This window comes from Cytophaga aurantiaca DSM 3654 (assembly GCF_000379725.1).
In the GTDB taxonomy this organism is placed as follows: domain Bacteria; phylum Bacteroidota; class Bacteroidia; order Cytophagales; family Cytophagaceae; genus Cytophaga; species Cytophaga aurantiaca.
Map to the genome: position 1 here is coordinate 1 of NZ_KB903636.1, position 57,671 is coordinate 57,671.

Genomic DNA, 57,671 nt, shown 5'->3' on the forward strand with positions numbered 1-57,671 from the left:
TACTGTCTGAATGAAACAGCAACAGCATTAACAGCAACAGGTACAGGATTGAAATGGTATGCAGATAACACGACAACAACAGCGCTGGCATCTGCACCGATTCCTTCAACATCTGCAACGGGNACAACAAGCTATTATGTATCTCAAACAAACGGTTGTGAAAGTGCAAGAGCACAAATTACTGTAACGGTAAATGCTTTACCAACAGCAGCAATCACAGCAGGTGGTGCAACAACTTTCTGTTCAGGTGGAAGTGTAATATTAACTGCAAGTTCTGGTTCTTCATATATCTGGAAAAATGGAAGCACACAGGTTGGAACAGCAGCAAGCTATACGGCAACAACCGCCGGTTCATACACCGTAGAAGTTACAAATGCGAGTAACTGTAAAGCTACTTCGTCTGCAACAGTTGTGACAATAAATGCTACTGGTGCAGCACCAACAGTTAGTCCTGTTAACTACTGCCTCAATGAAACAGCAACAGCATTAACAGCAACGGGTATAGGATTGAAATGGTATGCAGATAATACCACAACAACGGCGCTGGCATCTGCACCTGTTCCTTCAACAGCTGCAACTGGAACAACAACATATTATGTATCTCAGACAAACGGCTGTGAAAGTTCAAGAGCAGCGATCACAGTAACGGTAAATGCTTTACCAACTGCAACGATCACCGCTTCAGGTTCTACAAGCATTCCATCAGGCGGAAGTGTAACGTTGAATGCAAATACGGGATCTGGATTAACATACAAATGGTTTAAGGGTTCTACGCAGGTTGGTACTGCCTCATCGTACACGGCAACAGCAGCAGGTACTTATACCGTTGAAGTAACAAATGGAAATAATTGTAAAGCTACTTCCCTTGCAACGGATGTAAACTCAGCAGCGAATCAGCCTTCAGTGATTACGATTACTTCACCGGTAGCCAACGCAACAATCTCAGGAACAATTACGATTTCAGCAGACATTTCAGATCCGGATGGTACCATCATAGCGGTTGAATATCTGGATGGTAATACGGTGATCGGATCAAGTACAACGGCTCCATACAGTTTCGACTGGACGACACCTGGTGCAGGTACACATGTAATCACGGTGCGTGTAACCGACAGTCATGGCGGCATTACAACTTCTGCTCCGGTAACAGTTACTAGCACTACCAGTACGGGAGTATCAAATTCAAATTCAATAACAGCAACGATCTATCCGAATCCATGCAATGCAGATGTATACATTGAAACGGATACAGATCTTTCAAATGCTGAGATCAGAGTGATCAATGTATTGGGTGAAGAAGTTCAACTTTTATCGTATGTAAATGCAAGTGGAGCACGCCTTGATGTAAGCAATCTGACAGATGGAACATATGTTCTTATTATTACAGATGGCTCATCTATATTCAGAAAAAAGATCACGGTGATAAAATAAAATCTTGAAATACATATAGCTGATTCTAGCTATGACCAAAAATCCTTCGTTTGAAAGAACGAAGGATTTTTGTTTTATAAACGTTATGCGTAATATGTAAAAGAATTGATTCATATAATTTGTTAATACATTCGGCTATGAAAAATAAGATCTCTCTTTCCATTACACACAACAATGCAAAACGCATGGAATATTTTTTAAATCGTGTAAAAGAAGAACTTGTTGAAGTTCACTTTGATTGGCGCAACTGGAAAAACTCCGATCAGATAAACGATGGCTGCAAGTTTATTTCCGTTGAATCAAAAGAACCCGTAACAATTTGTATTCTGTTCTGTGATTCTTATCACGATGCAAATCGAATTGGCAAAGCAAATGAATTGCCTTGTTTGCCAACAGCTAAGTGGAGTGTGAATGGAGACGTGATGTATTTTGTTGAATCAAATGATGCAGATAAAGTAAGTGATATTTTGAGCTTATTTGCAGGGGAAGAGTAATATTCATTGGAACTACTTTATGCATTTCCGGGTTAGAGGTCTATAAAATAATTTCTGATAGATCATGAATTTCCAAGCTTATCTGAACTACTTCGAATCCATACTTGATAATCCAACACCACCTGCTCCCTACGATAATCCGGATTATTTTAATTACCTAAAGCTGAATTGGTCGCGCATGAACCGTTGGCTGAAACATGGGGTCTTATCGCAGGAAATAAAAGAAGTGGTTGCTGGAATAAAGAAGCCTCAAACATGGATTATTATTACTGAGCCTTGGTGTGGGGATGCGGCACATGTTGTTCCATTTTTACATATGATTGCTCAGCAAAATCCGTTAATTGCTGTAGATTATGAACTTCGAGATTCAGCGCCTTTTCGTATCAATGAATATTTAACAAAGGGAGGGAAATCCATTCCTAAATTAATTGTTCGAAATACTTCAGGTGAAGATCTTGCAACCTGGGGACCAAGACCAGCAGGCTGTCAGGTGATATATGACAAACTCAAAGCAGAACATGCAGACTTTGAAACCATGAAAATTGAATTGCAAAAGTGGTATAACAAAAATGAAGGAAAAGAAATATTTGAAGAGTTGGCAGCTCTGTTAAAATAATTCGTCCGACCACTTTTTTGTGGTCAGACGAATTGACTCAGGCTTCTTCATAAATATAGATCAGGTAATTTCCTTCTTTGTATGGAGCCAGATCAATTTGTATGTTTGTTGAAAGAGTAACATTTTTCCTATCGTACAATTTATTTCCTGTCATATCATATACAAGAATCGTAGCAAATGCAATTGGGTAATGGCATGTAAAAGAATCTGTAGTATTTTTGAAGGAACCTTTTACAGATATAATTTTTTAAATTCTAAATTAAGTTGCAATTTGATTTAGAATTTAAAAAATTGCTTTAATGCATAACAATCCGTTGAAGGAGTATTTTAGTAAAAAACAATTTCATATTCAGTTTTTAGCGGTTGTTTTATTTTTGCTGATAACTTGTGTTGTTAGTTTCTTTTTTCAAAAAAAAGAGACCATAGATCTATTGAATTCAAAGGAATTCTTAATTGAAACGTATTCAGATGCTTGGGATGGCGGCCATTCAGAATGCGAATTTATCTCCAGAACAAACGATGAAATTACATATAGATCTTGCTTGAAAAGAGGTATGCTGTATCCTTATGCAGGAATTCATTTTAGAAAAGCGGACAGTACATTTTATAGTTTAAAAAATTATAAACTGGAATTGCAGATCACTGTTAAAGAAAAACAACGTTTGGCAATTCGCATTTATAATTTTAAAGAAGGAATGAGCGATTCAATAATTAGAAATTCATTTCCATTATATCATCATGTTTATCCGGTAGAAAAAGGCAAAAATAATCTGGAAATACCATTCAATAGTTTTACAACGATTCCGGAATGGTGGTATACAGATAATAAAAAATCTGAATCCGATATTAAATCCTGGGATAAAGATTCAGTTGGCTATACATCTATTTTTAGTGATGTGGGTCATACTATCGGCAAAGAAAGGATATTTAAAATTACGAAACTTTCATTAGTAGGTGACTATAGTGGCTTATACCTAATACTAGTGATTTTTTCCGGAACTGTTTTGGTTCTGTTCTTTGGTATACATATTATAGTGTATCAAAAACAGAAGAGGATCCAACTGACGATAAAATATTCCGATGATTTTGAGTTTGAAACAAAGAAAGCAGATTTAAAAAGCCAGATCCATACATATATATCAGAGAATTATTCAAACAGTGAGTTAAAAGCGATCGACTTGGCCAATCACCTGAATGTTCCCGAATATAAGATCGGAGAGATTTTAAAAGAGCAGGTAGGGATGTCATTTAAATCTTTTTTAAATCACACACGAATCGAAGCGGCGAAACTCTATCTAAAAAACTCTTCGTATTCGATCTCTGAAATAGCATATAAAACCGGTTTTAATTCTCCATCCAGCTTTAATCGGGTTTTTAAGGAACTTGTGAATCAGGCACCCGGAGAATTTAAAAATTAATCCATTTTTTAAATTGTAAATGTTTTTTTGATTTTTTCAAACCGGTTTAGGCAAACTGTAAAGTCAAATTTTAAAACTGAAAACTCTTTGGATAAGAATTTGGGTAGCTTGCTTTGCAATCTTAACCGTATTCAACATGAAAATGTATTTAAAATTGAATTCCATAATTGGGATAATAGTATTACTTTTTTCTACCAATGCTTGTAGACCAACCAATATTCATCCTGTTACTAAGCCCGTTGTTTTAAAGTCATCGCTAGTTGATTTAGGAACCCATAAATTGGCTGCATTCTCTGTAATTAAAAATTCAAAATATTTAGTTGTTTTTGAAGCTGGACTCGGCGATGATCATAGTATTTGGAATAACAGCAATATAGCAGTAAAAACGAGTGATAGTATGGATGTTGTTTCTTACGATAGAGCAAGCCATGGGCAATCGGAAAGAGGACCTGATCCAAGAGACATTTCCCGCTTACAAAGCGAATTGGGTTCAGTTATTGATGCGTTTGCAAATGGCCGAAAGGTAGTACTCATTGGACATTCGTTAGGTGGATTTATTATAAGAGATTACGCCATTAAAAATCCAACGCGAGTTGCGGGTTTGGTATTTGTAGATCCTTCACACGAAGACTGCAGTCAATTAACTCAAGCAGATGAAGATGCGTTTTACAATTCGTGGCTTACTGCGTGGGGGCCAACTAATGGCGGTACACTGGAAGCGAAAGAATGGAAAAACGATGTTGACTACATGGGGACAGTAGGGAATTTGCCGGATGTGCCGGTAGTTGTCTTAACGGCAATGAGTGTTGATGCTTCATACTCTGCTACATTTCGACAAGCGTGGTATGCTGCGCATGAAACGTTAAAAAGCGGGGTAACTGATTTTACACATGTAAGCATTCCGAATTCAGGACATATGGTGATGTTGGATCAACCTCAAATATTAATTAATTCCATAAATGTGTTCCTTGCTAAATTGCCGTAAAGTAAATGTTGAGATTTATTGACTGTAAAGCTACGTGGTTTGTGATGCTAATGTAAAAAGTAAAGAAGAAGTGTATCAATCAAAAAATGTTTTTTGTCTTTTAAAGCACTAACAATGTTACGCTCAAAAAATCAACTGTTTCTTTTATTCTTCTTTGTTCTATTTCAAGTAAAGAGTCAAAACTTAGTTCCGAATCCGAGTTTTGAAAATACAAATTTTACGCCTTGTAGTTGGATGATGCCGCCTGCATCAAATTTTAGTGATACAATGCAGGATTGGATATTGCCCACCGGCGGAACAACTGATATATACAGTACTCTGGCGCCAATAACCTGCTTTGCAAACTGTTTTTCAACCTATATTTCTTTGGGTCATCAAGCCCCCAGAACAGGTGAAGTCATGTGTGGTTTTGTTACGGCGATACTGTCTCTGATGGGCTATACTATTTTGCAATAACGTATAAAAATAAAACTATACATAATGGTTGGGTTCAGGTATTGAGATAAAGGCTAATAAAATTTTAAGCAGCAGCATAAGGTTTGATTGAGCACAGAATTAAAACAGAAAGATTCATAATATTTAAATTAGAGTTAAATCTTATTCAATATGAAAATATTTTTAAAAATCAGTTTACTAATTTGCGTAGTTGTAACACTTCTTTAATACAGGTTATAAAAATTTAATTTGTGATCTTATAAATTAATCATAAGAAAAATGATAAAAATTTTGATACATCTTCTTTTGCTTTTCAGTTTTTTATATGCACCTAAAAAAGAATTAGAAAACCCATTATTATTTAATAAGACATTAAACCGTGATAGTATTAAGATAGAATTTGCTACGCTGTACAACTTGATAAATACCATTCATACGGGGCAATATATGTTTTGCACCAAACCGGAATTTGACAACTATTATGACAGTCTAAAAAATACCATTCAATCGGACTTGTCAATTACAGAATATTATAAACTCACAACAGCTTTACTTGCAAAAATTAAAGATGGACATACGGTGGTTGATGGACGTAATATGGGCCTGTTACTAAACGATGAATTACTATTTCCATACAGCATATATAAAATTAAAGGTGCATACTATTTAAATAAATCCGGCACTGATGATAAGAGCCTTACAGGTTATAAAATTTTAAAAATTAATGGAGAAAAAATGGATACAATTGTTGGAGTAATACAAAAGTATCTGGCCCATGAAGGAGAAAATGAAACGGTAATAAATACTCAATTAAAATACTTTCCTGCTTATTACTTTCTTTATTTTGATAAGTCTGAAAGTTTCGAAATAGAATACGAAGAAGAACCGGGCAAAATTAAAACTATAAAGCTGAAAGGTGTCGAATATGGCACATTCAAAAAAAATACGCTTGTTAATCAAGAACCATTATCAGTAGAATTTAAAAATGATTCAACAGTTATTTTGAAAGTACGATCGTTTAGCAATGGATATATTCAAAAAGACAGGAAGGCTGCTGAAGAAAAATTGGATTCCATTTTCAATAAAATGTACGACCTTAAAATAACGAATCTGATACTTGATTTGCGGGGTAACGGTGGTGGTGCACCTGAACTTGCTAACTATTTATTTTCATACTTATCAAGTAAACCGTATTATTATTTCGCTTCCATTGGGATAAAATACAACAGCACTAAAAATTGGAAATATTTAGCAGAATACCCTAGATATATTCCAGAAGTAGATTTTTCAAAAACGACAACCAAACACGGATTAAACCTTTACACCCAAACCAACGAGATATATAACTGGCAATTTGAAAAACAATACCCAAAGCCTAATTCCCTTAAAGGGAAAATATATGTTTTGATTAATGGAGGATCCTTTTCATCAACAGGACATGTATTGTCACTTATGAGAGATAAAGGCATCGGAATATTTTACGGAGAATATTCTCAAGGCAGTAATTATAGTAATGCTGGACTGCAGGCGTTTATTTTACCTTATTCACAAACAAAAGTCTGGATACCTTTTATCCAATTCAAAATGAGAACTCCCAATTTTCAATACGATCCAAAAGGAATAAAACCAGATGTTGAGATAGAACTTCAACCCGATGATCTTAAAACGAATTATGATAGAGTACTAAATTATGCACTGATGGAAATTGAAACAAATAAGTAAAATCTATCAATTCTCCTTCGGATGATCTGCCCACACCGTAGTTTCACTCCAGGTATCAAAATCTTTTTTCAATACATCTATTTTTGCCATTGCACCTTTAAGTGCCGCTGCACCAAGAAGCAGACGAAGCGGAGGTTCTTTTGATTCAACTGCTTTTACAATTGCTTGTGCCGCACGATTTGGATCGCCTGGCTGATTGCCGCTATACCCACGAATGAACGATTTATTTGCTCCTGCCGTATCTGCATAATCTGCAATCACGATTTTACTATTCTCTGCAGAGCGTCCTGCCCAATCGGTACGGAAGCCGCTTGGTGCAACGATCGTAACATGTATGCCTAAGTGCGCTACTTCTTTCGAAAGTGCTTCAGACAAACCATCTACTGCAAACTTGCTTGCATTGTAATAACCCAATGCAGGGAATGCAACCAAACCTCCGATAGAGGCAATATTTATAATATGTCCGCTGCGTTGTTTGCGCATTACAGGCAAAACAGCTTTGGTCATATTGCCTAAACCAAAGAAATTTATTTCAAACATTTTTCGTACGGATTCATCTTCGCTTTCTTCTACCGCACCAAAATATCCGATGCCTGCATTATTTACCAATACATCAATACGACCAAAACGTTCAACAGCTTTGTTTACTGCAGCTGTTATCTGATCTGGTTTTGTAACATCCAATGATAATGTCAGCGCCTTGCTTTCATGACCAACAATGAGATTACTGATATCTGAAATATTTCTGGCTGTTACAACTACATTATGACCAATGCTTAATACATGTTCTGCAAGTGCCCGGCCGAAGCCGGTTGAGCAACCTGTAATGAACCAAACTTTTTCCATTTGAATGTTATGTTTTGAATTTTATTATGAACTCTCCAAGGGCTTTAAATCCTTGAAGAGTTTGTTTAATCATCAAGCTTATTTAACAAAACTTGTCTGTTTCGCAAGAACTTTAATATCCGGCACTTCGAGGATCTGTTTATTGTATCCGAAAATAGTTACGTTGATCATTGCCATGCCAAGATCTTTTAATGTGGATACACTGTTTTTAAATGTCACTTTTAAAAGCGGATACATCCATGTCAAATATTTATAATACTTATTTGTATTTTTTAAACCGGGAGTAGGGTGCATGTAGCCGGGTCTGAAATTGTAAACTTCTTTAAATGGAAGTTTTGCCAGATCATTTTCTGTTTTTCCTTTTACACGTGCCCACATCAACTTGCCTTTCTCCGTGCTGTCTGTAGAAGCACCGGAAACATAACAAAAAGTCATGTCTCTGTTTAATCTACTGAGTGCTTCTGCTACATGCATGGTAAGCATGTACGTCATTTTTGTATAATCGGCTTCATTCATTCCAACAGAAGAAACGCCTAAACAAAAGTAGCAGGCATTATAACCGGAAAGTCTATTTTCAAGGGAAGAGATGTTCAAGAAATCGGAATGAATGATCTCTTTCAATTTCGGATGCGAAAATCCTGAAGGTTTTCGATTGATGAGCAGTACTTCTTCCACATCAGGATGAAGTAAACATTCGTGCATAACGCCTTCGCCTACCATACCCGTGGCACCTGTGATGATTGCTTTTATTTTCATAAGTGAAAGAAGATTAACTAAATGATTTGTTGTCTGAATTAGAGACGTATATAAAAGATAAATATTTTATTGTTAAGAACAAAAAATGCGTTTTAGTTAATCAACCATTCTCTGCGATACTAATCCATCTTATTAGCTGTTTGATTGAGAACATTCGTCAGACCACTTTTTTGTGGTCCGACGAATTGTAACTGGTATCTCTACAATAGTACCTGAACGATGGTATGCAGAATGTAAAATATGTTAACCATCTCGGAGCAAATAAAATAATCATTGCGCCAATCAGACAAATACTAACTACTGCAAAGTCCCATATAAAACAACATTATAACAACAACGTATCAATGCGATGCGCCTGTACCAGTTGATCTTTTTGTGACCAGGCAAATACAGTAAAGCGCCCATCCTGTGAAGCTACCAATGCAATTGCATTGTTCTGATCTTGCACAAACTGTGCAGCGGATAAATGTCTTGTTCCTCCAGTTTTAGATGGGAAGACAATCGTTGGTTTATTTTCTTTTATCGGTTCGGTTTCAATTACTTTATCAATGATCGGTTGACCTACACGTTGAACAATTTTTTCTCCGAAGGCTAATAATTTATATTCATCATTAATGATCGTTGCGCCATCAATAGCTGTAAGTCCACCGATAATGTCCACCTCTTTTGAAAGCACGGCCTGCCAATTCGGAATGGAATTGTCAATTTCATTTTTATTAATTAAGTCCGCCAAACCCGAAAAGGCCGGTTTGATCGCATAATGCAAGGGATGACTGATAGAGTCCCGCCATTCTTTTGTTTGTGAGGGAACAACAAGTAAGGTGCCACCGCGTTTGTGCGCACGCATCGATACAGCAAGCTGCAGCATTACGTTTACGGTATCGTGTCGTGATGCAACAGATGTGAAGTCCAGTAAAGAACTTATGATCTTTGGACACGAACCATTTGTTGAATTCTGTTCGTCAACAATTTTAATTTCATCGCCTGCCAATACAGCAATGTTTGAAAATTTACCGAAACCATCAATACGTCTGTGCTTAATAACAACCTGACCGGCTTCAGAAATATCTAAAACAAAACAGCAGTTGGGTATCGTAAGTGTAGCTCCCCATACATACAGAGCGTTGTCCTTATGCCAGACGCCCAGGTGAATCCCTGCGCGTTCGTAACCCGGAGAAAGTTTGGTTAATGTTTTTGGTGTAAACGGAATTGGCTGTGCAAATATGATCGGTGTGCCTGCTTGCTCGGGTGTAAGATATGCCAACGAAATCCGTGGCGAGCGCCCTTCTTCATGACGTAAGCTCGTCCAGAATCCAACGTCTATAAATGATTCAATGATGGAAGCATTTGGGACAGAAGCTAAATTCGTTTCTCCTAAAAGAGTAGCTCTTTCAAGATGGTTCGAAAAAATTGTTTCTACAGATTCAGCGACGATGCGCGCTGCCTTATAGGTTGATTCACTTTTCATTAATGCGTACTAAAATTAATCGTATTGATTTTAACTAAGATAAGAAATATATGTGAAAATATTCTACACGTTGTCAGACGGTTTTTCAATTCTGCCGTGGTTGTGCCTTTTCAGCCAACCACTATATCCTTGGCCACACCTCTTGTTGATGACTCTGCTATACAGCCTATCTTTACTATTTATTTTCTCAGGCAGAACACCAACAATGGCATAGAATTTATTCTTTCCGAATTTAAAACGAACTTCTGAATAAAAACTGAACATAAAAAAAGCCCAACAAGTTTACTTAAAACTATTTGTTGGGCAAATTGGCTGATACAGAGGGATATTATTTTAAGAATCCAAAGATGTTTGTTTCAATCTTAATGCATTCGCGATTACAGATACTGAACTCAAACTCATTGCAGCAGCAGCAATCATTGGTGAAAGCAATAAACCAAATACTGGAAATAAAATCCCAGCGGCAATCGGCACCCCAATTGTATTGTAGATAAATGCAAAGAAAAGATTCTGCTTTATATTTTTCATTACTGCATGACTTAATTTTTTCGCTTTTACGATACCTTGTAAATCACCTTTCACTAAAGTTATTTCGGAACTCTCTATTGCCACATCTGTTCCTGTACCCATTGCAATGCCAACATCTGCTTGAGCCAAGGCTGGAGAATCGTTGATGCCATCACCGGCCATTGCAACAATTTTCCCTTCAGCTTGTAACTTTTTTATCAAGTTCAATTTATCTTCAGGCAAACACTCCGCTTTAAAATCTGTTAAGTGAAGTTCAGCGGCTACAGCTTCTGCAGTATTTTTATTATCACCCGTCATCATGATGACTTCTATACCTTGTTCAATTAAAGCGGCAATAGCTTTTTTACTGCTTGCTTTTATTGCATCTGAAATGGCAACATAACCTACAGCCTTTTCATTCACTGAAATATACGATACAGTCTTTCCTGATTTTTGTTCATTAATAATAAATGTATTTAAAGCATCGGGAATAGAAACATGCATTTGTTCCATGAGTTTTAAATTCCCCAAGATGATTTTTTTATTGTTGATAGTCCCTGTAACTCCTTTACCAGCCAGTGCTTCAAAATCTTTTGCATCAATAAATGTTATTCCTTTTTCTTTTGCATATTTTGTTACAGCAGTTGCCAGGGGATGTTCACTATATTGGTTCAATGATGCAACGAGTTGCAATAAGTCTTCTTCCAAATTTCCTTCAGTAGCAAATATTTTATTTACAGATGGTTTTCCTTCGGTGATAGTGCCTGTTTTATCTGTGATTAAAACATTCACTTTGTTCATGGTCTCTAATGCCTCTGCATTTTTAATAAGGATTCCCTCTTGAGCACCTTTTCCAATTCCAACCATTACTGACATAGGTGTTGCTAAGCCTAATGCACATGGACAGGCAATAATTAAAACTGCAATGGCGTTTACAAAACCATAGACGTATGCTGGCTCTGGTCCCCAGATCGACCAAATTGCAAATGTGATTACGGCAACCGATATTACAATGGGTACAAAATATTTGGCAATTACATCTGCTAATTTTTGTATCGGTGCACGCGAACGGCTTGCATTATTAACCATTTGAATGATCTGTGAAAGCAATGTGTCAGCACCAACTTTTTGTGCCTCCATTATAAATGACTTGTTACCATTTATAGTTCCAGCACTAACGTTGTCACCTTCTTTTTTATCAACGGGAATGGGTTCTCCAGTAATCATGGATTCATCTATACTGCTGTTACCTTCTTTAATTAATCCATCAACAGGAATTTTATCACCCGGTTTTACACGTAATAGATTCCCAACAGTAATGTTATGAATGGATACAATTTTGTCTTCGCCATTTTGAACTAATGTAGCTTCAGAAGGTGCCATCTTGAGTAATGCTTTTATTGCACCACTGGTTTGACTGTGAGCACGAGCTTCCAGTAGTTGTCCTAATAATACCAATGTTAAGATAACAGCTACGGCTTCAAAATAGAGATGAACACTGCCATCGTGCGTTTTGAATTCATTTGGAAAAAAATCAGGAAAGATCAAACCAACAATACTAAACAAAAAGGCTACGCCAGAACCAATACCTACAAGTGTAAACATATTCAGATTCCATGTGATGATGGATTTCCATGCACGAATAAAAAACATCCAACAGGAATAAAATACAATAGGTACAGTTAATATCAATTGTATCCAATTCCAAACTTGCATATCAAACAATTTTGACAAAGGATTGTTGTGTATCATTTCACTCATAGAAATAATAAAAACAGGCACTGCAAAAGCAATGGCTATTTTCATTTTCCGAGTAAGCTCGTTGTACGTTTTATCCTCCGCACGTTCACTTGGTTCCAGAGGTATAAGATCCATACCGCAAATCGGGCACGCGCCGGGTTCGTCTTTAATTACCTCCGGATGCATGGAGCAGGTGTATTGTTGCTTAGACACAAGACGTGGTTGTTCTACTAAATCCATACCGCAAACAGGGCAGTCTCCAGGCTTGTCGTATGTTTTATCGCCTTCGCAATGCATCGGACAATAATAAATACCATTACCAGGTTGTACTGTTTTTTTGAGCCTATGTGTATGACTTTCTTTTTTACCTGAAGCGCTCGCTTGGTTTGGTTCTTCAATGGTATAATGTAATCCAGCTGTTAGTAAGGTTTCTTGTAATTTTTCTAATGGAATGTGTGAAGTCATTTCAATCGTTGCTTCTGATTTTTTAAGATCAACGGTAACATTATTTACTTCATCTAAATTATTTAATGCTTTTTCAACACTGGCTGAGCAACCAGAGCAAGACATTCCTGTTACGGTATAGGTATGTATCATATTTTTGCTTAATGCTTGAAGCGGAAAGCTAAAAGCTTTTTGTTTCTTGTAGACGAAATTGATGTTTAATATAAATGACCAAGAGAAGAGATGCTAAGCTTTAAGCATTTCGCACTAGGCATTAAGCGCTTCCGCTTTATAGCCTACCTTTTCCAGAATCTCTTTAACTTCGCTCTCGCTGTAATCGGTCGTAATGGTTAATGTTTTATCCGGGCTAGTAACATCAATACTCCAATCCTTGATTTTTTCTTTGAAACTTAGTTCCGGACTAACAGTAGCTATACAGCTTGTACAATTGATGTTGGTTTTAAACTGGAACGTTTTCATAGTTTTATTTTCTTTGTTACATAACAAAGATAGATCTTGAATGATAAAAAACTGTTATAAAAAATAGGAAAAGATTTATAGAATCATTGAATAAGATTATCTAATGATTTTCTTCCTTGATCTGTTAAAAGTTTAAATTGTGATGGAGTCGTTCCTGTAATACTTTTGAACTGGGCTGAAAGCGCTGCAAGACTGCTGTAATGTAATTTATCTGAAATTTCTGAAAGCGTTAATTCATTGTACGACAACAATTCTTTTACATATTCGATCTTTTGAAGGATGACGTATTTTTCAATAGTAACACCTTGGCTGGCTGTGAAGATTGAACTGATGTGTGAATAATCATAACCAAGTTCCTTTGATAAATAAGAAGATAATTTTGTTGAATGATCGGACGAAGAATTTTTAATGAGTTGGATAATATGTGTTTTTACTGCTTCAACGATTTTTTCTTTTTTATCTTCTAACAATTCAAAACCTTGCTTCGATAATTTATCTTTCAATGCAGAAATTTTATCAGCTGACAATGTTTCATTTAATAGCGCATCTCCTAATTCAACTTTTTCAAAAGATACATTCAAGCCATGCAAAATATCTTCTACCGATGTGATGCACCGTGGACAAACCATATTTTTGATATGTAAAATTTCTTTTTTCATTATCTATCAAGATACTAATTAATTCTAATTAATGGATAATTACATCTTACTCATATCATGTCCTGCCATAGGGTTTAGGCCCTTTTTAAAAATATATTCACTTTGCAATAAATACGAGCCTGAAACAACAACTTCATCTCCGGCTTTTAAACCATATAAAATTTCAGTGTTGGCGGTATTCGTTGCTCCGATATGAACCATTTTGGCTTCATAAGAACCATCCGTATTTTTAACCCAAACCGTATTTTCATTTGCTCCTTTTAAGACAGCATTTGAAGGAATGAGAATAGTTTTGTTACTTTGTTTTTGAAATACAATATTTGCCTGCATGCCGGGTTGTATCATCAAGGAAGTATTATCAAAAGAAACTCGAACAGCCGTTACGGTTGATGAAGGAGATACCTGTGGGAGTACTTCAATGATTTTTCCGCTACTTTTATATTTTCCTTTTCCATCAAATTGCAATTGAACTATTTTACCAACAGCATTGTGCGTATTTATTTCGTTGGCATAAAATTCTGCATCAATCCATAAAGTTGTGTAATCAACTAATTCCATGATGTTTTGTCCTTCCATCACGGTAGTACCTTCCGAAATATTAATTTTTTTAATAAATCCAGAAGCTGTACTAGCTATCGGATATGGTATAAGAGGTTTTTCTCGAACTTTTAATTGATCTATTTGAGAAGACGTAAGTCCCCATAGTGAAAGTTTGTTATGCGCACTTTGATAAATACGTTTTAACAATTCATCGTTCGGGTTTTGTTGTAACAAGTTCCAATTTGTAATAAACTCACTTTGTGTGGCTGTTAACATTTCAGAATAAATTTCATATAAAATTTGTCCTTTTTTAACCGATGAACCTGTTGTTTTTACAAAGAGATTTTCAACTCTACCATCTACACGTGCATTTATAAATTGAATTGAATTTTCATTTTCCTTAACAATACCCGTTGCATAGATTTGATTTTCTATATTGTCAAAGCCAATTATTTTTGTTTGTATGTTTGCCAATAAAATTTGTTCCTCACTTAACTTAATGGTATTTCCATTCAACTGTTCAGAAGAGATGGGTGTTAAGTCCATGTGACAAATCGGGCATTTACCTGGCTTTGTTTCCATGATTTGTGGATGCATGGAACAGGTATAATACGTTGTTACAGCATGATCGTGTTGCATATCTTTTTCGTCTTGAGTAGAACAAGAGAAAATGAGCAGAGGTATAAATAGAAATAAAAGGTATTTCATATCTTAATTATTATCCGTTAAAATAAATGCTTCACTATCTACTAGGTAAGATGCAACTGGTGCAATGCTATCTGTTGCATTTAAACCAGATAGAACTTCGATCCATTCAAATGCCTGTTTGCCTGTTTGGATTGTATGCGCTTCATATGCCAATTGTTTTTTTATAAATACTGCTGCATTCCCTTTCCCTAATTGTACTATGGATGCTGTCGGTACCCAGAGTTGTTTGTCATTATTATTTTTAATTGAAATATATCCACGTATTAGTGTTCCTATTTTTAGTTGCGTATGATCGTTACAAATCATATATACACGTACCGTATAAAAGTCGTCTGTATTATTAAAAGACTTTTCAATAAAATCTACTTTTCCTGAATAGGTTGTAGTATTAATAATGATGTCTACGGCATCTCCTTTTTGAATGGAACCAATATCAGAGGGCATTACTTTAAACAAGGCCCAAATACTTGATTCATCTGCAATGGTAAAAAGATCATCTCCCTTTTTTACATAATCTCCTTCACGAATTAATTCTGTCATTGAAGAACTTGAAATTTTCATGCCGTTATTGCCTCCTTGGCTGGGGAAAGTCAATGCATGTGCTTCCATATCTGTATTGTCAGATACAAAGTGAATGTGCCCACTTGCATTCGCATATATGCTTACAATTGCATTTACTTGTTTGTTTTTTTCTAACGTTGAAATCTCTTTTTCATTCATGCCTAAATTGAACAGCTTAGATCGCAGTGCAGATTTTGAAATATCATCTGCAGCATCATTTTCTTGTAGAATATATAAATATTCGTTTTGCGCGGTTAACAATTCAGGACTATAAAGTTCCAGTAATTTTTGTCCTTGGGTTACTTTTTCAAAATTGTATTTGATATACATTTTTTCAACCCGACCAGCAACGCGTGTGCTAATGGTTTTTACAAAATCAGGATTGTATGTAAGATAACCCAGTGCTCCAATTCTTCCGGCATGACTTTCAGTTGACGGAGCAATCGCTGTTAGTTGGGAAATTGCAACCCGGTTAGTGGGTTGAATTAATGTGGCCAATGTATCAATACTATTTTTTTGAGGCATTAATTCTAAATCCATCTTACACTTCGGACAAATACCAGGTTTGTCTGAGGTTATTTCCGGATGCATCGGACAATAATACATCTTATGATGATCATGGTCCATGTTTTCTTTCGTGTTTTGTTTTTCCTTGTTACAAGAAACCAACACAAGTAGTATCAACAGTATGCGTAGCACCTGATTAATAGATTTGAAGTTGTTTTTCATATTCTGCCTGCAAGGTTAATAGTTCTAATAAAATATCGTAATACTGCATTTGAGTCATTTGTAAATTCATACGTGCATCTAAGGTTTCAAATAATTCACCCGTATTTTGGGCATATGCAATCATAGATACGTCATATGTTTTTTTGATGGCTGGCAACAAAATTGTTTCATACAATTCCAATTGATATTTGGTTGATTTGATTTCATTTTGTAAGCCGTATAATTTACCTGTAGACTCATTTATGATTGCTTGTTTTTCATTTTGCATGGCTTTGATTTGATAATTCGCTGCAGTAACATTTGATTTGTACATCTTCGAAGACCAGGGTGCTATAGGTACAGTCACCATACCCATTAAGGTAAACTGATTTGGATTTGTACCAAAGGCAAACATATGGCCATATTCAATTCCAAAATCTGGCCTGCCTTTGTATGATTCTGCTGTTTGCTTTAATTGTGTTACACGAATATTTTTGTCGATGGCCAATAGATCGCTTCGTTTGCTTATGAAGTTACTTGTGTCAATAATCTGACTTTCGTACTGTTGAATGGTTATGGAAGTATCAACCTTAAAAGAGATATTTTTATCCCGATTCATAAGCGTATTGATCATGAATACTTTTTGATTCCGTTCATTCTCTAACATGGATCGATCCTTTTTTAGCAACACTAACTGTGACTTTGCTTTATATATAGTTGCCAATGATCCTTGATTATAGGCTATGTTTTTTTCTGCCATTGCAATCATAACCTGCAGGGTTTTTTCTGCTTCGGTTAATACGCTCAATTTTTTATCTATAATCTGAATGTCATAGTAATTCATTTTTGCGTCGGCTAGCAATGTATTTGCTTCGGCACGCTGCGTTTCTAATTCCACCGAAGACATGGCTTGCATATACGATTGATTTGCACGTAACTTAGACGGATTTGGAATCATTTGTTTTCCTTGAATCATTAAGTTACCCATACCTGGCATCATCGTATTCATGCCATCTACGGTTTGTGTTTGTGGTTTCCAATACGAGGTTTGATAAGGTGTCATAAAGAAACCAAATCCAATCTGAGGAGCATCCCAGGCCTTTGCACCTGTTGCCATAGCATCAAAGGATTTTGCCTGATTCGCATACATTTCCAACATGGGATTGGATTGTATGATTGCAGATCTAATGGAATCATACGTGAGTATCTGCGCATTTGAATGAACAGATAGGATGATAAACAACACAATTCCGGTGAGTTTATTCTTTAACATCGAGTACATCAATTTTTCCATGTTTATTTAATTCATAAATTTTCATTATTTCAAATACGATAGGCGTAACCAATAACACATATATGGTAGATGTTATGGTACCACCAATTAAAGGAATTGTAATTGGAAGCATCACATCACTGCCTACACCGGTCGCCCATAAGATGGGTATTAAACCGAACAAGGAAACAGATACCGTCATTAGTTTTGGGCGTAGTCGTTTGGCTGCACCTTCAATTACATAATTCCGTATATCAGAATCACTTATATGTTCTCTGAAATTTCCTTTTTCGTGCACCAACTTTTCCATCGCTTCATTCAAATAAATAACCATGAGCATGGCCGTTTCTATTGCCATACCAAACAACGCAATAAAGCCTACTGCAACAGCTACCGAAAGATTAACACCATAGAAATAAACCATGAATACACCGCCTACCAATGCGAAAGGAACAGTGATCATTGTAGCAAGTGCTTCTTTCAAGGATTTGTAGGTGATATACAATACGGTGAAAATAATAAGTATCACAATCGGCAAAATCAATTTCAATGTTTTGTTTGCACGGATTTGATTTTCCCATTGTCCGCTCCATTCAACATAATATCCTTTAGGCATTTTAGAAATCATTCTGTTCAGCTGTTCCTGCGCTTCTGTCACCGTACTTCCCAAATCTCTATCACGCACGTTAAACAATACAGTTCCACGTAACATCGCATTTTCAGAATTGATCATGGGTGGGCCATCTGTAATAATAATGTCTGCAACACTTGATAGTGTGATGGTTCCGAATTGCATGGTTTGTACAGGCAAACGTTTCAGCTCTTCTATGTTTTCTCTATACGCTTGTGCAAAGCGCGCATTCACTGCAAAGCGTTGTCTGCCTTCAATGGTTGTAGTGATGTTCATACCGCCAATAGCACTTTCAACAATCATGTTCACATCGTCCACGGTGAGACCATATCTTCCGATAGCATCTTTATTAATTTTAATATCTAAATATTTTCCGCCAACAATGGGTTCCACATATAAATCCTTTATTCCGTCTATATCTTTGATAGCCGTTTTAATTTTTTCTGACAATACATAAATGGAATCCAATTCTTGTCCATATACTTTTATGCCGACATCGGTACGTACACCTGTTGAGAGCATATTGATTCGATTGATGATGGGCTGTGTCCAGCCATTTGTTACGCCGGGTATTTGAAGTTTCGCATTTAATTCATTGATGATATCATCTTTTGTAATGCCTTCACGCCATTGTGCATGGGGCTTTAGTAAAATGATGGTTTCAATCATACTGATAGGAGAGTTATCTGTCGCAGTTGAAGCTCTACCTGCTTTACCCAAAACATGTTCTACCTCTGGAACCGACTTAATTAATTTATCCTGAATCTGAAGAATACGTTTTACTTCGGAGTTTGAAACATCAGGTAAGGTAACGGGCATAAATAAAATCGAACCTTCATCAAGCGGTGGCATAAACTCTGTTCCGAGTTTTTTCAGCATGATTCCTCCTGTTAACAGCAGCAATAGGTTAATTGCAAGAATTGTTTTTTTCCATTTTAAACAGAATACTAAAATGGGGGTGTATATTTTTTCTAATCCCCGTGTTATGGGATTTTTTTCTTCAGGTTGTAATCTCCCTTTTAATAAATAAGAAATTAATACGGGCGCCAATGTGATAGCAAGAAAAGCATCGACAATTAGGATGAATGTTTTTGTCCAGGCAAGTGGATGAAATAATTTTCCTTCCATACCTGTCAAAAGAAATACAGGAAGAAAAGAAGCAATGACAATAATGGTTGAATAGAATACCCCAGGTCCTACTTGTCTGGAAGATTTTTCTATCAAATTCATGCGCTCTTCATCTGATAATGGATCAACGCTCTTGCTGAATATTTTTTTTATAAAGGTCATCGTTTCGCTGATTAAAGAGTATTTGATTTTTTCTCTTGAGCTTCTGCTATATGTCGGTATGAATTTTCAACCATTACAATACCATCATCAACCACAACTCCTATGGCTAGAGCAATACCCGTGAGAGACATGATATTGGAAGAGATACCAAATGCCTCCAATAATATAAATCCAACGGCAACTGAAATGGGCAATTGTATTATAATAATCAAAGCACTGCGCCAGTGAAAGAGAAATAAGATGATTACAAGTGATACCACAATTAATTCTTCCATCAATGTTCCCTTTACAGATTCAATGGCTTCTTCAATTAAGGTGCTGCGGTCGTAGGATACTTTTATATGTACACCTTCAGGCAATCCTTTTTCTACTTCTTTGATTTTTTCTTTAATCGATTTAATTACCTGATCCGCATTTTCGCCATAACGCATCACTACAATACCACCAACTACTTCACCCGTACCATCGTAATCAAAAATCCCTAGACGCAGGTCGCCACCCATTTGCAAACTTGCTACATCTTTTATTTTTATCGGAATAGAATTCCGAGTCGAAACGGTTATGTTTTCGATGTCTTCAATATTTTCTATATAGCCCAATCCACGTATGATATAAGCCATATCCGTCATTTCAAATTTTCTTCCACCTACATCGTTGTTGTTTGCTTTAACAGCTTTCAACACATCCATTAAAGTCAGATTATAATATGTCAACTTATGTGGATCAACAACAATTTGGTATTGCTTTTGAAAACCACCAAAAGATGCTACTTCAGCTACTCCTTGAACATTCTGTAAGGCAAATTTTATATACCAATCTTGTAATGCACGTTGTTCGCCAAGATCAACGTTAGGTGCATCTAAATGATACCAGAAGATATGTCCTACGCCCGTTCCGTCTGGCCCAAGTGTTGGTGAAACATCCTGAGGCAATAATTTCTGAGTGTAATTCAAACGTTCTAATACACGCGTGCGGGCCCAGTAAATATCAGTATTGTCTTCAAAAATGATGTAGACAAAACTCATCCCGAACATGGAAGTGCCTCGAATATTTTTTACCTTTGGTATGCCTTGTAAGTTTGTTACAAGCGGATAAGTCACTTGATCTTCTATCACCTGTGGACTACGTCCCATCCATTCTGTATACACGATGACTTGATTTTCCGAAAGATCCGGAATGGCATCAATGGGATTTTTTTGAATCGAATAAATTCCCCATGCAAAAAGCCCAGCTGCCAGAAGCAGAACAACCATCCGATTTTTGAGCGAGAGAGAAATAAGTTTTTCAACCATAATTGTATGTTTTAATCTGCTCTAATCTGCGGCATAATTTAGGGCGATGCCTGAGATTAAATTATATAAGTAACATATACCTTGGGGCATCCCCCCAAGGTATAATGTATCAGGCTTGCAGCCTGAGTAGCAATGCTAGAGGTAATGACCGTCAGCTTTCCGCATTAAGCTCTAAGCCTTATACTCTCTTATACTTGCAACATCCTGGCAAAGCCTTATAACTAGCATCTGTGGATTTTACTTTATCAGTATCATGACCGGCATCGGCAACAAGCTGACGTAACTGATCTACGGAAATTGTATGCGGATTATAAACAACAGTGACAGTTTGTGTTTTTACATCCCAGCTTGCACTTTGCACCCCTGAATTTTTTTTCAGCGCACCTTCGATTCTGTTTTTACACATATCGCAATTTCCATTTACTTTAAAGCTCGTTGTTTCATAATGAGTCGTAGTTGCAGTTACAGAATGGAATAAACCTGCAAAGGCTAGAAATGTTGAGAAAATAATCGTTTTCATAATAGTATTGGTTTAATTAATGGAATTGATTTTTAAATAAAATGCATTTTCTTTTCCGGTTTGTAGGATGCAAACGGTATTATAGCATGGTCCGTGCATGACAGACCCTGATAAGAAAATGATTTAAATTAGATTGTTTGTGCTTGCTGTTTCAGCAAGCAGGGAGAATATAAAAATTATATAATTAAACTTCTGTACAATATATAATACGGTTGTGCAGAAATTTCAGGCGGAGCATTCGAGCTAACACAGCCTTTTAATAGTTCAGTTGTAGAAGCAGAGGCATTTGTATACGTATAAATAACAGGAACAAGAGCTGTAGCTGTTTGTTCTGTTTCAAAAGAAAATGTTGAAGTATTTGAATCGCTTGTAGTGATTGTCGCAGAGAAATTTTTGCAGCAGGATTTTTCTTTTAATGCAGCTTTTGAATCGCAGCTACCTCCGCAGGTTTTACTTTTACCAAAAAAATCAATGGAAGAAATCTTATTTCCGCAGAAATGTATGTTTACTGCCAGATTGCTTGTTGCAATCAACAGAATCAGAATACATAGTATGGAAATAACCTTTTTCATATCTCAAAGTAACGGAATTTTAAAGAGTTATGTATTATAAATACAGCGTTAAATATTATAATTAAATGGAATTCTTCAAACAACAGCGATTTATGCTATTTTTACTTATTAGTAACGGTATTCGGGTGGTAAATGTTCCGGTGGAATTTTGCACGTTGACTTTAACAAAATGATTTCTCTAAAAAATACATTGTTTACGTATTGCACCGATTATGTGGTAGAGCGCATTACGCGGCTTAAAACGGAAATTAAAAAGACTCAGTCTTCAGCAAACGAAGAAACCAAAAGCAGCGCCGGTGATAAGTACGAAACCGGTCGTGCGATGGCACAATTAGAGATTGAAAAAAATACCAAGCAGCTGGCGGAGGCAGAAAGATTGCAAGGTATGTTGCAGGCTATCCATACAGATCTTGTTTCTGATATTATAATTCCCGGTTCTCTGGTAACAACATCGAAAGGTGTTTTTTATATATCTATCAGCATTGGATTAGCGGAGATAGATAAAAAACAATATTTTATTATTGCGCCGGATTCACCTATAGGGAAATTGTTTATGGGCAAAAAGGCTGGTGATGTGGTGAGCTGGAACAACAACGTTTATACAATTCAATCCCTATGTTAAATTTTATTTTACTTACACAGGAAAACCCTCTCGACACTGTTGATGGCTATTGGGGTGCTTTTTGGTTTGTGTTGCCCTTTGTAATTGTTGTTTCAGCCATTGTGATCGGCTTGTGCAATCATTACGAAATTGTTGTATTAAAGATGTACAAATACATAATGCCTTTAAGTCGCGAACGTGTAGCGGTTTTAAATAAATCATTTCCATTCTATAGAAACCTTCCTCAGAAAAAGAAACGGAAATTTAGAAATCGGGTGCATCATTTTCTGATCAATAAAAAAATTGAATCGGATGAATATGACGTAACAGAAGAAATGCGTGTACTGATTGCTGCTACAGCTATACAGATCATGTTTGGATTGGAAGCCTACTATCTATCGTATTTTGGAAATATTAAATTGGTGCACGAACCGGTTGAAAATGTAATTACAACGCAAAACTCTCCAATCTATATTTCGTGGGAAGAGTTTCACGAAGGCCATTCTTTCTTAGCAGATGGCTATCATCCGGGCTTGCGAACATTGGCAATAGCTTTCAAACTGGAACAATGCTGGAACAGACTCGCTAAAAAAATGTTCAAAAGCAATCGCCATATAGAGTTCAATCAATTGTATAAAAGAGAAGCTGAAAGGTATATCGCAAGCGGAAAGTCGGATTACGACGATTATGACGAAGTGGACCGCAATGAATATTTTGGTGTAGCTGTTGAATATTTTTTCGAACGCCCGATTCATTTTAATGCTACACAGCCCGGAATGTATCTCGCATTGGCAAGGCTGTTACAGCAAGATCCGTCCGGCGTGTATGCTGTTAAGAAAAGGTAATTACATAATTTATGGATAACAGACTGATTACAAAAAACAGAAAAGGTGGATTGTATTTTTTGATGGGATTCTTCACGTATTGTGTTGTTTGCGTTAGTGTGTTTATGTATGTGTATATTTTTACCAATGAAGAGGTTCCTCTTTTCGCCATTATAATGATGTTCATTGTCGGTATTTTTATTGGGTTCATGCTACTGGGGTCAGATTCAATTATTGAAATTGATTTAGATTCGGGGGAAATACTAGAACGCCTACCTGTTAGCTTAACAAAATTTTTGTATGATAAAAATGAAATTATTGGATACAATATGATATCGCAAATGTATATACCTAAGCATCCATTTAATTATACATACATTCATATTGAATTATATTTTCATACAACAGATAATAAAACACACAGCATAAGTTCTTTGACTACTGTGAATTTTGAAGAGATGCTAACGTACTTTTTCAATACCTATCCAATGGTAAGTGATAAAAAATACAAACCATACTCAGAAGAAAAAAAGGAAGAACTATACAAATCCGTCTTGAACCAAATTCAAGAAGATAAACGTACATTTTGGAAACAAAAAAAGAAAGATCTTTTTATCAGCGGTATAATTATGGCCGCAATCGGTTTAATGTATTTCCTACTTTATAATTGTAGTGGAGAATAAGTAGAATAATCGCTTATAATAGAAACTCCCGTCCCGATAGCTATCGGAACGGGAGTTTTCTTTATACCAGCGCCGTTATTTCTTTTCGGATCTGTTGTGCTGCAGCAACCATGTTAATCAGTGCAGCTTCTGTTTCAGGCCATCTGCGTGTTTTCAATCCGCAATCGGGATTCACCCAGATGTTGCGTACAGGAAGTACATGCATGGCTTTGTTTAACAGATGCACCATCTCATCGGTTGTTGGTATACGCGGACTATGTATATCATACACCCCGGGTCCGATTTCATTCGGATAGTTGAAGTCCACAAAGGCGTCGAGTAATTCCATTTGTGAACGGGAGGTTTCTATCGTGATCACATCGGCATCCATCGCAGCAATATTTTTTATAATATCGTTGAACTCAGAATAACACATGTGTGTATGAATTTGTGTTTCATCTTTCACACCCGATGCAGAAATACGGAAACATTCTACGGCCCAATTCAAATACGCTTCCCAGTTTTCTCTGCGCAACGGAAGTCCTTCACGGATGGCAGGCTCATCGATCTGTATGATTTTGATACCTGCAGTTTCCAGATCTACTACTTCATCACGGATGGCAAAAGCAATCTGCATACAAGTGTCTCTGCGCGGCTGGTCATCGCGCACAAACGACCATTGCAAAATTGTAACTGGTCCGGTAAGCATACCTTTCATGTATTTTTTTGTAAGCGATTGCGCAAGCGTTGTCCATGCAACCGTCATTGGCTCGGTGCGTTCGATGTCACCATAAATGATCGGAGGTTTTACACAACGCGAACCGTAACTTTGTACCCAGCCGTTTTCAGAGAATACGTATCCTTTTAATTGTTCACCAAAATATTCAACCATGTCGTTGCGTTCGAACTCGCCATGTACCAGTACATCAATACCGATCTTCTCCTGCCACTCAATCGCTTTTGTCATTTCCACACGAACAAAATCTTCGTATTGAGCCAGTGTAATATCTCCCTTTTTATACTTCGCACGGTTGGCACGCACTTCATCTGTTTGCGGAAATGAACCGATGGTAGTAGTCGGCATTAACGGAAGCTGCAATGCTTTCTCCTGAATGTGCTGGCGCGATTGAAATGCACTCTTTCGTTTTGAATCTTTTGCCTGAACAGCTTTCACACGATCTTTCACATGTTGCTTGTGAATGAGCTTTGATGTAATTCTGCTTTCAATCGATGCGTTATTTTCTCTGAGGATTTTCAATTCTTCCGATTGCAACGGAGAAGCGTTTAATTTTTTCAAAGCAACTACTTCGTTCAATTTTTGTTTGGCAAAAGCCATCCAGTTTTTAATTTCTGATGTTAAGACAGCAGTATTTTTTTCATTATCCAGATCACAAGGCACGTGCAGTAAAGAACAGGAAGGGGCAATCATTACACGCTCTTTACCAATTGCAGCAATCGCTTTTGTAATGAAGGTGTTCGATGATGAAAAATCATTTTTCCATACATTTCTACCATCAACAACACCAAGAGAAAGAATTGTTTTAGAAGAAATGAATGCAGGTGTAAGTATGTCGCTTAGTTGAGACGTGCAACGTACAAGATCCAGATGCAGCGCATCTACAGGTAGTTTCGTAGCTAGATCGATGTTTGTACCTGTACATTCGAAATAGGTAGCAACAATAAATTTCAACGAAGGAAATAGATTGCGCAAGGCAATATACGTTGCTTCAAACGTTTTGCGTTCCTGCACTGTAAGGTCCATCACTAAAAATGGTTCGTCTAATTGTATCCACTCTGCGCCATTTGTTTCCAATGCTTTTATAAGCTTTACATAAACGGGCAACAGATTATCGATTAATTCAATGCGGTTAAAGCCTGCTTCTTTTTCTTTTCCTGCCAACAAGTAACTTACAGGACCTAATAGAACAGGCTTTGCAGCTTTGCCTACAACCTCTTTTGCTTCATTGTATTCTTTAATTGCTTTTTCAGAGATCGGTGAAAACTTTTGATCCTTACGAAACTCCGGTACGATGTAATGGTAGTTGGTATCAAACCATTTTGTCATCTCCATTGCGGTAATATCCAAACCATTTTTTTGGTAACCGCGAGCCATTGCAAAATAAATATCAAGTTCGGTCAAATCACTTCTCTGCAATAAGGGAGAGAAACGATCGGGAATAAGTCCGAGCATAAACGACATATCCAATACCTGATCGTAGAAAGAAAAATCGTTGCATGGGATCAGATCCAATCCTGCTTCTTTTTGTGTAAGCCAGTTGCCGACGCGGATTGACTTGGCTTCATCCTGTAGCTTTTGCTGTGTGATAGCGCCGGACCAATATTGTTCGGATGCTTTTTTAAGTTCACGGTTATTCCCAATGCGTGGGTACCCTAAGTTGTGTGCGATCATAAAATGTAGCTGTTTTTAGAATATAATTCCATACAAAAGTATATAAGCAGATTTATAATCTACTATTATTTTAAAAACTAAGTAAATATTACTAAATTGGCTTATATTATAGAAAATTAGTCTGAAAATGACAGCTAATCAGAGTTCATTTTAGAAAAAACATCTTATGCAGACCTTAGACGAAATTGATTTAGATATACTGCGTGCACTTCAGGAGAACGCACACATAACAACAAAAGAGCTTGCGCATCAATTGCATTTAACAACAACGCCGATCTATGAACGCGTGAAACGTCTGGAGCGCGAAGGCTATATTAAAAAGTACATTGCCATACTGGACAATCAGAAATTGAAACGTGGCTTAACGGTGTTCTGTAATGTATCGTTAAAACAGCACACCAAAGACATTGGTAAAAAATTCGTAGAAGAAATTATTGCGTTACCTGAAATTGTGGAGTGTTACAATATCTCCGGCGAATACGATTTTATGTTAAAGATATTGGTTGAAGACATGCCGCATTATCAGAATTTTGTGATGAACGGTTTAGGTTCAATAAAAAATATCGGCAGTGCACACAGCATCTTTGTGATTGGTGAGATCAAGCATTCGACAGCGATTCCGATTTAATGATTTCTTTGCGACCTTCGTTAAAATTTTATGTTGTTTTAAATTTCTAAGGTTTGATTGAGTATATTTAAAAGTAAAATTTAATCAGAATGAAAAAATCAATTTCGTTTTTAACAGAGAATAATAAAATAGTCAATAAAGATTTAACAAAAAACTATTTCATATCGCAGGGTTTTATTTTAAAGGATGAATCAGAGGATGAACTGAATTTTGTTCGCGGCAATTACTTATTAAATATGGTTACATTCGACCCATTAAAATGGAAAAGTAATATAGTAATAACATTTTCTGATAATTTGATTCGCGCTGTTTTTAGTATTAGCACGTTTGGACAAACGGTTAGTAAAAAAGAGGAAGCATTATGGAATATTTTTATTTCAAATCTTGAACAATCTATTTTAGAAAAAAAAGATCTTTCATCTGCAAATGAAATTTTATTAAGTGAAACCCAAAAAAGCAGTTTTAAATTAGTAGGCTTAACAATATTAATAACGGCAATCGTTGGAATACCATCTGGTATAATTGCACATTATACAGGTAATGACCGTATTTTTTTTATTGGAATATCTCTTGGTGCGTCATCGTTCTTTATTTTGAAAGACAAAGTGTAATAGCAATTCAATAAGTATTTAATAAAAATTTTCTAATCAAATTATTAAAATTTCAACCTATGAAAATTCCATCCGAATACTTACCCGTAATGCCTTACCTTATTTTAAAAGACTCTAAAGGTTTTTTGAAATTTGCGAAAGAAATTTTTAATGCTACAGAACAGTTGATCGTTCCTTCAGAAGATGGTGCAAGCATCATGCATGGAGAAATAAAAATTTTTGATGCAGTGATTATGTTTGCTCACGCAAATGAGAACTGGCATGAAAAATCTGCCGGTATGTATCTGTATCTTGAAGATGTGAATCATGTATATTCAAAAGCAATTGGCGGCGGTGCAAGGTCTCTGATGCTGCCGGATAAAAAGGAGTATGGATACACGGCGGGCTTTGAAGATCCGTTTGGCAATCAATGGTGGATTGTAGAGGGGGAGAAGGAGTAAGATATTTATGACTACTAAAAATAATTCTAAAAGGTATATTGGGAATTTGAATATTTTTCAGGAAATATATCAAGCGGCATATTTTATTGTTTACAAAAAATTCTTTTATAGAAGAAAAACTACGATTGAAATAGCTGATTCAGTAAAATTTGAAGGTCATAGAAATACTTTTAGTAATATACATGTTCCATTTATTTCCTTTATTTTAATAGCCATTCTATTTTCAATATCTATTGGGTATCAAGTTGACCCATTGGTATCTCTTTTGATATTTGTAGGAGTTTTGTTATTTGTATTTTTAAAATTGAATAATTTTAATCGTAGATATTTTATAAATCAAAAAAGATATCAAACCATATTGCTCAGGAAATGGACAGACTTTTCTATGCAATCAAGAATTGGTGCAATTATTTATTTGATAATGATGGTAAGTCCTTTTTTAGGATTAGCATTTATTTTTATATGAATCGTTGAAGATCCGTTCGGAGATCAATGGTGGATTGTAGAGGGGGAGAAGGAGTAAGGCTACGATCAATAAAATACCTTATTACTTGAAAAGTTCTATAGGTGGTGATTCTGCTGGAGTATATTCATAACAATTAAGAATTTGTTTATCAGAAAGTGTACAGTTTGATATATTGACCTCATCAATTTTTCCATGTAAATGATAGTGAACAGAAACTAAGGGAGATGGCTCGAAGCCAATGTACGTGGAAGTCGTATAAGGCTGAATGATATTTTTTAAATAACTAGTCGTTTCCAATACACCATTCACATAAATTTTAGTTTCATTCACATTTCCTCCGGAATAGCTATATGTTGCAGCAACAAAATACCACTTATTCAATTCTAATACTGTATTAGACGCAGCAGTGGAAGTGTTTGCTCCACCTTGAATGGTAAAGCATACTCTGCCTCCATGCCAAAGTCTTCCCCCAATTGATAAAGAAGAACCAATATTATTTTGGTCTCTGTTTGACACAATTGGTGAAGCATATTCTGAACTATATGATTTTAAGCATACCCAGGCAGAAATAGTGAAATCTGTAGCATATCTTTTAAGCAATGGATTATTTCCAAGGTCGATATATGAATTGTAGCCGTTGAAACTATATGCACTGTTAGCACAATTTTTTCGGTCGGTGGTTAATAATACATTGTGAATAGTTCCATTTATGTGGTTTGTAGTTTCATCATTTGCGTTGTTAGAAAAGTGATACATTGCTATAGATTCACAACCAGGAATTGCATACAATTGAGAAAAAATTAAAACAAAACACGTACAAACAATTTTTTTCATAGAGTTGATTTAAGACTAACAATGTTATTAAAAATACTGACATAAAAAATAAATTGATAAAAATATATTCGGATCAAAGATCTTACAAAATGTATTTTTGTGATTCAAAAGGTTTGTATATTTAAATGAATATGTATTCCATAGTATGAAACTCATCAATAAATCCATACCCAGCATTCGTCTCTCCGAATTTATTTCAGAGATAGAAGATTGTATTGCAGCTGCCTTTTATGGCGATACCTTTTGGATTACAACCGAAATAAGCGACGTAAATAAAAAGCCTGACAAGCGCTGGTGTTATTTAAAACTGATTGAAAAAGAAGGTAAAAATGTTACAGCAGAAATTGGCGCCGTATTCTGGACACCCGGTTATGCCTACATTGAAAAGTTTGAAAAAGAAACCAAACAACTTTTCAAAGACGGCTTAGAAATTACCTGCAGAGTAAAAGTAACGTTTCACAAACGTTGGGGCTTAAAACTTGAAGTGGTTGAGATCGATTATGCATACACGCTTGGTAAGTTAGAAGCAGAGCGTCAGGAAACATTAGAGCGGTTGGTAAAAGAAAATCCGGATCATGTGAAATTGGTAGGCGAACAATATTACACCTATAATAAATCGCTTCCGCTTCCAACCGTTGTGCAACGCATTGCGTTGATCACTGCACCGGAGTCAGATGGCCAACGCGACTTCAAACAGGAGCTCATAAACAATCCCTATGGTTACGCTTTCCATGTAGATGAATTTGTTACGCAGATTCAAGGTGATAAGGCACACGAATTTATTTTAGGGAAACTGTTGTTGATCGAAGCACAAAAAGAGAAATACGATGTAATTGCCATTGTTCGCGGCGGCGGCTCTCAACTCGACCTCAAAGCATTTGATAATTACGATCTCGCTCAGGCAGTAGCTTCCTTTCCCATTCCAATCTTAACCGGTATCGGCCACGACCGCAATACAAGTATTGTTGATCTCATGGCACGACAGGAAAAAACACCGACCAAAGTTGCAAACGTTTTGATTCAACGCAACTTCCAATTCGAACAGAATGTGCTTGAATTAAAGGAACGGTTAAGCGATACCGTTGATACCTTATTTACAAACGCGAAAAATAATCTCAAAGAAATAAAACGCTTTGTGAAAGCATCCAATCCGCTAACCATATTAAAGAAAGGTTTTGCGATTGTGAAGCAGAATAATGTTATTGTTACGAATCCTTCAACTATCGAAGTTGGTGCAGAGATTCAAATACAGTTTGATAAAGAAACGATTTCATCAACCGTTACAAAAAAGAAAAAAAATGGAAAATGAATTAACATATAATGAAGCACTTTCAAAGCTGGAAGAAATTGTAGAGCAGATCGAAGACGATTCCATCATGCTGGATACACTTACAGAGAAAGTAGCACAGGCAAATGAGCTGATCAAATACTGCGAAACAAAACTGCGTACGATTGAAGGAGATGTGCGGGATGTATTGAAGTAATGTATTAAGACCTATAAGGTTTTTAAAAACCTTATAGGTCTTATAGGTTTTGTTCTACTCCACAATGAATGAAGTGTAATACGTATCTCTGGTTGTATACTTGGAAGCTTTTTGGATTACAGATATCATTCCTTTGATATGATATCTTCCTTTTTGAGTAGGAGTCAGAGTAGCAATTACTGCACCGCCTGCTTGTTTAAAATTGATTGGAGTATTTATTTTTTTATCATCTACAGTTATTTCAACAAGTGAGTCTAAAATCACTTCTGAATAAGTAAATCTATAATCAGCAGGGAAAATAATGAATGTATACAAATCATTTATTTGTGTCGTATCTCTTTCTTTAAAAATTGTTGTTTGAAAAGTGATTCCATATGCACCTACCTGTGCACAATAAAAATCCAGTACATTGGATTCGAGCAGCACTGCGGTAAGTAAATAATTATAATAATCGGAAGAGTCTTTGTTCTGATTGAATTGTCCCAAAAAACGATCGGCTCTTTTCAAGCGTGCAGTGTCCTTGTCTTCAAGTAAACTATATTTTTCAAGAAGATACTTAAAATGTTTATCTAAGGATTGTTTTTTATGTACGGCATCATCACTATTGTTTAGAAGTTCAATGGCCGCTTTTAATAATACGGTATCATTTTTATAACCATTACTACTGATTGATTTTTCAATCATACGCACCTTAGAAGCATTTGTATAATATATGTGGTTGATCGCCTCTATATAATTGGTTGTTTCGTTTGCGTGTTCTTCTTTTACTGTGCAGCTGATAACAGTGATTGACAAAAGGAAAAGCAGTTTTTTCATAAAAATAGGTTTAGATAGTTGATGCAAATATAAAACAGTATTTATATAGTTTAAGCATTGGTTGCGTTTCTTCCGTTTACCCCTAAATTTCCTAAAGGAGACTTCACCCAACAATACACTATGAAAGTAATTTTTATTGGGGTTCAATGAATACGAGTTCTTATAAGAAATAAGTACGAGACGACCTTAAGTCCCCTTTAGGGGATAGGTAACTTTGCTATAAATCCATAAAATACTGAAGATCTGCATTTTTTGTATAATTCTATTCGCAACAATCGGAAGATTCAACTTTTTGTATGGATTCAGCTTGGTGGTATCATTAAAAATAATTCTCCTGAATACTGCATGTCCAGCGGAGTTGATATCAAATTGTATTTTATTAAGTTTTATTTTAACCCATGTTTTATAAATTTTTAATACTTTTTTTAAAAATAGCTTACATTTTGAACTCATTTTTTTAAAAATGTATTGTTTTTAAATAAAATGGGGTTAGTTTTGAAGTGTAATTGAGAAACGAACCAATTACGACTTAAAAATTCTATAACTAACCCTTTTGAATTATGTTAAAAAAATTCGCCCCACTTATTGTACTTCTAGCAGTTTGCGTGCTAGCACTAATTTTCCCAGGTTTACCCAAATCAATACCAACTGAAGGACTAAATTCAGGAGATATTGCCTGGTTATTAACTTCTGCAGCTTTTGTATTGCTTATGACTCCGGGTCTGGCATTCTTCTACGGAGGTATGGTGAATCCTAAAAACGTAATTTCTACAATGCTTCAGAGCTTTGTAGCAATGGGAATCATCAGCATCCTTTGGGTGGTAGTTGGTTTCAGTGTTGCATTTGGTGACGATTTTCACGGATTAGGTATTGTAGGTGATCCATCAACATTCTTTATGTTCAAGGATGTATTGGATCATGCTCCGCTAGGTACAATTCCTTTTGTATTGTTTGCATTCTTCCAATTGAAATTTGCGGTAATTACTCCAGCACTTTTCACAGGTTCATTCTCTGAAAGAATTCGCTTTACATCATACATCATATTCATGATCTTATTCTGTTTGTTCATCTATGCTCCTATCGCTCACTGGACATGGCATGCAGATGGATTCTTATTTAAAATGGGAGTTCTTGACTTTGCAGGTGGTACAGTAGTACACATTTCAGCTGGTTGTGCTGCATTAGCAGGTGCTTTATACTTAGGTAAAAGAAAAGATAAAAATCATCCAACAGCAATCAACGTTCCATACATCTTATTAGGTACTGGTTTACTTTGGTTCGGTTGGTTCGGTTTCAACGCAGGTTCTGCTGTAGCTGCCAATCCATTAGCTGCTTCTGCTTTCGCTGCTACTAACGTTGCTGCTGGTGCTGCTGGTATTGCTTGGGTATTTGTTGAAGCTGCTCGTGGTAAAAAACCATCTGCAATGGGCTTCTGTATCGGTGCGGTAGTTGGTCTTGTTGCAATTACTCCTGCTGCTGGTTTCGTAACTGTTTCTCAGGCTTTATTCATCGGTTCTGTAGCAAGTATTATCTCTGCAGGTGCAATCATTTTACTTGCTAAAACGTCAATTGTTGATGATACATTGGATGTATTCCCTTGCCACGGTGTAGGTGGTATGTCAGGTATGATCTTCACTGGTTTATTTGCGAGTACTGCTGTAAATGCAGCTGTTGCTGAACAAGGTTTATTCATTGACGGTTCTACGGACTTAATCTTAAAACACCTTTTAGCATTAGCAATTGTAGTAGGTTACTCTTTAGTAGGTGCATATGTTTTATTGTTCATCACGGATAAAATCTCTCCTTTAAGAGTAACTCCTGAAGAAGAAGAATTAGGTCTTGATACTACTCAGCACGATGAGAAATTCGTAATTGCTGATTTAGTTAAAAAATAAGAATCAACTTATACTATAATAAACAAAAAAAGAGTGGTGGCGCTAATTAGCGCCACCACTCTTTTTTTGTTTTAATAAATGTGTTTTAGCTCAATCGAAAAATTCTCTTTGCCTTTACATTGATTTGAGTATTTTTACAGCATGAGAATTGTTATCATCGGTTCAGGAAATGTTGCTTGCCATTTGATACAGGCATTTTGTAAAACAAATGCAACACTTTTTGTACATGCCCGCAATGCAACAGCACTGGATGAATTGAAATCAGAATTTCCATCCGTTACCATTCTTTCAGATTTCAATTTAACAAAAACCGATGCTGACCTTGTGCTCATTAGTGTGAAGGACAATGCATTGAATGCTGTATTTCAGCAATACACCTATGCACCCAAAACGCTTGTAGCACATACTTCCGGTACACAAATCATAGAAAATACAGGCTTTCACCAGAATGCAGGTGTATTTTACCCGCTGCAAACTTTCAGCAAAGCAAGTATTGTGAACTGGAAAAATACACCTATGCTGATTGAAGCTTCTTCAGAAGAAGGAATTCAAAAATTGGAGCAGGCTGCAGCATTGTTGCAGGCTCCTTATTTTGAGACGAATGCAGAACAGCGCAAGTACATTCATTTAACAGCGGTGCTTACAAGTAACTTTACAAATCATTTGTTGGGCAAGGCTGCTGAAATTCTGAAAGAACATGTGGTTGATTACCATATTCTTCAGCCCTTAGTTGAAGCAACTGTAAAAAAGGCATTTGCAAAACATCCTTTTGAAGTTCAGACAGGACCTGCCTTACGAAACGATACTTCCACAATAAATAAGCATCTTTCTCTTTTACAATCAGATACCCTGCTTCAAAAAATATATACTGATTTAACTGAAAGCATTCAGAAAACAAGTAATTTAGATACGAATAACGAATAATAGAACATGGCAGAATTTTCAGAAATAAACACATTCATATTTGATGTTGATGGCGTGCTGACGGATGGATGTGTGATTGCGTATGAAACAGGTGAACAAAGCAGAAGATTTTATGTAAAAGATGGGTATGCCATTGAAAAAGCACTGGCAGCGGGCTATCACATTGTAATCATCAGTGGTGGTCAACAGGAAAGTGTTCGCAAACGATTGAATTTTTTAGGAATCAAAGATGTGTTCTTAGGTGTAAAAGATAAGCTTGAAGTTTTTGGCGAGTACACCAAAACCCGTCACATTGATCCCTCAACAATATTATATATGGGTGATGATGTTCCCGATTATCAGATGTTGAAGATTGTAGGTTTGCCTACTTGTCCGGCAGATGCTTCGATCGACATCAAACCTATTTGCAAATACGTGTCGGCCCACAACGGCGGACAAGGTGCGGTGCGCGATGTGATCGAAAAGGTAATGCGGGCACAGGGAAAATGGACTCCTCAAATCTGGTAGTACAATATGGGTGTAACTAAAATACATATGAAGGTATCGGTGCTAGCTTTTCTAAAGCTAACACGGAGCCTTAATTTGGTTATTTTAGCATTTACACAATACATGTGTCGCTACTTTATTATCGGCAAAGGCACAACATCCTTTTATGAAATAGCAACCGATTGGAAATTTTTTCTGCTTGTTCTATCCACCGTATTTGTTGCGGCAGCTGGCTATATCATCAACGATTATTACGATGTAAAAATTGATCTGATCAACAAACCCAAGCGCGTTGTTCTTGGTAAAGTATTGCATAGAAGAGTAGCGATCATCTCTCATTTTATTTTAAATTCTTTAGCCTGTTTGTTCGCTCTTTTTTTAGGTTGGAAGATCTTCACCATCATTCTTACAACAACTGTGTTGATGTGGTTTTATTCCAATCAACTTAAACGTGTGGCACTGGTAGGTAATCTGCTGATCTCTGTATTGACAGGGCTCTCCGTCTATATGCCTGTATTTTTGTATGGTACAGCGCAGCAAACTTTATTGTTGTATGCATCTTTCGCATTCTTTATTTCGCTTGTACGCGAGATCATTAAAGACATGGAAGATGTAAAAGGCGACGAAGAATTTGGCTGTAAGACCTTGCCCATCATATGGGGTATCCGTAAAACAAAAATTGTTATTTATGCAGTAAGCTTTTTATTTGTCTGCATCATCAGTACAATTTTAATTCATGCAGAATTGAATACACAGCTTTACTTTTTACTTTTTCCTGCACCTTTATTTGTGTGGCTGCTGATAAAATTAGTAAAGGCAGATACCAGCGCCCAATTTTTGCACCTGAGTTTTTTGTGCAAGTGGATCATGGTAACAGGGGTTGTCAGTATGGCAATACTCTAGAAAAGACCGTTTTTCGGCCTTTTCTTACTATAAACTCCTCTTTTATCGTTTTCAACATGTTGCGCCTAACATGGTAAAATTCACTATATTTGCCACTTAATTAGGTTTCATGCAGGCTTCAAAACCCATTAAAGTAGCAATATTTGCCTCTGGTTCAGGTACAAATGCACAACGTATCATAGATTATTTTAAAGAAAAAGAAGGAGTTGAAATCGCTCTGCTTTTATCGAATAATCCTGATGCCTATGCACTTAAACGCGCTGAAGCTGCTTCCGTACCTACACGGGTCTTCACGAAAGCAGAGTTTAAAGATTCGGACATTATTATAGATGAACTTAAAGCAGCCGGTATTTCGTGGATTATACTTGCAGGCTTTTTGTGGCTGGTCCCAAAAAATCTGATCCACGCATTTCCAAACACCATCTTAAATATTCATCCGGCTTTATTACCAAACTTTGGCGGTAAAGGCATGTACGGAATGTTTGTACACAAAGCTGTTATTGAAACAGGAGCAAAAGAAACCGGTATCACCATTCATAAAGTAAACGAAGAATACGACAAAGGTGAAGTTGTATTTCAGGTACGCTTTGATGTGCTTTCAACAGATACTCCGGAGACTGTTGCAGAGAAAATACACGCACTCGAATACGCACACTTCCCTTTAGTTATCGAAGAACAAATAAATAAATCTCTATAAATTTCTATATCACGATCATGGCAAGCAAAAAGATCAAATCTGCATTAATATCTGTTTTCTATAAAGACAATCTTGATTCATTAGTGAAAAAACTTCATGCAAATGGAGTAACCATATATTCTACAGGCGGTACACAAAGCTTCATTGAAGGCTTGAAAGTACCTGTTACTGCGGTTGAAGATTTAACAGGCTATCCTTCTATTTTAGGAGGAAGAGTGAAGACGCTTCACCCGAATGTATTCGGTGGTATTCTGAATCGCCGCGAAAATACAGGCGATCAGGCAGAGATCGCGCAATACAACATTCCTGAAATTGATTTAGTAATTGTGGATTTGTATCCGTTTGAAGAAACGGTTGCTTCAGGTGCAGAGAAACAGGCAATCATTGAGAAGATCGATATTGGTGGAGTTTCCCTGATCCGTGCTGCAGCTAAAAATCACAAAGATGTTGTGATCCTTGCGTCGAAAGAACAATACGGTGTACTGGAAGCGATCTTAGATGCAAAAGGCGGTGCTACAGATATTGAAGATCGTTTCAAATTTGCCGGCGAAGCATTTGACATTACTTCTCATTACGATACTGCGATCCATCGTTGGTTCGCTGGCGATGATATCACTGGTTTCAAACACAGCATTCGTACATCACAAACACTGCGTTACGGAGAAAACCCGCATCAGGCAGGTACCTTCCATGGCGACTTGAACGCGATGTTTGACAAGTTGAACGGAAAGGAATTATCTTACAACAATCTATTAGATGTAGACGCTGCGGTTAGCTTGATCGATGAGTTTACAGACACTACATACGCGATCCTGAAACATAACAATGCTTGTGGTATTGCAACAGCTCCTACGGGCAAAGAAGCATATCTATTGGCTTTGGCATCTGATCCGATCTCCGCTTTTGGTGGTGTAATCATCACAAACACGAAAGTTGACAAAGGTACTGCTGAAGAATTGAATAAATTATTCTTTGAAGTATTGATCGCTACGGAATACGATCAGGATGCATTGGATATCCTGATGAGTAAGAAAAATAGAATCTTATTGCTTCGTAAACCGGTTACATTCGCTAAAAAACAATTTAAAACATTGTTGAATGGCGTGATCGAGCAGGATGCAGATTCGAAGACAGAAACACTGGAAGATTTTAAAACTGTTACAACTCGTATTCCTACAGAAGCTGAAAAGAAGGCGATGTTGTTTGCAAATAAATTGGTGAAGCATACAAAGTCTAATGCAATTATTTTTGCAACAGAGAATCGTATGATCTCAAGCGGCGTTGGACAGACATCTCGTGTAGATGCTTTAAACCAAGCAGTTGATAAAGCGAAAGCATTTGGCTTCAGCCTTGAAGGAGCAGTGATGGCGTCGGATGCGTTCTTCCCCTTCCCGGACTGTGTAGAGCTGGCAAACCTTGCCGGTATAACTGCCGTAATACAACCGGGCGGATCTATCAAAGATCAGGAGTCGATCGACTATTGCAACAAGCACAACATGGCAATGGTTTGTACCGGCTTCCGTCATTTCAAACATTAATTTGAGAAATAAGAAATTTCAGATAATTGATTGAATATATCGGAGATATAAATAAAATTTGTAATTTGAAGTACGGAAAACCAGAAATTAAGGAGATATATACATGGGAATGTTTGATTTTTTCACGAGTGACATTGCAATCGATTTGGGTACAGCAAATACCCTGATCATTTACAAAGATAAAATAGTTGTTGACGAGCCTTCAATTATTGCCTTAGACAAAGTTACAGGCAAAGTAAAAGCAATCGGTCGTGAAGCCATGCAGATGCATGAAAAAACACACGAAAATATTAAAACAATCCGTCCGCTTAAGGATGGTGTAATTGCCGATTTCCACGCTGCGGAAGAAATGATCCGTGGTTTGATCAAGTTGATCGATAAAGGAAAAAGTTTTCTTGCTCCAACATCGTATCGTATGGCAATCTGTATTCCATCAGGTATTACAGAGGTTGAAAAAAGAGCCGTACGTGACTCCGCTGAACACGCGGGCGCGAAAGAAGTATACATGATCTACGAACCAATCGCAGCAGCAATCGGTCTAGGCATCGACATTGAGCAACCTATCGGTTCTATGATTGTAGATATCGGAGGTGGTACTACAGAGATTGCAGTAATCGCATTATCTGGTATTGTCTGCGAACAATCTATCCGTATTGCAGGTGATGTATTCAGCAAAGATATCTTAGACTACATGCGCCGTCAGCACAACTTATTGATCGGTGAACGTTCTGCTGAACGTTTGAAAATTGAAGTAGGTTCTGCATTAACAGAATTAGATAATCCTCCGGAAGATTTTGAAATCCGCGGTCGTGATTTGATGACAGGTATTCCTAAAGTCATCAAAGTTTCTTATTCTGAAATTGCATTCGCATTAGATAAATCAGTTTCTAAAATTGAAGAAGCAGTTCTTAAAGCATTGGAAATTGCTCCGCCCGAATTGTCTGCAGATATTTATGACAATGGTATCCACTTAACAGGTGGTGGTGCATTGTTGAGAGGTTTGGATAAACGTCTTGCAATGAAAACAAAATTGCCGATCCACGTAGCTGAAGATCCATTGCGTGCGGTAGTAAAAGGTACAGGCATTGCAGTAAAAGATGTAAAAAGATACCGCGCGGTATTGATGATTTGATTTGCGAATAATAGATGTATCGGTTATTTCAATTCATATATAACTTAAGAGTGTTCCTGGTATTTCTATGCCTGGAACTCTTTTGTTTAGGATGTATCGTAAGCTACAATCCATATCAGGGTGCTGCCTATTTTAGTACGTCTAAAAATATTGTCGGCAAAACACTTGAGATGGATAAGTCTATTACGGGTTATTTTAATTTAACGAAAGTCAATGCACAGTTAGCAAAAGACAATGCCGAATTAAAAAATCAATTAGCAAAAGAGATCCAAAAGAACTCGATCAATGCAGACACATCAGTATCGATCTTAAAAGTTCAGCAATTCAATTATTCCGTTGCACGTGTTATTAATAACAGCACACTCTATTCAAATAATTTTTTTACAATCGATAAAGGTTCCCGTCACGGCTTGACTGTTGGTATGGGGATTATTTCACCCAATGGTGTAGCCGGTCAGATCAAAGCCTGTTCAGAAAATTTTGCTACAGCAATTTCTGTTTTGAATACAAAATGGTCCGTTTCTGCCCGCATAAAAAATACCAAAGCAGATGGCATCATTCAATGGGATGGCAGCAACCCAGCTATCGTACAGTTCACAAATGTTGGCCGGCATCATAAGATCAAAGTAGGCGATACCATCGTAACATCGGGTTATAAGGAAACGCTTTTCCCGGAAGGCTTAATGATTGGTACAATAAAAAACGTGAAAGAAGAGGGCGGTGCATACTGGAACATTGACGTAAAATTAGCTACGGATTATACAGCTATGGATTATGTTTTTGTGATCAAAAATATATTGAAAATAGAAAAGGATAGTCTTGAAGCTCCATTCATAAAAGATACTAAAAGATAATGAATGTACTTGATATAGTTAAGCAATTCATACATGCCTTACTGATCTATTTAATACAGGTATTGGTATTTAGAACCACCACATTATGGGATGCGGCGGCTTGCTTTATCTATTTGGGTTTTTTAATACAGCTCCCATTTTATTTGCCAAAAATAACAATCCTGGTTATTACATTTTGCTTTACGTTTGCAATTGATATTTTCTTTAACACACCGGGTGTACATACCTCTGCGGCATTGATCATCATGTATTTCAGGCCATCCATCATAAAATTACTAAGTCCGCAAGGTGGGTATGAATCACAGGATTCCATTAATATTTTTAACATGGGAATTCAATGGCATACCTTGTATGCGTTCATCATGATCTTCATTCATACTACATTGGTATTTATTATTGAATCGATCGGTTCATTTCATCTTGGTACGTCCCTGCTTAAAATTATCGGCACTACACTGTTTACATTAATCGTGGTAATGCTATATCAATTTTTGTTCTTGTATAGACGCAATACCAGATAGGAAAGACCATGCAGGAAAGAAGATTTATCGTACAGGCAATAATGATAGCCATTGGCTTGATCTATGTTATTCGTTTGTTTTTTCTGCAGGTACTTGATTCTTCTTATAAGATCGAAGCCGAGATCAATGCAATTGAAAAGGTTGTTGATTATCCCTACCGCGGTTTGATCTACGATCGTCATGGTGATCTATTGGTTTTTAATACACCTGTTTTTGATATAACAATTGTAACCAAAGAATTTAAACTTGCAGACACAGCGTTGTTTTGCACCCGCTTTGGAACTACGCCTGCGGATTTTAAAAAATTGATGTCTGATATAAAAAATCCTGCAAAAAATATTGGATACAGCCGCAATAAACCACAAACACTTTTTAAACAACTATCGCTTGAAGATTTTGCACACGTGCAGGATTACATGCAGGATTATCCGGGCTTATATACACAAGCTCGTACAGTGCGTTCGTATACATATGCTTCTGCCGCAAATGCATTGGGTTACATCGGTGAAATTGGCCCCAAAGCTTTAAAAGCACAGGAGAGCAGTTACTACAAACAAGGTGACTACATTGGACAAAGCGGTTTGGAATTGTATTATGAAAAAGAATTGCGTGGCCGACGTGGAGTGAAATACATCATGAAAGATGTACATGGCGTATTAAAAGGGAAATACCGTGGTGGTGCGTATGATACCATATCAGCACCAGGAGAAAATCTCATCTCTACTTTCGATATTCAGCTGCAGCAATACGGAGAAAAACTCTTGCAAAACAAAATTGGTTGTGTGGTAGCAATCGAACCACAGACAGGAGAAATATTGGCATTTGTATCTTCACCTTCTTATGACCCTAATTTATTAACGGGTAGAAAATATTCAGCAAACTATCATGAACTTGAAAAGGATCCATACAAACCTTTATTTAACCGCCCTCTGATGGCGATGTATCCTCCCGGTTCAATCTTTAAACTGGCGCAGGCTGCTGTGGCACTTCAAGAAGGAGCTATAACAGATAAGACACGTTTTCCTTGCGATAAGTCTTTGGTGAATTGTCACCAGCATCCATCTCCGCAGGATTTGCGTGGCGCAATACAATGGTCGTGCAACCCGTATTTTTATATGGTGTTTAAAAAAATGATCAGCCGTGATTTGGTTCAGAATAAATTTAAAGACACGGAAATCAATTACGACGAATGGCGTAGAAACATGCTGACGATGGGCTTTGGCCAGAAGATGCTTGTGGATTTGCCAAGTTCTAAAAGCGGAAACATTCCAAGTAATGCATACTACGATAAAATATATGGTGATCTGCATTGGAAATTTTCTACCATCTATTCATTAAGTATCGGTCAGGGGGAGATCAACGTGGTCCCTATTCAAATGGCAAATCTGGCCGCATTGATTGCGAATAGAGGTTGGTATATAACACCACACTTTATTAAATCAATTGGTAAAGACGGGCATGTTTTGGAAGAATATAAAAAGAAACATGTATCTTCTGTTGAACCAAAATATTTCGATCCGATTATTGATGGCATGGCTCAGGTAGTATTAGGCGGTACAGCATATTGGTTACAGGTAAAGGACATTGAAATTTGCGGTAAAACCGGAACAGCTGAAAACCCGCATGGAGATGATCACTCGGTATATATTGCATTCGCTCCTAAACAGTCACCTAAGATTGCAATCGCTGTGTACGTTGAAAATGCTGGCTTTGGTGCAATGACTGCAGCACCGATTGCGCATTTGATGATTGAAAAATATCTAAAAGATACGATCACGAAAGCACCATTGGAAAAAATGATTTTGGAGAAAAATCTGTTACATAAAGTAAAAATAAAACCGTAATGCGTTCGGATGAAAAAATAAATATTACCAATAACATTGACTGGATAACGGTTGGGTTTTATATCCTGTTTGTATTTTTAGGATGGTTGAATATTTATGCAGTTGTGTACGATCCGGAAGCAGTAAGTAATATTTTTGACTTCTCTATAAACTCCGGTAAGCAACTTATGTGGATCGGAGGGGCATTCTTATTGATTGTAGCCATTCTTGTAATCGATTATAAATTTTATTCAACCTTTGCATATATCTTTTATGTGATATCCATGATCATTCTTCTCGCTACTATTTTCATCGGTAAGGAAGTAAACGGATCACATTCATGGCTGGATTTAGGCTTTGTGCGTGTGCAGCCTGCAGAGTTTGCAAAATTCACTACGGCACTTGCTCTGGCACGCTACCTAGGGACTCTAGGCGTTAACATCGAACGTTTTGATGTGATGTTTAAAGCCGGAATTCTTTTGCTCATTCCATGCGCACTCATTCTTCTTCAAAATGAAACAGGGGGTATGCTTGTCTTTTGCGCGTTCATTTTAGTCATGTACAGAGAAGGATTACCAGGCACGCTTTTGCTGATCGGGGTATCGGTTACATTATTATTTGTATTGACACTGGCGGTGGGGAATCCCGGACAAGCTGCCGCAACACAAGCTGCCGGTGCTATTGTTCATGCAAAATCTGGTCTGGCACAGTATTATTCTAATCCCATTTTAATTGGCTTAACAGTACTGTTTGGATTGTTCATGTTGTATTTTATCATCAACAGATTACGTATGACAAGAAAACAATTGACAAATCGGTTGATTGTAATTTTGACCATTTATGTGATGAGCATTGGATTTGTGTTGGCTGTACACAAGATCTTTTTCGAGGTATTGCAGGAACACCAACGCAATCGGATCATGGTATTATTTGATACCGAATTGGATACTCAAGGTAAAGGATATCATTTGCACCAATCTAAAATCGCTATTGGCTCAGGTGACCTTTTTGGAAAAGGATTTCTGGAAGGAACCCAAACAAAATTTGATTTCGTTCCTGAACAAAGCACCGATTTTATTTTCTGTACCATTGGTGAAGAACATGGCTGGTTTGGAAGCACCGTATTGATCGCATTGTATGTGCTCTTTATGATGCGGCTTGTCTTTCTTGCAGAACGGCAAAAAGATAGTTTCTCGCGGATATATGGCTATAGTGTAGCAAGTATTATTCTCTTTCACTTTATGGTGAATATCGGTATGACAATTGGCTTGTTCCCCGTAATTGGTATTCCACTACCATTCTTTAGCTACGGAGGCTCTTCGTTGTGGTCCTTTACAATATTGTTGTTTGTATTCCTGAAGCTCGACTCGCACCGAGGACAGGTGCTTGCAGGACATTAAGAAAAAATAATTCTTCATAAATAAAAATCCCTTCCTGATTGCAATCAGGAAGGGATTTTTATTTATGAACCTTTTCTTTTTTAATAAAATTTACGTTCAATAATTTTGAAAAATTCATCACGCTCCTCTACACGAGAGTCCCATTTATTTTTCTTACTGTATGTATCTATTAAGACTTTTTGTGTTGTTTCAAAATCAGAACATTGTTCGATGTGTGAGAGCGCATCGTTGTATTCATTTACTTTGCCATCAAACAATACGTTTATAAATAAGAACTTTAGATTAAGAGGAATGGAAGATTTAATATCTTCGATTTTACTTTTACTTAAACGCTCTGCAATAGAATTTCCTGATTGAGAGTTTTGTTTGATCTGATCATTTATTGAAATCGCAGGCTTGGGAGCAGGTTGATTCGCCAGATTTTCAAGAGGCTTTGGTTGAACTGTTTCAACTTTAGGTTCAGGAGGGGTTATTTTTACAAGTTTCTCAACATTAGCTTGTTGAGGTGGAGAAACCAATAACGTTAGCTTTAATAATTGATTGAATTTATCAACGATTGGATCAGAATATTGAACCACATGCTGCTTCGGTGCAACAGCTGTATATGCCTTAATCAGTTCGTTTACATCAAGGGCACCATCATGCATGCTGTTTACCTTCGCAATCCAAAGCTGAAAAGTGTCTTTGTATAATTTGAAAAACTTCTCCTTATCCAGTAAATCTGATTTCGTAATTCGATCCGTTTTATTGATTTCCTGCTCAATGAATTCAGAAGGATTCAGTAAATAGGTTAATGTATCAATAATGCTTTTTTGAACCAAGGGTTTGAAGAATTCTTTGCGAACAACAATATGTCTGGAAACCTTATTCACAAAGGCTTTCAATGCAAGGGCAACTTCTTCTTCTTCGTAATTGAAATAAGGACTTTTTAGTCGCCCTATTTCATCCTTCCAGCGATCAAATAAATTCATTAAAATAAAAAAATTCAATTGTTCTATTTCAGTAAAGCGAACAATTTCCTCGCCTTTGATACTTTCCTTTTTGGAAAAAAAATCGTTAACAAGTTTTTCAGAAAGTGCTACTCCATAAGATTGAATGGTTGATTTATCTAGTTGAAGTTGGCTCATATTGTTCTGTTATTTATATATTTTATCAAAGTTACATTACTCATTTCAATAATGAAAAAACTAGCACCTTTTTGTTAAACGGTTCATCTTAAATAAAATGTATGAATTCAGAATAAAAAGGGGTTTGAATACCATAAACTAATTGTAAATTCGTTCTTAGTAAAGGTTTAAATCAACTCCTATGCGCCTTTTTGGATTCTTCATACTTTTATTTTACACGTTTAGTGCCATTGGACAAACAAATTCAAATGTTCCGATCGGCGTGTGGCGTACCCATTTATCTACTGCATCTGTTGCTACAGTTTCTGTAGCAAATAATAAAATCTATGCAGCTTCGGTCAAAAGCAGTTTTACATATGATATTTCAGACAACCACGTTGCATCCTTATCGAAGATCGATGGATTGACACAAAGTGATATTGAAGTCATTCGTTTTAATAAATCAACAAATACAGGACTGATCGGTTATTCAAATGGCAATATTGATATTATCAAAAATGGTTCATTATCTAACTTTGATGTTATTTTCCGTTCAAACGTTGCGGGCTCAAAGAAGATCAATAACATAACACTGTATGATCAGGTAGCATTTATTTCATGTGATTATGGTGTTACAGTAATTGATTTAAAGCGAAATGAAGTAATAGAGTCCTGGATGAATTTGAGAGCCGGAGGATTACCGAACATTGTTTATGGAGCAACATTAAATGCAAATCAGGATTCTATTTTTCTTGCTACAGAATACGGTTTAATGAGTGGGCGATATAATAAGCCTGGTGTGAATTTAATGGATTTTACCAATTGGAAAGTCTATACAAATATATCTACTACGGGCATTAATTCAGTTGGAGAACTGAACGGAAGAGTTTATGCAGGAGTAAAGCAAACCGGAGTTTTTGTTTTGACAGGAAGTACATGGCAAAATATTGGCTTAACGATTGATGCCGAGTGCTGGAATCTGGTTAACTCAAATAATAAGCTACTTGTTTGCGCAGGATCAAAATTATTTTCCATACAAAATGCTACAACATATAGTGCAGTTGGTATTCCTTCTTATGCAGGACATATTCATGATGCAGTGTATGATCAATCGGGTTCTATATGGATGGCAGATTTAAACAATGGCCTTATTAAACTGGATGGTACAAACGATAGCCAGGTATCTTTGAATGGGCCATTCAGCAACAAAACATTTAATTTGTATTATTACAAAAATACGATGCTTGCAAATTCAGGCGGGTATGACAATGCCTTTGCACGTAATTATAATGCAGATGGGTTTTATGAATTTCAGGATCAAAACCAATGGGTAAGTTATTATAGATACAATAGTAATTTCCCGGATGGTTTTTCAGATAACGTTGTTGCTAGCTATAATTCTTTTGATGATACCTTATACATAGGTTCATTTGGAGATGGCATGGTTGCTTTTAAAAAGCCTAATACGTTTGTTAAAATAAATACTACTAACAGTCCACTTAAATCAAATTATGTAACGGGACTAGATACCGATGAAGATGGAACATTGTGGATTACTACATATAAAACCCCTCAATTTTCTCCAAGCCTTTATTCAAAGACAAAAGCAGGAGCATGGAGTTCATATACGATGAATACAGCCAAAGTAGAAAACCTGAATTTACTGCAAATAAAAATTGATTCGTTTGGGAATAAATGGATGCGATTCAGTGGAAATGAGGGCATGATGATTTTTGACAATAAAACCTATCAGCAACGGTATTTTACTACCGGAGCAACCGGAGGCAATTTGCCAAGCAATAAAATAAATTGTATTGAAATTGACAGAAAAGGTGTTGTATGGGTGGGAAGTGATCAGGGCATTGCAGGTTTTTATGATCCGTCAAGGGCATTCTCATCGTCTTTTGTAGCGCCTATATATAATGGCTTCGGCGTATTGTTTGATAAAAGTATTACGTGTATTAAAACAGATGGAGGCAATAGAAAATGGGTTGGCACAACAGAAGGTTTATGGTTATTCAATGATAATTTTACGGAAGCAATACATTTTTTCACTACGGTAAATAGTCCGCTTTACTCAAACTACATTATTTCAATTGATATACACCCGTTAACTGGAGAAGTATTTATTGCAACAGATCAAGGGATGATTTCATACAGGTCTGATGCTACTGTATCGGAGACTACAGATTTTAGTGGCGCAAAAATTTTCCCGAATCCGGTTCGCCCGGGATTTTCAGGTGTCGTAGCGATTGAAGGATTACAGGATAATGTAATGGTTAAAATTACAGATATGCAAGGTAAACTGTTTTATGAAACACGCTCTAATGGTGGTACTGCAACATGGAATCTTGTAAACTACGCTGGAGTAAGAGCTGAAACAGGCATGTACCTTGTGTTTGCAACTACTGAAAAAGGAGAACAGAAGTTTGTTGGTAAAATAGCGATCATTCAATAATGCTGCATAAAACCAAAGGCATCGTTTTAAATTATATCAAGTACAGCGATACATCTATTATCGCAAAAATATATACAGAAGCCTTTGGATTGCAATCGTATATTGTAAACAGTGTCCGCAGCAGTAAAGCAAAAAACAAGATCGCATTATTTCAGCCTTTAACACTTTTAGATATGGTTGTGTATCACAAGAACAACCATGGCTTGCAACGCATTTCAGAGAGCCGTTGTGCCGAACCTTATTTTACAATTCCTTTTGATATTCATAAAACAAGTATTTCTATTTTTCTATCAGAAATACTTTTGAAAACATTAAAAGAAGAAGTCGCCAATCATGAATTGTTTGATTTTTTATATCACTCTTTTCATGCCTTGGATAAGATTGAAAAAAATACGCTGAATTTTCATGCGTCGTTTATGCTGCGGTATTCTTTTTATTTGGGATTTTTTCCTGCAGAAGTAAAAAGTGTTTGGGAAAATAGTTTATATAAGCCTTCTCAGGAAATTATAACCTATATAGAAAATTGTATGAAGTTTACCTATTTTGAATCCTTTGCATCAACAAATGTTCATAGAAGGGAGGCCCTCGATATCCTTATAGCTTTTTATAAAAACCAGATTGAATCCTTCGGAGACCTCCATTCTATTAGTATTCTCAGAGAAGTGATGGAGTAATCGGTATAATTTATTGCTGAAGCAACGTAATTTTACGCTCCACTACATTGTATTTACCCGGAATTGGTTTTTCTGAAGCATCCAACAATTCTAGCTTGATCGTTGACTCGCCAAGCGGCAATCCTTTTAAGATATAACCTCTCCAGTCAGTAATGATAAAGCTTTTGCCGTTTACAGTAGCTCTTACTCTGTTACCTGTTTCAGATAAGGTTGTGTTTACAAGGAAGAAATCCAACAATACATTTGCGGTGTCTTTTCCTTTGTATTCGCCTTTTGGTCTGCTATAAAATAGCAATGGTTTAGTAAGGTCAACTTTTTCAGGTGTTGCTTTTCCAACGGTGAATTGTCTTAGATCCGATGCACCAAAATGTTTTAAGCTTTCATGATACGAACGTGAAAGAAACGATAGTGCAATGTAATGACCATCCGGCAAGGTGTCTGTAAAAGATGGGCTATACTTAGCCTGGTATGGCGCATTATTTAAGATCAAATGAATGTGTTGTCCCTTGTCTGAGTTTGCACAGCTGATCGCGCAAGAACCTTCAACAGTAGGTTTAGCTAATTGATAATTTTTTATTTCGTAAGAAAATTTAACATTGTTGGATTTTAAAACAGTGCCTTCTGCCGGACTGTTTAATTCTAAAATAGCATCACTAAACTCCGGAGAATCTTTTAATGGAATTAGTTCAAGTACTTTTCCTAAAGCAGTTGAATCATTAATGATGACATCTGAGGTGTCGCTTGGGTCGGTAGGAACTTCTTTGGGTTTGGTTTCACAGCTTAATAAGGTAGCCAGAATTCCAAGAGATAGAATTATTTTTTTCATGATAGATAATATGTTAAGATGGAAGAATTTGTATTGGTGTGATAATCATTTTGTCGTATGATTTTAATTTTCTGTTTAGAGGCCAGCGGTCGTATAAAAATAATTCAATGGGTTTCCACATGCTTACCCATCCAAAAATGTACATGGATTCTTTATAATAAAGTCAAAGTAACGAATCTCATCGTAGCCTTTTAAACGATCTTCAATTACGAAATTAAGGCTGAGTGCTGCAATCATAATGGGTACACCCTTGCTCAAGGCATCCAATGATTGCGTTTTCATTACCATCAATTCGTTTTTTAATTCCGTTGTGTGTATCAGATAGAACTCATTCAACTTTGCGCTGATATTTGCAGCATCAAGCGTCGTTAATGATTTGGGTACGTGAATAAGAATCGAGTATTCTTTTTTGGCACCATGCGCCACTATAGTGGAAATGATTGTATAGATCCAGTCTTCAACTTTGGCATCATCCAAATCATAATTTGGGCCAACTGAATCGCGGATACATTTTTCTGTTATAAATAAATCAATAACAATCATATGTGAAACGGTGCTGATTTAAAAAGTGCGTTTCACTAAGTTATAAAAAAAATGGAACTACTCAATTTTTCTAACCAAATAAGCGTCAATTACCAAACGGTGCTTGCGTTTGCCATTATAGTATTCGGTTCGCAGAACCATAATATCTTTGTTGAGTTTTTTGACATAAACACCATGCCGCGACATAATATCCGGGCATGGGCCGTTGCATACCAATTCTCTTTCGTTATACGTTAACTTAAGTACATTATCAGATGTAAATTCCCATGTACCGCCTGTATTTTGAGGGCATACATAATTATTTCCTTCCATAAAACACATCTGAAAATATTCAGTTTCATAGGTGTGATTTACTTTAAACTCAATATGACCTGTTGTGTAATAGGTGGTATCCATCCCTTTTCCATTGGTATAAATATGGTAGGATTGTAATTTCCATGTTCCGTATATAAATGTAGAATCAGATGCCTGAGCGATTACAGATACTAAAGAGAGAAAAATTGTTAATAGTAATAATTTCTTCATACTCAAACTCTTTTTTTAGTATTTAACTGAAATCAAGTTACAAAGGTTGTGAATGTGAGGGTAATAAAAAAAATGAAAAACTGTAACCTTTTGTTATTTCAATACCTTGAATTAAGGGAAAGAGAAAAAATAAGCCCCGCTGGCTCCGCGGGGCTTATTTTTAATTTTTTATACGTTGCACAAATTGGATAATATCGGCTTCAATATTTTTACTTGTCGATAACATCCGGACAAATGCCGATCCGATAATTGCCCCATTCGCATAAGCACAGGCGTCTTCAAAAGTTTCCTTGTTTTTGATGTTAAAACCGATCATACGTGGACTTTTCAGTCCCATATTTTTGATCCGGCTGAAATACGCATCGTGATTATCTTCTGTCTTTTTCGCATCGTTTCCGGTGGTACTATTCGTAGAAACCATGTAGATGAAACCTTGTGTAATGTTGTCAATTACATGCAAACGTTCATCCGAAGTGTTTGGTGTGATCAATGACACATTCGAAATATTATGCGATTCACACAAAGTTTGATAATGCTCTGTGTATTCATCAAGTGGCAGGTCGGGAAGAATAACACCATCAATACCGATAGCACTTATTTCTTGCATGAATTTTTCAACACCATATTGCATCACGGTATTGAAGTAGCCCATTACCAAAATTGGTATGGTAACTTCTTTACGGATATCTTTCAATTGCCCCAACAATGTTTTAATGGTCATGCCATTATTAATAGAATCTAAACTGCTTTGTTGAATGATTGGTCCGTCTGCAACCGGATCTGAATAAGGCATCCCGATCTCTACCATATCAACGCCTGCTTTTTCCAACGCTTTCAAAACAGTTACAGTATCATTGATTGCGGGATAGCCTGCAGTAAAATATATATTCAGTAAGTTGTTACTTTTCTTTTGGAACAACTCAGTTAATCGATTTGAAATTTTAGTTGTAGTTTCCATATTAGTTCTTTGTTAAAAATTCTTCTTTGCGTGTAATGTAGGTCATCATATCTTTATCGCCGCGGCCGGATAAATTCACAACAACAACATCTGAATTTTTGAATGTAAGAGTTTCAAGTGCTGCCACTGCATGTGCAGATTCCAATGCAGGAATGATGCCTTCAGTGCGTGCCAGCATAAATGCAGCTTGAAAAGCTTCTTTATCGGTTGCACTAATAAATTTTGCACGCCCCGTTTCAAATAAATGTGCATGCATGGGCCCGATGCCCGGATAATCCAGACCTGCAGAAATAGAGTGTGGTTCTACAACCTGTCCGTCTTCTGTTTGCATTAATAAGGTTTTGCTGCCATGCAACACTCCAGGTTTTCCTAAGAACGTTGTTGCCGCAGAATAACCGGAGTATATACCTTCACCTGCAGCTTCAACAGCAATTAACTCAACATTTTTACGATCCAGGAAATGATAGAATGCTCCTGCAGCGTTACTGCCCCCGCCAACACAGGCGATCACATGCGTCGGTTCTGGATTGCCGGTGATTGTTTGCAGCTCACTCATAATTTCTTCGCTGATCACTGCCTGTAATCGTGCTACCATATCCGGATATGGATGCGGCCCCACAACAGAACCAATAATGTAGAACGTATCTACCGGATTGTTGATCCAATCACGTAAAGCTTCGTTGGTTGCGTCTTTCAGCGTTTTGCTTCCAGTCATGGCAGGTATTACTTCAGCCCCAAGCATTTTCATTCGCTCAACATTCGGCTTTTGTCTTTCAATATCAACAGCACCCATGTGCACCACACAAGGCATGCCCATTAAGGCACAAGCTGTAGCGGTTGCTACTCCATGCTGGCCAGCACCGGTCTCTGCAATGATACGGGTCTTGCCCATACGCTTTGCGATAAGAATTTGTCCGATGGTGTTATTGATTTTATGTGCACCTGTGTGACATAAGTCTTCGCGCTTTAAATAAACATTTGTGTTGTATTTTTCAGACAAACGTTTTGCGAAGTATAAAGGAGTTGGTCTGCCTACATAATTGCGAAGCAGATCTTTGTATTCAGTTTGGAAAGATTCGCTGTTGATGATCTTTAAATAATTCTCACGAAGCTCTTCAACATTTGGATACAGCATTTCGGGAATAAATGCTCCTCCGAAACTTCCGTAATATCCTTTTTTATCGACGTTATAATTCATTTTGTGTATGCTTAAGGCTAAAAGCTTAATGCTTAAAGCGAGTGTTTGTATAGTTTTATTGTACGATCTCTTATTCTAATTCTCTTAAAATCGCCATCGTGTGGACGATATATATGTTATTAGTTTCATAGTATCTTAATTTAAGAGCTAAAAGCTTTAAGCCTTCGGCTTTAGGCTTTGTGCAAATTTTCTAACACGCTCTACATCCTTTAATCCTGGCTCTAACTCAAAGCGGCTGTTAATGTCGAGTGCGTATATGTTAACACTTGAAAGCGTATTAAGTTCGCTGAGAATGGATTCATCTATACCACCGCTTAAAAACAATGGAATTTTGTTGTCGTATTCTTTTAATATCTCCCAGTTGAAACGATTGCCGCTGCCACCGTATTCAGGGGTTTTGGTATCGAACAGAAAATAATCCGCTACTTTTTTATACGGTTCTAAGATCGACCAATCCATTATTTCACCTACATGAAAAACCTTGATCACTTCCAATCCGTCTTTTTTACAAGCAAGGCAAAATTCAGGAGTTTCATGTCCATGCAATTGAACCGCTTTAAATCCGTATGCAGAACAGATGCGCAGTACTTCTTCCAAGGATTCATTTACAAACACACCTGTTTTTATAATAGATGCAGGAAGTGCTTTTACAAATTCAGGTGTTAACGTTTCACCACAATATCTTTTTGAAGGTTTGTAGAAAATAAAGCCCATATAATCTGGCGCCAGCGTTGCCACTGCTCCCGCATTATCCGGATACTTCATACCACAAACTTTCAGTTTCATATTGATAATGTTATTTATTGAACAGTTGTCAGACGACTTTTTTGTCGTCCGACAACTTGTATTTTTTACTTAGACTCAGCTACTAATTTCTTCAAAGCCGCACCCGGATCATTGGTTTTCATAAATGATTCGCCGATCAGAAAACCTGTATAGCCATGTTTTTTCAATTCAATAATGGTTTTCGGATCATCGATGCCACTTTCAGAAACTTTGATGTAACGATCCGGAATATGTTTTGCTATATCGATCGAAGTCTGGATGCTTACTTCGAATGTTTTAAGATTTCGATTATTTACACCAATAACATCAACGGTATCAATCAAGTTTCCTTCAAGCTCTTCCGCATTGTGAACTTCAAGCAATACCTCTAAATTCAGTTTGTGTGCATACTCCGACAATTCTTTGATGCGTTGCGGAGTTAAGCATGCCGAGATCAATAAAATAACGTCTGCACCCATGGCACGGGCTTCTTCGATCTGGTATTCGTCTACCATAAAATCTTTGCGCAAAATCGGAATCTGTATCAAAGCTCTTGCCTGAAGCAGATCTTCGGTTGTACCGCCAAAGAATTTTGTATCAGTCAACACCGAACACGCACTTGCACCTGCCGCCTGGTAACCGGTTACAACCTGCTTCAGATCAACGTTTGCATTGATGATTCCTTTTGAAGGAGACTGACGTTTGTGTTCAGCAATTACGCCGCTTAACGCCGGATTGCTTAAATATTTTTTAAACGAAAGTGTTGGTCTGCTATATAAAGGCGACTTGCGAAGTTCTTCAACGGAAGTGCGTGCTTTTCTGTCGGCAACCTCTATCCACTTATGTTCAATTATTTTATCCAGAATATTCATGATCAATTTTATTAATTCTTACCAAAACAGATTCATCAGGTTGGGATGAATGCTTGATACTATAAAATTACTTAACTGCTTTTTTAAAACATGCATATGCATCTCCGCTCTCTAACGATTCGCGGGCCGTAGCAATGGCATCGAATAATGAAATGTCGGGTTTTGCCAATGAAATGGCCATCCCTGCATTTGCTATAACAACTTCTTTTTGAGCACGGGTGCCTTTATTTTCCAATACTTCAATAAAGATTTTCGCGGCATCCTCAACCGTTTTTCCTCCGGATAATTCTTCTGGTTTGCAGATATGCAATCCAAGATCATCCGGTTCAAGTACACGGTCTATATGATTTGAAATTACTTTCACGCCACCGGTTAACGAGATTTCATCGTAGCCGTCAAGCGCATGTATGATGGTAAACTTGCTGTTCAGACTTTGGTGAATGTAACCATACAAACGTGCAAGATCCATATTGAATGTACCCAGCATGTGATACGTTGGGAGTGCAGGATTTACCAAGGGACCTAGCATATTGTAAATGGTACGCATACCGATTTCTTTACGAACGGGAGCAACATTTTTTAATGCCGGGTGAAATAAGGGTGCATGCAGCATGCAGAAGTTTGATTCTTCTATTTGCTTACGCAGTGCACTTTTGTCGTTGGTAAATTTATAACCCAGGTATTCAACCACGTTTGAAGAACCGCAGCTTGAAGACACAGCATAATTGCCATGTTTGGCAACTTTAATACCTGCACCTGCAACTACAAAACAGGATAAGGTAGAAATGTTAAATGTATCTTTTCCATCTCCGCCTGTACCGACAATGTCAATTGGATTATATTCAGACAAATCCGCATCCAGACACATTTCCAACAACGCTTCTCTGAACCCTTGTAATTCCGCAACAGTAATGCTGCGCATCATATATACAGAAATAAATGCGGCAACCTGCGCTGCATTTACCGTTCCGTTTCCGATAGCCAACATGGCATTTTTCGCTTCGTCTTTTGTTAAGCGATAATGACTGGTCAGCTGCTGTAATAATTCTTTCATACTATTATATATGTATCAAATAAATTGATCGTGTTATTTAAGGATTATAAACTAACCTGGCGCGAGTCTTAGCGAAGCGGGACTCGTGTCCATAATTTTGCAGTCTTTGACTGCGTTTCATTAAATAAACATGTAGTCAAAGACTACGGAATGATAGACACCAGTCTGAGGACTGGCGCCAGGTGAACGGTTTGGAATTTGTGTTTTGTTATTTGGAATTTGTCCCTTCGGACTCCAGCCAGTTTTGCATCATCTTTTGTCCGAACTCTGTTAAGATTGATTCCGGGTGAAACTGAACGCCAACAAGGTCTAATGTTTTATGTTTTAACGCCATGATCTTTCCCTGATCGTCCTCCGCAGTGATCTGCAATACATCCGGAAAATCTTTGCGATCTACTACCCATGAATGATATCTACCGGTAGTGACCTCATGTGGTATACCTGCAAACAAAACTCCTGAATCTAAAATTTTAGTTTTAGTAGCAATACCGTGATACACTTTTTCAAGATTGGTTAAGGTACCGCCAAATACTTCGCCAATTGCCTGATGGCCTAAGCACACACCAAAGATGCTTTTTTTACCAGCGTAGGTGCGGATCACATCCTGCAAAATACCTGCTTCGGATGGAATGCCCGGTCCGGGTGATAATAATATTTTATCAAAACGTGCAATTTCTTCAACAGTGATCTTATCGTTGCGATGTACTTCCACATTTGTATAACCCAATGCTTTAATAATGTGCACCAAGTTATATGTGAACGAATCGTAGTTGTCTAAAACCAGTATGGATATATTCTTATTCATGATACTTCCTGTTTAAATTTGTTCAGCCATTTCAATGGCTTTTTTAAGCGCTGCTAATTTGTTGTTCACTTCCTGCAGCTCACTATTAATATCCGACAGATCTACAACACCGGCACCTGCCTGATAGAATAAGATATTGTCTTTACTCATAATCGTGCGGATCATGATGGCATGATTGAATTCGCCGTTGAAACCAATGAAACCGATTGCACCGCCATAGAAACCCCGGTTGCCATGTTCGTTGCGATCGATGATCTGCATGGCATTGTGTTTTGGTGCACCCGATAAGGTACCCGCAGGGAATGTATCGCCCACAATATTCATAAACGCATCTTTGTTATCCATTTTGCCTGTTACTTTTGAAACCAGGTGAATCACGTGCGAATAATATTGTACTTCTTTTAATGTTTCAACTTCCACATCGTGACAATGACGACTAAGATCATTACGCGCAAGATCCACTAGCATGATGTGTTCCGAGTTTTCTTTCGGATCATTTAATAACTGCATTGCCAGATCGTAATCTTTAACATCATCACCTGTACGGCGGAATGTACCGGCAATCGGATAGATGCTTGCTTTTTCTTCCTTCACAACAATCTGCGCTTCAGGAGATGAACCAAATAATCTAAAGCTGCCGTAATCAAAGTAGAATAGATACGGAGACGGATTAATAGAACGTAAACTTCTGTATACATTAAAATCATCGCCTATATATTGTCTGGAAAATCTGCGTGAAAGAACAATCTGGAATACATCGCCTCTACGGCAGTGCTCTTTTCCTTTTTGCAGAACTTTTAAAAATTCTTCGTCTGTGAAATTAGATTCTTCGCGATCAGCTAATCTGAATTCATAAGAAGCAAAGTTGCGACTGTTTAAATACGCTTCGATTTGTTCGATTGAGCTCTTATCGCCGTATTCAGCGCCTTCCGGATAATTTTCAACGATGGTTAATTCATTATTGAAATGATTAAATACCAAAATGAAACGATAGATATGGTATTGCAGATCCGGAATCTTGCGGTATTCCGTTTCAAAGGTTTTTATTTTTATGTCTTCGAAATAACGGACAGCATCGTACGCCGTGTAACCAAAAATACCACTGCTGGTGAACGGGAATTTCTTTTCGTCAACCTTAAAACGTTTTACAAATTTTGTAATCTGTGCGGGAACATTTACCTGTTCAATTTCAAGATTGGTTGTTGTGCCATCCGGATAGTATTCAGTAAAATATCCTTTATCTATTTTAATTCCGGCGATCGGGTTACAGCAGATATAAGAATAAATATCCTGGTTGCCATGATAATCCGAACTTTCAAGCAGCATGGTCTGCGGAAACTTATCGCGTAATTTTAAATACATGCTTACCGGTGTGGTTGTATCAGCAAGTATTTTTTTATAGCGAAGCTTTAATGTATATGTTTTCATAAATAGAATATCCTTGGGGTGTATAAAACAAATGAGGCTTGCCGTGAACAGCAAGCCTCATTTTTGATATATTTTCAAACAGGACACAGCAGCATGTTCACGAACCGATTAGTTCACGTACCACCACCATTGTTTAGTTCCTGTCATTGTTTTCATGTTTACAAAGATATGGGGGAATTTTCAATTTCCAAATGCGGGAACTAAAATTTTGAATAAAGCAGCTAAAGAGGATGTTTTCGCCGTGGATTTCTATGGTTTATGCAAGTGCATTGGTATAAATATATTCATATTTTCTATTATCTCTAACGCATGCAAATACACGATGTATTAATTTATTTCGAATAGCGTTTATAACATTCATTTTTGCTTTCCCTTGTTTTATTTTACGATCGTAGAATTCTGTAATTTCTTTAT

The 57,671-nt window shown here is 36.8% G+C and carries 57 protein-coding genes and 1 pseudogene (1 of these 58 running past the window's edge); 29 read left to right on the plus strand and 29 right to left on the minus strand.

All coding sequences use genetic code 11. The annotated features are described in order from the left end of the window. The 7 genes from A3EE_RS0109675 to A3EE_RS0109710 all read left to right on the plus strand — a co-directional run. Positions 1-1,431: Ig-like domain-containing protein (locus A3EE_RS0109675; RefSeq protein ID WP_018343243.1), on the plus strand; the 1,431-nt coding region annotated here is incomplete at its 5' end. Positions 1,432-1,568: 137 nt separating this feature from the next. Next, a complete protein-coding gene (locus tag A3EE_RS0109680) occupies positions 1,569-1,925 on the plus strand; it encodes a hypothetical protein (RefSeq protein WP_018343244.1) in 357 nt (118 codons plus the stop codon). Positions 1,926-1,989: 64 nt separating this feature from the next. Next, positions 1,990-2,541: a thioredoxin family protein gene (locus A3EE_RS0109685; RefSeq protein WP_018343245.1), complete on the plus strand. Its 552-nt coding sequence runs from the start codon at positions 1,990-1,992 to the stop codon at positions 2,539-2,541. Between the two features lie 299 nt (positions 2,542-2,840). Next, positions 2,841-3,959, plus strand: a complete 1,119-nt coding sequence (locus tag A3EE_RS0109695) for a helix-turn-helix transcriptional regulator (RefSeq protein WP_018343247.1) — start codon at positions 2,841-2,843, stop codon at positions 3,957-3,959. Between the two features lie 136 nt (positions 3,960-4,095). Beyond that, entirely contained in the window at positions 4,096-4,944 is an 849-nt protein-coding gene (locus A3EE_RS0109700) for an alpha/beta fold hydrolase (protein WP_018343248.1), read from the plus strand. A 114-nt stretch (positions 4,945-5,058) separates the two neighbouring features. Next, positions 5,059-5,400: a hypothetical protein gene (locus A3EE_RS0109705; RefSeq protein ID WP_018343249.1), complete on the plus strand. Its 342-nt coding sequence runs from the start codon at positions 5,059-5,061 to the stop codon at positions 5,398-5,400. Positions 5,401-5,892: 492 nt separating this feature from the next. After that, the gene (locus A3EE_RS0109710; RefSeq protein ID WP_211208927.1) at positions 5,893-7,101 is read left to right on the plus strand and encodes a S41 family peptidase; all 1,209 of its coding nucleotides are present in this window, start codon (positions 5,893-5,895) and stop codon (positions 7,099-7,101) included. A gap of 6 nt (positions 7,102-7,107) precedes the next feature. On the opposite strand, the gene A3EE_RS0109715 is transcribed toward A3EE_RS0109710, so the two are convergent. The 13 genes from A3EE_RS0109715 to A3EE_RS0109780 form a co-directional block, all read right to left on the minus strand. Beyond that, positions 7,108-7,947: an oxidoreductase gene (locus A3EE_RS0109715; RefSeq protein WP_018343251.1), complete on the minus strand. Its 840-nt coding sequence runs from the start codon at positions 7,945-7,947 to the stop codon at positions 7,108-7,110. Between the two features lie 78 nt (positions 7,948-8,025). Beyond that, the gene (locus A3EE_RS0109720) at positions 8,026-8,703 is read right to left on the minus strand and encodes an NAD-dependent epimerase/dehydratase family protein (protein ID WP_018343252.1); all 678 of its coding nucleotides are present in this window, start codon (positions 8,701-8,703) and stop codon (positions 8,026-8,028) included. Between the two features lie 325 nt (positions 8,704-9,028). Continuing rightward, positions 9,029-10,171, minus strand: coding sequence for a putative sensor domain DACNV-containing protein (locus A3EE_RS0109725; protein ID WP_018343253.1), 1,143 nt, complete (start codon positions 10,169-10,171; stop codon positions 9,029-9,031). 333 nt (positions 10,172-10,504) lie between these two features. Next, positions 10,505-13,015, minus strand: coding sequence for a heavy metal translocating P-type ATPase (locus A3EE_RS0109735; RefSeq protein WP_018343255.1), 2,511 nt, complete (start codon positions 13,013-13,015; stop codon positions 10,505-10,507). A 114-nt stretch (positions 13,016-13,129) separates the two neighbouring features. Next, the gene (locus A3EE_RS0109740; protein ID WP_018343256.1) at positions 13,130-13,342 is read right to left on the minus strand and encodes a heavy-metal-associated domain-containing protein; all 213 of its coding nucleotides are present in this window, start codon (positions 13,340-13,342) and stop codon (positions 13,130-13,132) included. Between the two features lie 83 nt (positions 13,343-13,425). Beyond that, entirely contained in the window at positions 13,426-14,001 is a 576-nt protein-coding gene (locus A3EE_RS0109745) for an AraC family transcriptional regulator (RefSeq protein WP_018343257.1), read from the minus strand. A gap of 39 nt (positions 14,002-14,040) precedes the next feature. Next, a complete protein-coding gene (locus tag A3EE_RS0109750; RefSeq protein WP_018343258.1) occupies positions 14,041-15,249 on the minus strand; it encodes an efflux RND transporter periplasmic adaptor subunit in 1,209 nt (402 codons plus the stop codon). Between the two features lie 3 nt (positions 15,250-15,252). Beyond that, positions 15,253-16,539 carry a heavy metal-binding domain-containing protein gene (locus A3EE_RS0109755; RefSeq protein ID WP_018343259.1) on the minus strand — a complete coding sequence of 429 codons (1,287 nt, stop codon included), beginning with the start codon at positions 16,537-16,539 and terminating at the stop codon, positions 15,253-15,255. Continuing rightward, a complete protein-coding gene (locus tag A3EE_RS0109760) occupies positions 16,514-17,791 on the minus strand; it encodes a TolC family protein (protein WP_026209712.1) in 1,278 nt (425 codons plus the stop codon). The genes A3EE_RS0109755 and A3EE_RS0109760 overlap by 26 nt, the downstream gene beginning before the upstream one ends. After that, positions 17,778-19,712 (minus strand): efflux RND transporter permease subunit, encoded by a 1,935-nt coding sequence (locus A3EE_RS0109765; RefSeq protein WP_018343261.1) that lies wholly within the window; start codon positions 19,710-19,712, stop codon positions 17,778-17,780. Before A3EE_RS0109765 ends, A3EE_RS0109760 begins: the two co-directional genes overlap by 14 nt. An 11-nt stretch (positions 19,713-19,723) precedes the next feature. Further along, on the minus strand, positions 19,724-21,004 hold the full coding sequence (locus A3EE_RS0109770; protein ID WP_026209713.1) for an efflux RND transporter permease subunit: 1,281 nt from the start codon (positions 21,002-21,004) through the stop codon (positions 19,724-19,726). 178 nt (positions 21,005-21,182) lie between these two features. Continuing rightward, complete coding sequence (locus A3EE_RS0109775; RefSeq protein WP_018343263.1) at positions 21,183-21,524, minus strand: heavy-metal-associated domain-containing protein; 342 nt, start codon at positions 21,522-21,524, stop codon at positions 21,183-21,185. Positions 21,525-21,700: 176 nt separating this feature from the next. Next, entirely contained in the window at positions 21,701-22,096 is a 396-nt protein-coding gene (locus A3EE_RS0109780; RefSeq protein WP_018343264.1) for an HYC_CC_PP family protein, read from the minus strand. A 169-nt stretch (positions 22,097-22,265) separates the two neighbouring features. On the opposite strand from A3EE_RS0109780, the gene A3EE_RS0109785 reads away from it, so the two are divergent. The 3 genes from A3EE_RS0109785 to A3EE_RS0109795 all read left to right on the plus strand — a co-directional run bounded on the left by A3EE_RS0109785 (position 22,266) and on the right by A3EE_RS0109795 (position 24,204). Continuing rightward, positions 22,266-22,718 carry a GreA/GreB family elongation factor gene (locus A3EE_RS0109785; protein WP_018343265.1) on the plus strand — a complete coding sequence of 151 codons (453 nt, stop codon included), beginning with the start codon at positions 22,266-22,268 and terminating at the stop codon, positions 22,716-22,718. Continuing rightward, on the plus strand, positions 22,712-23,542 hold the full coding sequence (locus A3EE_RS0109790) for a zinc-dependent peptidase (RefSeq protein WP_018343266.1): 831 nt from the start codon (positions 22,712-22,714) through the stop codon (positions 23,540-23,542). Before A3EE_RS0109785 ends, A3EE_RS0109790 begins: the two co-directional genes overlap by 7 nt. A 104-nt stretch (positions 23,543-23,646) precedes the next feature. After that, complete coding sequence (locus tag A3EE_RS0109795) at positions 23,647-24,204, plus strand: hypothetical protein (protein WP_157446966.1); 558 nt, start codon at positions 23,647-23,649, stop codon at positions 24,202-24,204. 61 nt (positions 24,205-24,265) lie between these two features. Here A3EE_RS0109795 and metE read toward each other — a convergent pair whose 3' ends face one another. After that, entirely contained in the window at positions 24,266-26,593 is a 2,328-nt protein-coding gene (gene metE / locus A3EE_RS0109800; protein WP_018343268.1) for a 5-methyltetrahydropteroyltriglutamate--homocysteine S-methyltransferase, read from the minus strand. Positions 26,594-26,759: 166 nt separating this feature from the next. Here metE and A3EE_RS0109805 point away from each other — a divergent pair, with 166 nt between their 5' ends. The 4 genes from A3EE_RS0109805 to A3EE_RS0109820 all read left to right on the plus strand — a co-directional run bounded on the left by A3EE_RS0109805 (position 26,760) and on the right by A3EE_RS0109820 (position 28,738). Continuing rightward, positions 26,760-27,221 carry an Lrp/AsnC family transcriptional regulator gene (locus tag A3EE_RS0109805; RefSeq protein WP_018343269.1) on the plus strand — a complete coding sequence of 154 codons (462 nt, stop codon included), beginning with the start codon at positions 26,760-26,762 and terminating at the stop codon, positions 27,219-27,221. Between the two features lie 89 nt (positions 27,222-27,310). Next, positions 27,311-27,832, plus strand: coding sequence for a hypothetical protein (locus tag A3EE_RS0109810; protein WP_018343270.1), 522 nt, complete (start codon positions 27,311-27,313; stop codon positions 27,830-27,832). Between the two features lie 59 nt (positions 27,833-27,891). Continuing rightward, entirely contained in the window at positions 27,892-28,272 is a 381-nt protein-coding gene (locus A3EE_RS0109815; RefSeq protein ID WP_018343271.1) for a VOC family protein, read from the plus strand. A gap of 7 nt (positions 28,273-28,279) precedes the next feature. Next, the gene (locus A3EE_RS0109820; protein ID WP_018343272.1) at positions 28,280-28,738 is read left to right on the plus strand and encodes a hypothetical protein; all 459 of its coding nucleotides are present in this window, start codon (positions 28,280-28,282) and stop codon (positions 28,736-28,738) included. A gap of 81 nt (positions 28,739-28,819) precedes the next feature. Here the strand turns inward: A3EE_RS0109820 and A3EE_RS0109825 are convergent, their stop codons facing one another. Beyond that, positions 28,820-29,572 carry a LamG domain-containing protein gene (locus A3EE_RS0109825; protein ID WP_018343273.1) on the minus strand — a complete coding sequence of 251 codons (753 nt, stop codon included), beginning with the start codon at positions 29,570-29,572 and terminating at the stop codon, positions 28,820-28,822. A 145-nt stretch (positions 29,573-29,717) separates the two neighbouring features. On the opposite strand from A3EE_RS0109825, the gene xseA reads away from it, so the two are divergent. Both xseA and xseB read left to right on the plus strand, forming a co-directional pair. Next, a complete protein-coding gene (xseA, locus tag A3EE_RS0109830) occupies positions 29,718-30,881 on the plus strand; it encodes an exodeoxyribonuclease VII large subunit (RefSeq protein WP_018343274.1) in 1,164 nt (387 codons plus the stop codon). Beyond that, positions 30,871-31,056 carry an exodeoxyribonuclease VII small subunit gene (gene xseB / locus A3EE_RS0109835; RefSeq protein WP_018343275.1) on the plus strand — a complete coding sequence of 62 codons (186 nt, stop codon included), beginning with the start codon at positions 30,871-30,873 and terminating at the stop codon, positions 31,054-31,056. Before xseA ends, xseB begins: the two co-directional genes overlap by 11 nt. 54 nt (positions 31,057-31,110) lie before the next feature. Here xseB and A3EE_RS0109840 read toward each other — a convergent pair whose 3' ends face one another. Further along, positions 31,111-31,872: a hypothetical protein gene (locus A3EE_RS0109840; RefSeq protein ID WP_018343276.1), complete on the minus strand. Its 762-nt coding sequence runs from the start codon at positions 31,870-31,872 to the stop codon at positions 31,111-31,113. Positions 31,873-32,058: 186 nt separating this feature from the next. After that, positions 32,059-32,325, minus strand: coding sequence for a hypothetical protein (locus A3EE_RS0109845; protein WP_018343277.1), 267 nt, complete (start codon positions 32,323-32,325; stop codon positions 32,059-32,061). A 107-nt stretch (positions 32,326-32,432) separates the two neighbouring features. Here A3EE_RS0109845 and A3EE_RS0109850 point away from each other — a divergent pair, with 107 nt between their 5' ends. The 11 genes from A3EE_RS0109850 to rodA all read left to right on the plus strand — a co-directional run bounded on the left by A3EE_RS0109850 (position 32,433) and on the right by rodA (position 44,045). Next, positions 32,433-33,767, plus strand: a complete 1,335-nt coding sequence (locus A3EE_RS0109850) for an ammonium transporter (RefSeq protein WP_018343278.1) — start codon at positions 32,433-32,435, stop codon at positions 33,765-33,767. 141 nt (positions 33,768-33,908) lie between these two features. Continuing rightward, positions 33,909-34,691, plus strand: coding sequence for a Rossmann-like and DUF2520 domain-containing protein (locus A3EE_RS0109855; protein ID WP_018343279.1), 783 nt, complete (start codon positions 33,909-33,911; stop codon positions 34,689-34,691). Between the two features lie 6 nt (positions 34,692-34,697). Further along, positions 34,698-35,198, plus strand: coding sequence for a KdsC family phosphatase (locus tag A3EE_RS0109860; protein WP_018343280.1), 501 nt, complete (start codon positions 34,698-34,700; stop codon positions 35,196-35,198). Between the two features lie 6 nt (positions 35,199-35,204). Next, entirely contained in the window at positions 35,205-36,080 is an 876-nt protein-coding gene (locus A3EE_RS0109865) for a geranylgeranylglycerol-phosphate geranylgeranyltransferase (protein ID WP_026209714.1), read from the plus strand. A gap of 109 nt (positions 36,081-36,189) precedes the next feature. Next, positions 36,190-36,777 carry a phosphoribosylglycinamide formyltransferase gene (purN, locus tag A3EE_RS0109870; protein ID WP_018343282.1) on the plus strand — a complete coding sequence of 196 codons (588 nt, stop codon included), beginning with the start codon at positions 36,190-36,192 and terminating at the stop codon, positions 36,775-36,777. Positions 36,778-36,794: 17 nt separating this feature from the next. Next, positions 36,795-38,315: a bifunctional phosphoribosylaminoimidazolecarboxamide formyltransferase/IMP cyclohydrolase gene (purH, locus tag A3EE_RS0109875; protein ID WP_018343283.1), complete on the plus strand. Its 1,521-nt coding sequence runs from the start codon at positions 36,795-36,797 to the stop codon at positions 38,313-38,315. Positions 38,316-38,418: 103 nt separating this feature from the next. Continuing rightward, a complete protein-coding gene (locus tag A3EE_RS0109880) occupies positions 38,419-39,447 on the plus strand; it encodes a rod shape-determining protein (protein ID WP_018343284.1) in 1,029 nt (342 codons plus the stop codon). 14 nt (positions 39,448-39,461) lie between these two features. Then, entirely contained in the window at positions 39,462-40,301 is an 840-nt protein-coding gene (gene mreC, locus A3EE_RS0109885; RefSeq protein WP_026209715.1) for a rod shape-determining protein MreC, read from the plus strand. Continuing rightward, the gene (locus tag A3EE_RS0109890; protein ID WP_018343286.1) at positions 40,301-40,822 is read left to right on the plus strand and encodes a hypothetical protein; all 522 of its coding nucleotides are present in this window, start codon (positions 40,301-40,303) and stop codon (positions 40,820-40,822) included. Before mreC ends, A3EE_RS0109890 begins: the two co-directional genes overlap by 1 nt. A gap of 8 nt (positions 40,823-40,830) precedes the next feature. After that, positions 40,831-42,666: a peptidoglycan D,D-transpeptidase FtsI family protein gene (locus A3EE_RS0109895; RefSeq protein WP_018343287.1), complete on the plus strand. Its 1,836-nt coding sequence runs from the start codon at positions 40,831-40,833 to the stop codon at positions 42,664-42,666. Further along, positions 42,666-44,045, plus strand: coding sequence for a rod shape-determining protein RodA (rodA, locus tag A3EE_RS0109900; protein ID WP_018343288.1), 1,380 nt, complete (start codon positions 42,666-42,668; stop codon positions 44,043-44,045). Before A3EE_RS0109895 ends, rodA begins: the two co-directional genes overlap by 1 nt. 80 nt (positions 44,046-44,125) lie before the next feature. On the opposite strand, the gene A3EE_RS0109905 is transcribed toward rodA, so the two are convergent. Continuing rightward, positions 44,126-45,172 (minus strand): hypothetical protein, encoded by a 1,047-nt coding sequence (locus tag A3EE_RS0109905; RefSeq protein ID WP_018343289.1) that lies wholly within the window; start codon positions 45,170-45,172, stop codon positions 44,126-44,128. A 181-nt stretch (positions 45,173-45,353) separates the two neighbouring features. Between A3EE_RS0109905 and porZ the strand changes: the two genes are divergently transcribed. Then, positions 45,354-47,609 carry a type IX secretion system anionic LPS delivery protein PorZ gene (gene porZ, locus A3EE_RS0109910; RefSeq protein WP_018343290.1) on the plus strand — a complete coding sequence of 752 codons (2,256 nt, stop codon included), beginning with the start codon at positions 45,354-45,356 and terminating at the stop codon, positions 47,607-47,609. Beyond that, positions 47,609-48,283, plus strand: coding sequence for a DNA repair protein RecO (gene recO / locus A3EE_RS0109915; protein ID WP_018343291.1), 675 nt, complete (start codon positions 47,609-47,611; stop codon positions 48,281-48,283). The genes porZ and recO overlap by 1 nt, the downstream gene beginning before the upstream one ends. Positions 48,284-48,293: 10 nt before the next feature. On the opposite strand, the gene A3EE_RS0109920 is transcribed toward recO, so the two are convergent. The 11 genes and pseudogenes from A3EE_RS0109920 to A3EE_RS0109970 form a co-directional block, all read right to left on the minus strand. After that, positions 48,294-49,109, minus strand: a complete 816-nt coding sequence (locus A3EE_RS0109920; protein WP_018343292.1) for a hypothetical protein — start codon at positions 49,107-49,109, stop codon at positions 48,294-48,296. A 123-nt stretch (positions 49,110-49,232) separates the two neighbouring features. Further along, positions 49,233-49,652, minus strand: a complete 420-nt coding sequence (locus A3EE_RS0109925) for a hypothetical protein (protein WP_018343293.1) — start codon at positions 49,650-49,652, stop codon at positions 49,233-49,235. 57 nt (positions 49,653-49,709) lie between these two features. Continuing rightward, the gene (locus A3EE_RS0109930) at positions 49,710-50,177 is read right to left on the minus strand and encodes a hypothetical protein (RefSeq protein WP_018343294.1); all 468 of its coding nucleotides are present in this window, start codon (positions 50,175-50,177) and stop codon (positions 49,710-49,712) included. Between the two features lie 160 nt (positions 50,178-50,337). Then, positions 50,338-51,135, minus strand: coding sequence for a tryptophan synthase subunit alpha (gene trpA, locus A3EE_RS0109935; protein ID WP_018343295.1), 798 nt, complete (start codon positions 51,133-51,135; stop codon positions 50,338-50,340). Position 51,136: 1 nt separating this feature from the next. Further along, the gene (gene trpB / locus A3EE_RS0109940; protein WP_018343296.1) at positions 51,137-52,333 is read right to left on the minus strand and encodes a tryptophan synthase subunit beta; all 1,197 of its coding nucleotides are present in this window, start codon (positions 52,331-52,333) and stop codon (positions 51,137-51,139) included. A 156-nt stretch (positions 52,334-52,489) separates the two neighbouring features. Next, on the minus strand, positions 52,490-53,119 hold the full coding sequence (locus A3EE_RS0109945) for a phosphoribosylanthranilate isomerase (RefSeq protein ID WP_026209716.1): 630 nt from the start codon (positions 53,117-53,119) through the stop codon (positions 52,490-52,492). A gap of 65 nt (positions 53,120-53,184) precedes the next feature. Continuing rightward, positions 53,185-53,970: an indole-3-glycerol phosphate synthase TrpC gene (gene trpC / locus A3EE_RS0109950; protein WP_018343298.1), complete on the minus strand. Its 786-nt coding sequence runs from the start codon at positions 53,968-53,970 to the stop codon at positions 53,185-53,187. Positions 53,971-54,037: 67 nt separating this feature from the next. Next, positions 54,038-55,024 (minus strand): anthranilate phosphoribosyltransferase, encoded by a 987-nt coding sequence (gene trpD / locus A3EE_RS0109955; protein ID WP_018343299.1) that lies wholly within the window; start codon positions 55,022-55,024, stop codon positions 54,038-54,040. A 208-nt stretch (positions 55,025-55,232) separates the two neighbouring features. Further along, a complete protein-coding gene (locus tag A3EE_RS0109960) occupies positions 55,233-55,829 on the minus strand; it encodes an anthranilate synthase component II (protein WP_018343300.1) in 597 nt (198 codons plus the stop codon). 12 nt (positions 55,830-55,841) lie between these two features. Beyond that, positions 55,842-57,257: an anthranilate synthase component I family protein gene (locus A3EE_RS0109965; RefSeq protein ID WP_018343301.1), complete on the minus strand. Its 1,416-nt coding sequence runs from the start codon at positions 57,255-57,257 to the stop codon at positions 55,842-55,844. A 256-nt stretch (positions 57,258-57,513) separates the two neighbouring features. Beyond that, positions 57,514-57,671: pseudogene (locus tag A3EE_RS0109970) on the minus strand (IS110 family RNA-guided transposase); its annotated part runs 89 nt beyond the window's last position; the annotation flags it as partial.

Excerpts from the sequence above, each read along its gene's own strand:
- A3EE_RS0109840 (WP_018343276.1), bottom strand. The coding sequence starts at position 31,872 with ATGAAAAAACTGCTTTTCCTTTTGTCAATCACTGTTATCAGCTGCACA.
- purH (WP_018343283.1), top strand. The coding sequence starts at position 36,795 with ATGGCAAGCAAAAAGATCAAATCTGCATTAATATCTGTTTTCTATAAA.
- A3EE_RS0109795 (WP_157446966.1), top strand. The coding sequence starts at position 23,647 with ATGTATGTGTATATTTTTACCAATGAAGAGGTTCCTCTTTTCGCCATT.
- A3EE_RS0109820 (WP_018343272.1), top strand. The coding sequence starts at position 28,280 with ATGACTACTAAAAATAATTCTAAAAGGTATATTGGGAATTTGAATATT.
- A3EE_RS0109740 (WP_018343256.1), bottom strand. The coding sequence starts at position 13,342 with ATGAAAACGTTCCAGTTTAAAACCAACATCAATTGTACAAGCTGTATA.
- A3EE_RS0109905 (WP_018343289.1), bottom strand. The coding sequence starts at position 45,172 with ATGAGCCAACTTCAACTAGATAAATCAACCATTCAATCTTATGGAGTA.
- A3EE_RS0109785 (WP_018343265.1), top strand. The coding sequence starts at position 22,266 with ATGATTTCTCTAAAAAATACATTGTTTACGTATTGCACCGATTATGTG.
- purN (WP_018343282.1), top strand. The coding sequence starts at position 36,190 with ATGCAGGCTTCAAAACCCATTAAAGTAGCAATATTTGCCTCTGGTTCA.
- A3EE_RS0109855 (WP_018343279.1), top strand. The coding sequence starts at position 33,909 with ATGAGAATTGTTATCATCGGTTCAGGAAATGTTGCTTGCCATTTGATA.
- A3EE_RS0109715 (WP_018343251.1), bottom strand. The coding sequence starts at position 7,947 with ATGGAAAAAGTTTGGTTCATTACAGGTTGCTCAACCGGCTTCGGCCGG.
- metE (WP_018343268.1), bottom strand. The coding sequence starts at position 26,593 with ATGATCGCACACAACTTAGGGTACCCACGCATTGGGAATAACCGTGAA.
- A3EE_RS0109860 (WP_018343280.1), top strand. The coding sequence starts at position 34,698 with ATGGCAGAATTTTCAGAAATAAACACATTCATATTTGATGTTGATGGC.
- A3EE_RS0109815 (WP_018343271.1), top strand. The coding sequence starts at position 27,892 with ATGAAAATTCCATCCGAATACTTACCCGTAATGCCTTACCTTATTTTA.
- A3EE_RS0109680 (WP_018343244.1), top strand. The coding sequence starts at position 1,569 with ATGAAAAATAAGATCTCTCTTTCCATTACACACAACAATGCAAAACGC.
- trpD (WP_018343299.1), bottom strand. The coding sequence starts at position 55,024 with ATGAAAGAATTATTACAGCAGCTGACCAGTCATTATCGCTTAACAAAA.
- A3EE_RS0109775 (WP_018343263.1), bottom strand. The coding sequence starts at position 21,524 with ATGAAAACGATTATTTTCTCAACATTTCTAGCCTTTGCAGGTTTATTC.
- recO (WP_018343291.1), top strand. The coding sequence starts at position 47,609 with ATGCTGCATAAAACCAAAGGCATCGTTTTAAATTATATCAAGTACAGC.
- trpB (WP_018343296.1), bottom strand. The coding sequence starts at position 52,333 with ATGAATTATAACGTCGATAAAAAAGGATATTACGGAAGTTTCGGAGGA.
- A3EE_RS0109705 (WP_018343249.1), top strand. The coding sequence starts at position 5,059 with ATGTTACGCTCAAAAAATCAACTGTTTCTTTTATTCTTCTTTGTTCTA.
- A3EE_RS0109790 (WP_018343266.1), top strand. The coding sequence starts at position 22,712 with ATGTTAAATTTTATTTTACTTACACAGGAAAACCCTCTCGACACTGTT.
- A3EE_RS0109825 (WP_018343273.1), bottom strand. The coding sequence starts at position 29,572 with ATGAAAAAAATTGTTTGTACGTGTTTTGTTTTAATTTTTTCTCAATTG.
- A3EE_RS0109810 (WP_018343270.1), top strand. The coding sequence starts at position 27,311 with ATGAAAAAATCAATTTCGTTTTTAACAGAGAATAATAAAATAGTCAAT.
- A3EE_RS0109770 (WP_026209713.1), bottom strand. The coding sequence starts at position 21,004 with ATGGTTGAAAAACTTATTTCTCTCTCGCTCAAAAATCGGATGGTTGTT.
- trpA (WP_018343295.1), bottom strand. The coding sequence starts at position 51,135 with ATGGAAACTACAACTAAAATTTCAAATCGATTAACTGAGTTGTTCCAA.
- A3EE_RS0109700 (WP_018343248.1), top strand. The coding sequence starts at position 4,096 with ATGAAAATGTATTTAAAATTGAATTCCATAATTGGGATAATAGTATTA.
- A3EE_RS0109695 (WP_018343247.1), top strand. The coding sequence starts at position 2,841 with ATGCATAACAATCCGTTGAAGGAGTATTTTAGTAAAAAACAATTTCAT.
- A3EE_RS0109945 (WP_026209716.1), bottom strand. The coding sequence starts at position 53,119 with ATGAAACTGAAAGTTTGTGGTATGAAGTATCCGGATAATGCGGGAGCA.
- A3EE_RS0109765 (WP_018343261.1), bottom strand. The coding sequence starts at position 19,712 with ATGACCTTTATAAAAAAAATATTCAGCAAGAGCGTTGATCCATTATCA.
- A3EE_RS0109735 (WP_018343255.1), bottom strand. The coding sequence starts at position 13,015 with ATGATACATACCTATACCGTAACAGGAATGTCTTGCTCTGGTTGCTCA.
- xseA (WP_018343274.1), top strand. The coding sequence starts at position 29,718 with ATGAAACTCATCAATAAATCCATACCCAGCATTCGTCTCTCCGAATTT.
- A3EE_RS0109925 (WP_018343293.1), bottom strand. The coding sequence starts at position 49,652 with ATGATTGTTATTGATTTATTTATAACAGAAAAATGTATCCGCGATTCA.
- A3EE_RS0109720 (WP_018343252.1), bottom strand. The coding sequence starts at position 8,703 with ATGAAAATAAAAGCAATCATCACAGGTGCCACGGGTATGGTAGGCGAA.
- A3EE_RS0109780 (WP_018343264.1), bottom strand. The coding sequence starts at position 22,096 with ATGAAAAAGGTTATTTCCATACTATGTATTCTGATTCTGTTGATTGCA.
- A3EE_RS0109845 (WP_018343277.1), bottom strand. The coding sequence starts at position 32,325 with ATGAGTTCAAAATGTAAGCTATTTTTAAAAAAAGTATTAAAAATTTAT.
- A3EE_RS0109755 (WP_018343259.1), bottom strand. The coding sequence starts at position 16,539 with ATGAAAAACAACTTCAAATCTATTAATCAGGTGCTACGCATACTGTTG.
- A3EE_RS0109895 (WP_018343287.1), top strand. The coding sequence starts at position 40,831 with ATGCAGGAAAGAAGATTTATCGTACAGGCAATAATGATAGCCATTGGC.
- A3EE_RS0109685 (WP_018343245.1), top strand. The coding sequence starts at position 1,990 with ATGAATTTCCAAGCTTATCTGAACTACTTCGAATCCATACTTGATAAT.
- A3EE_RS0109890 (WP_018343286.1), top strand. The coding sequence starts at position 40,301 with ATGAATGTACTTGATATAGTTAAGCAATTCATACATGCCTTACTGATC.
- A3EE_RS0109960 (WP_018343300.1), bottom strand. The coding sequence starts at position 55,829 with ATGAATAAGAATATATCCATACTGGTTTTAGACAACTACGATTCGTTC.
- A3EE_RS0109930 (WP_018343294.1), bottom strand. The coding sequence starts at position 50,177 with ATGAAGAAATTATTACTATTAACAATTTTTCTCTCTTTAGTATCTGTA.
- A3EE_RS0109865 (WP_026209714.1), top strand. The coding sequence starts at position 35,205 with ATGGGTGTAACTAAAATACATATGAAGGTATCGGTGCTAGCTTTTCTA.
- A3EE_RS0109750 (WP_018343258.1), bottom strand. The coding sequence starts at position 15,249 with ATGAAATACCTTTTATTTCTATTTATACCTCTGCTCATTTTCTCTTGT.
- xseB (WP_018343275.1), top strand. The coding sequence starts at position 30,871 with ATGGAAAATGAATTAACATATAATGAAGCACTTTCAAAGCTGGAAGAA.
- A3EE_RS0109805 (WP_018343269.1), top strand. The coding sequence starts at position 26,760 with ATGCAGACCTTAGACGAAATTGATTTAGATATACTGCGTGCACTTCAG.
- A3EE_RS0109920 (WP_018343292.1), bottom strand. The coding sequence starts at position 49,109 with ATGAAAAAAATAATTCTATCTCTTGGAATTCTGGCTACCTTATTAAGC.
- A3EE_RS0109880 (WP_018343284.1), top strand. The coding sequence starts at position 38,419 with ATGGGAATGTTTGATTTTTTCACGAGTGACATTGCAATCGATTTGGGT.
- porZ (WP_018343290.1), top strand. The coding sequence starts at position 45,354 with ATGCGCCTTTTTGGATTCTTCATACTTTTATTTTACACGTTTAGTGCC.
- A3EE_RS0109760 (WP_026209712.1), bottom strand. The coding sequence starts at position 17,791 with ATGTTAAAGAATAAACTCACCGGAATTGTGTTGTTTATCATCCTATCT.
- trpC (WP_018343298.1), bottom strand. The coding sequence starts at position 53,970 with ATGAATATTCTGGATAAAATAATTGAACATAAGTGGATAGAGGTTGCC.
- mreC (WP_026209715.1), top strand. The coding sequence starts at position 39,462 with ATGTATCGGTTATTTCAATTCATATATAACTTAAGAGTGTTCCTGGTA.
- rodA (WP_018343288.1), top strand. The coding sequence starts at position 42,666 with ATGCGTTCGGATGAAAAAATAAATATTACCAATAACATTGACTGGATA.
- A3EE_RS0109745 (WP_018343257.1), bottom strand. The coding sequence starts at position 14,001 with ATGAAAAAAGAAATTTTACATATCAAAAATATGGTTTGTCCACGGTGC.
- A3EE_RS0109965 (WP_018343301.1), bottom strand. The coding sequence starts at position 57,257 with ATGAAAACATATACATTAAAGCTTCGCTATAAAAAAATACTTGCTGAT.
- A3EE_RS0109850 (WP_018343278.1), top strand. The coding sequence starts at position 32,433 with ATGTTAAAAAAATTCGCCCCACTTATTGTACTTCTAGCAGTTTGCGTG.
- A3EE_RS0109725 (WP_018343253.1), bottom strand. The coding sequence starts at position 10,171 with ATGAAAAGTGAATCAACCTATAAGGCAGCGCGCATCGTCGCTGAATCT.